The 57,105-nt window shown below is 42.4% G+C and carries 64 protein-coding genes, 5 tRNA genes, 2 pseudogenes and 1 riboswitch (2 of these 72 only partly in view); of the genes and pseudogenes, 54 read left to right on the top strand and 17 right to left on the bottom strand.

Going from position 1 to position 57,105, the window contains the following annotated elements; genetic code table 11:
* The 18 genes from yqfD to ACZ444_RS08925 form a co-directional block, all read left to right on the top strand.
* Positions 1-1,021, top strand: partial view of a sporulation protein YqfD gene (gene yqfD / locus ACZ444_RS09010; RefSeq protein ID WP_382360938.1) — the 3' portion only. It extends 203 nt beyond the left edge of the window; 1,021 of the gene's 1,224 nt are visible here — the last part of the coding sequence; its start codon lies off the left edge, out of view; it ends in the stop codon at positions 1,019-1,021.
* Positions 1,022-1,023: 2 nt separating this feature from the next.
* Entirely contained in the window at positions 1,024-1,983 is a 960-nt protein-coding gene (locus ACZ444_RS09005; protein WP_382360941.1) for a PhoH family protein, read from the top strand.
* A gap of 181 nt (positions 1,984-2,164) precedes the next feature.
* Complete coding sequence (gene ybeY, locus ACZ444_RS09000) at positions 2,165-2,629, top strand: rRNA maturation RNase YbeY (RefSeq protein ID WP_382360944.1); 465 nt, start codon at positions 2,165-2,167, stop codon at positions 2,627-2,629.
* On the top strand, positions 2,619-2,978 hold the full coding sequence (locus ACZ444_RS08995; protein WP_382360947.1) for a diacylglycerol kinase family protein: 360 nt from the start codon (positions 2,619-2,621) through the stop codon (positions 2,976-2,978). Before ybeY ends, ACZ444_RS08995 begins: the two co-directional genes overlap by 11 nt.
* 152 nt (positions 2,979-3,130) lie before the next feature.
* Positions 3,131-4,033, top strand: a complete 903-nt coding sequence (era, locus tag ACZ444_RS08990) for a GTPase Era (protein WP_382360950.1) — start codon at positions 3,131-3,133, stop codon at positions 4,031-4,033.
* A gap of 92 nt (positions 4,034-4,125) precedes the next feature.
* Complete coding sequence (locus ACZ444_RS08985) at positions 4,126-4,266, top strand: YqzL family protein (protein WP_382361689.1); 141 nt, start codon at positions 4,126-4,128, stop codon at positions 4,264-4,266.
* Positions 4,267-4,299: 33 nt separating this feature from the next.
* On the top strand, positions 4,300-5,043 hold the full coding sequence (gene recO / locus ACZ444_RS08980) for a DNA repair protein RecO (protein WP_382360953.1): 744 nt from the start codon (positions 4,300-4,302) through the stop codon (positions 5,041-5,043).
* Between the two features lie 378 nt (positions 5,044-5,421).
* Positions 5,422-6,300, top strand: a complete 879-nt coding sequence (gene glyQ / locus ACZ444_RS08975) for a glycine--tRNA ligase subunit alpha (RefSeq protein ID WP_382360956.1) — start codon at positions 5,422-5,424, stop codon at positions 6,298-6,300.
* Positions 6,300-8,384 (top strand): glycine--tRNA ligase subunit beta, encoded by a 2,085-nt coding sequence (gene glyS / locus ACZ444_RS08970; RefSeq protein ID WP_382360959.1) that lies wholly within the window; start codon positions 6,300-6,302, stop codon positions 8,382-8,384. Before glyQ ends, glyS begins: the two co-directional genes overlap by 1 nt.
* An 84-nt stretch (positions 8,385-8,468) precedes the next feature.
* Positions 8,469-9,098 carry a helix-turn-helix transcriptional regulator gene (locus ACZ444_RS08965; protein ID WP_382361692.1) on the top strand — a complete coding sequence of 210 codons (630 nt, stop codon included), beginning with the start codon at positions 8,469-8,471 and terminating at the stop codon, positions 9,096-9,098.
* Positions 9,099-9,109: 11 nt separating this feature from the next.
* Entirely contained in the window at positions 9,110-9,916 is an 807-nt protein-coding gene (locus tag ACZ444_RS08960; RefSeq protein WP_382360962.1) for a pyruvate, water dikinase regulatory protein, read from the top strand.
* 438 nt (positions 9,917-10,354) lie between these two features.
* Positions 10,355-12,163 carry a DNA primase gene (gene dnaG, locus ACZ444_RS08955; RefSeq protein WP_464433268.1) on the top strand — a complete coding sequence of 603 codons (1,809 nt, stop codon included), beginning with the start codon at positions 10,355-10,357 and terminating at the stop codon, positions 12,161-12,163.
* A 29-nt stretch (positions 12,164-12,192) separates the two neighbouring features.
* Positions 12,193-13,320, top strand: a complete 1,128-nt coding sequence (rpoD, locus tag ACZ444_RS08950) for an RNA polymerase sigma factor RpoD (protein ID WP_382360968.1) — start codon at positions 12,193-12,195, stop codon at positions 13,318-13,320.
* Between the two features lie 201 nt (positions 13,321-13,521).
* The gene (gene cccA, locus ACZ444_RS08945; protein WP_382360971.1) at positions 13,522-13,920 is read left to right on the top strand and encodes a cytochrome c550; all 399 of its coding nucleotides are present in this window, start codon (positions 13,522-13,524) and stop codon (positions 13,918-13,920) included.
* A gap of 101 nt (positions 13,921-14,021) precedes the next feature.
* Positions 14,022-14,741, top strand: a complete 720-nt coding sequence (locus ACZ444_RS08940; RefSeq protein ID WP_382360973.1) for a tRNA (adenine(22)-N(1))-methyltransferase — start codon at positions 14,022-14,024, stop codon at positions 14,739-14,741.
* A complete protein-coding gene (locus tag ACZ444_RS08935; protein ID WP_382360976.1) occupies positions 14,716-15,831 on the top strand; it encodes a Nif3-like dinuclear metal center hexameric protein in 1,116 nt (371 codons plus the stop codon). Before ACZ444_RS08940 ends, ACZ444_RS08935 begins: the two co-directional genes overlap by 26 nt.
* Positions 15,832-15,886: 55 nt before the next feature.
* The gene (locus ACZ444_RS08930; RefSeq protein WP_382360979.1) at positions 15,887-17,191 is read left to right on the top strand and encodes a DEAD/DEAH box helicase; all 1,305 of its coding nucleotides are present in this window, start codon (positions 15,887-15,889) and stop codon (positions 17,189-17,191) included.
* Positions 17,192-17,206: 15 nt separating this feature from the next.
* Positions 17,207-18,106, top strand: a complete 900-nt coding sequence (locus tag ACZ444_RS08925) for a deoxyribonuclease IV (RefSeq protein ID WP_382360982.1) — start codon at positions 17,207-17,209, stop codon at positions 18,104-18,106.
* 56 nt (positions 18,107-18,162) lie between these two features.
* On the opposite strand, the gene ACZ444_RS08920 is transcribed toward ACZ444_RS08925, so the two are convergent.
* Together ACZ444_RS08920 and ACZ444_RS08915 are read right to left on the bottom strand one after the other, a co-directional pair.
* Positions 18,163-18,447, bottom strand: coding sequence for a DUF2624 family protein (locus tag ACZ444_RS08920; RefSeq protein ID WP_382360985.1), 285 nt, complete (start codon positions 18,445-18,447; stop codon positions 18,163-18,165).
* A gap of 110 nt (positions 18,448-18,557) precedes the next feature.
* A complete protein-coding gene (locus ACZ444_RS08915) occupies positions 18,558-18,935 on the bottom strand; it encodes a hypothetical protein (RefSeq protein WP_382360988.1) in 378 nt (125 codons plus the stop codon).
* Positions 18,936-19,004: 69 nt separating this feature from the next.
* On the opposite strand from ACZ444_RS08915, the gene ACZ444_RS08910 reads away from it, so the two are divergent.
* The 10 genes from ACZ444_RS08910 to ACZ444_RS08865 all read left to right on the top strand — a co-directional run bounded on the left by ACZ444_RS08910 (position 19,005) and on the right by ACZ444_RS08865 (position 26,730).
* On the top strand, positions 19,005-19,664 hold the full coding sequence (locus tag ACZ444_RS08910; protein WP_382360991.1) for an NfeD family protein: 660 nt from the start codon (positions 19,005-19,007) through the stop codon (positions 19,662-19,664).
* Between the two features lie 200 nt (positions 19,665-19,864).
* Entirely contained in the window at positions 19,865-21,490 is a 1,626-nt protein-coding gene (locus ACZ444_RS08905; protein WP_382360994.1) for a Na/Pi cotransporter family protein, read from the top strand.
* 336 nt (positions 21,491-21,826) lie between these two features.
* Positions 21,827-21,900, top strand: a tRNA-Met gene (locus ACZ444_RS08900).
* A gap of 14 nt (positions 21,901-21,914) precedes the next feature.
* A tRNA-His gene (locus ACZ444_RS08895) sits at positions 21,915-21,990 on the top strand.
* A 38-nt stretch (positions 21,991-22,028) separates the two neighbouring features.
* Positions 22,029-22,105, top strand: a tRNA-Ile gene (locus tag ACZ444_RS08890).
* A 7-nt stretch (positions 22,106-22,112) separates the two neighbouring features.
* Positions 22,113-22,202, top strand: a tRNA-Ser gene (locus ACZ444_RS08885).
* Between the two features lie 101 nt (positions 22,203-22,303).
* A tRNA-Phe gene (locus tag ACZ444_RS08880) sits at positions 22,304-22,376 on the top strand.
* Positions 22,377-22,584: 208 nt separating this feature from the next.
* On the top strand, positions 22,585-23,193 hold the full coding sequence (locus ACZ444_RS08875; RefSeq protein ID WP_382360997.1) for a superoxide dismutase: 609 nt from the start codon (positions 22,585-22,587) through the stop codon (positions 23,191-23,193).
* 133 nt (positions 23,194-23,326) lie between these two features.
* Positions 23,327-24,598: an MFS transporter gene (locus ACZ444_RS08870; RefSeq protein ID WP_382361000.1), complete on the top strand. Its 1,272-nt coding sequence runs from the start codon at positions 23,327-23,329 to the stop codon at positions 24,596-24,598.
* Between the two features lie 74 nt (positions 24,599-24,672).
* Positions 24,673-26,730: a peptidoglycan D,D-transpeptidase FtsI family protein gene (locus tag ACZ444_RS08865; protein ID WP_382361003.1), complete on the top strand. Its 2,058-nt coding sequence runs from the start codon at positions 24,673-24,675 to the stop codon at positions 26,728-26,730.
* A gap of 118 nt (positions 26,731-26,848) precedes the next feature.
* Here ACZ444_RS08865 and ACZ444_RS08860 read toward each other — a convergent pair whose 3' ends face one another.
* Positions 26,849-27,316 (bottom strand): hypothetical protein, encoded by a 468-nt coding sequence (locus ACZ444_RS08860; protein ID WP_382361006.1) that lies wholly within the window; start codon positions 27,314-27,316, stop codon positions 26,849-26,851.
* Positions 27,317-27,325: 9 nt separating this feature from the next.
* Positions 27,326-27,559: a hypothetical protein gene (locus ACZ444_RS08855; RefSeq protein ID WP_382361009.1), complete on the bottom strand. Its 234-nt coding sequence runs from the start codon at positions 27,557-27,559 to the stop codon at positions 27,326-27,328.
* Positions 27,560-27,734: 175 nt separating this feature from the next.
* On the opposite strand from ACZ444_RS08855, the gene rpmG reads away from it, so the two are divergent.
* The 6 genes from rpmG to ACZ444_RS08825 all read left to right on the top strand — a co-directional run bounded on the left by rpmG (position 27,735) and on the right by ACZ444_RS08825 (position 31,760).
* Positions 27,735-27,884 carry a 50S ribosomal protein L33 gene (gene rpmG / locus ACZ444_RS08850; protein ID WP_382361012.1) on the top strand — a complete coding sequence of 50 codons (150 nt, stop codon included), beginning with the start codon at positions 27,735-27,737 and terminating at the stop codon, positions 27,882-27,884.
* Positions 27,885-27,981: 97 nt separating this feature from the next.
* Positions 27,982-28,560, top strand: a complete 579-nt coding sequence (locus ACZ444_RS08845; RefSeq protein WP_382361015.1) for a 5-formyltetrahydrofolate cyclo-ligase — start codon at positions 27,982-27,984, stop codon at positions 28,558-28,560.
* A gap of 111 nt (positions 28,561-28,671) precedes the next feature.
* Positions 28,672-28,860, top strand: coding sequence for a hypothetical protein (locus tag ACZ444_RS08840; RefSeq protein ID WP_382361018.1), 189 nt, complete (start codon positions 28,672-28,674; stop codon positions 28,858-28,860).
* A gap of 92 nt (positions 28,861-28,952) precedes the next feature.
* Positions 28,953-30,512, top strand: coding sequence for a rhomboid family intramembrane serine protease (locus ACZ444_RS08835; protein ID WP_382361021.1), 1,560 nt, complete (start codon positions 28,953-28,955; stop codon positions 30,510-30,512).
* Between the two features lie 89 nt (positions 30,513-30,601).
* Positions 30,602-30,835 carry a YqgQ family protein gene (locus ACZ444_RS08830; protein ID WP_382361024.1) on the top strand — a complete coding sequence of 78 codons (234 nt, stop codon included), beginning with the start codon at positions 30,602-30,604 and terminating at the stop codon, positions 30,833-30,835.
* A complete protein-coding gene (locus ACZ444_RS08825) occupies positions 30,813-31,760 on the top strand; it encodes an ROK family glucokinase (protein WP_382361026.1) in 948 nt (315 codons plus the stop codon). Before ACZ444_RS08830 ends, ACZ444_RS08825 begins: the two co-directional genes overlap by 23 nt.
* Positions 31,761-31,892: 132 nt before the next feature.
* Here the strand turns inward: ACZ444_RS08825 and ACZ444_RS08820 are convergent, their stop codons facing one another.
* On the bottom strand, positions 31,893-32,060 hold the full coding sequence (locus ACZ444_RS08820; protein ID WP_382361029.1) for a DUF2759 family protein: 168 nt from the start codon (positions 32,058-32,060) through the stop codon (positions 31,893-31,895).
* Positions 32,061-32,207: 147 nt separating this feature from the next.
* On the opposite strand from ACZ444_RS08820, the gene ACZ444_RS08815 reads away from it, so the two are divergent.
* On the top strand, positions 32,208-32,831 hold the full coding sequence (locus ACZ444_RS08815; protein ID WP_382361032.1) for an MBL fold metallo-hydrolase: 624 nt from the start codon (positions 32,208-32,210) through the stop codon (positions 32,829-32,831).
* 104 nt (positions 32,832-32,935) lie between these two features.
* Here the strand turns inward: ACZ444_RS08815 and ACZ444_RS08810 are convergent, their stop codons facing one another.
* The 8 genes from ACZ444_RS08810 to comGA form a co-directional block, all read right to left on the bottom strand.
* Positions 32,936-33,178: a DUF2626 domain-containing protein gene (locus ACZ444_RS08810; RefSeq protein ID WP_382361034.1), complete on the bottom strand. Its 243-nt coding sequence runs from the start codon at positions 33,176-33,178 to the stop codon at positions 32,936-32,938.
* A gap of 187 nt (positions 33,179-33,365) precedes the next feature.
* Entirely contained in the window at positions 33,366-33,740 is a 375-nt protein-coding gene (comGG, locus tag ACZ444_RS08805; protein ID WP_382361037.1) for a competence type IV pilus minor pilin ComGG, read from the bottom strand.
* Positions 33,712-34,158, bottom strand: a complete 447-nt coding sequence (locus tag ACZ444_RS08800) for a hypothetical protein (RefSeq protein ID WP_464433263.1) — start codon at positions 34,156-34,158, stop codon at positions 33,712-33,714. Before ACZ444_RS08800 ends, comGG begins: the two co-directional genes overlap by 29 nt.
* Positions 34,106-34,447, bottom strand: coding sequence for a hypothetical protein (locus ACZ444_RS08795; RefSeq protein ID WP_382361043.1), 342 nt, complete (start codon positions 34,445-34,447; stop codon positions 34,106-34,108). The genes ACZ444_RS08800 and ACZ444_RS08795 overlap by 53 nt, the downstream gene beginning before the upstream one ends.
* Positions 34,434-34,856 (bottom strand): competence type IV pilus minor pilin ComGD, encoded by a 423-nt coding sequence (gene comGD / locus ACZ444_RS08790; RefSeq protein ID WP_382361046.1) that lies wholly within the window; start codon positions 34,854-34,856, stop codon positions 34,434-34,436. Before comGD ends, ACZ444_RS08795 begins: the two co-directional genes overlap by 14 nt.
* A complete protein-coding gene (comGC, locus tag ACZ444_RS08785) occupies positions 34,843-35,151 on the bottom strand; it encodes a competence type IV pilus major pilin ComGC (RefSeq protein WP_382361049.1) in 309 nt (102 codons plus the stop codon). The genes comGD and comGC overlap by 14 nt, the downstream gene beginning before the upstream one ends.
* A gap of 15 nt (positions 35,152-35,166) precedes the next feature.
* Entirely contained in the window at positions 35,167-36,222 is a 1,056-nt protein-coding gene (comGB, locus tag ACZ444_RS08780; protein ID WP_382361052.1) for a competence type IV pilus assembly protein ComGB, read from the bottom strand.
* On the bottom strand, positions 36,179-37,198 hold the full coding sequence (comGA, locus tag ACZ444_RS08775; protein ID WP_382361055.1) for a competence type IV pilus ATPase ComGA: 1,020 nt from the start codon (positions 37,196-37,198) through the stop codon (positions 36,179-36,181). Before comGA ends, comGB begins: the two co-directional genes overlap by 44 nt.
* 98 nt (positions 37,199-37,296) lie before the next feature.
* Between comGA and ACZ444_RS08770 the strand changes: the two genes are divergently transcribed.
* Positions 37,297-37,800, top strand: coding sequence for a shikimate kinase (locus tag ACZ444_RS08770; protein WP_382361058.1), 504 nt, complete (start codon positions 37,297-37,299; stop codon positions 37,798-37,800).
* A 64-nt stretch (positions 37,801-37,864) separates the two neighbouring features.
* A complete protein-coding gene (locus ACZ444_RS08765) occupies positions 37,865-38,044 on the top strand; it encodes a YqzE family protein (RefSeq protein ID WP_382361061.1) in 180 nt (59 codons plus the stop codon).
* Positions 38,045-38,080: 36 nt separating this feature from the next.
* On the opposite strand, the gene ACZ444_RS08760 is transcribed toward ACZ444_RS08765, so the two are convergent.
* Positions 38,081-38,857, bottom strand: a complete 777-nt coding sequence (locus tag ACZ444_RS08760; protein ID WP_382361064.1) for a YqhG family protein — start codon at positions 38,855-38,857, stop codon at positions 38,081-38,083.
* 1 nt (position 38,858) lies between these two features.
* Positions 38,859-40,502 carry a DEAD/DEAH box helicase gene (locus tag ACZ444_RS08755; RefSeq protein WP_382361067.1) on the bottom strand — a complete coding sequence of 548 codons (1,644 nt, stop codon included), beginning with the start codon at positions 40,500-40,502 and terminating at the stop codon, positions 38,859-38,861.
* A gap of 138 nt (positions 40,503-40,640) precedes the next feature.
* Positions 40,641-40,742, top strand: a riboswitch (glycine riboswitch).
* 168 nt (positions 40,743-40,910) lie between these two features.
* Between ACZ444_RS08755 and gcvT the strand changes: the two genes are divergently transcribed.
* Genes gcvT through gcvPB form a run of 3 tightly spaced genes read left to right on the top strand, consistent with a single transcriptional unit; the run spans position 40,911 to position 44,835 of the window.
* Complete coding sequence (gcvT, locus tag ACZ444_RS08750) at positions 40,911-42,014, top strand: glycine cleavage system aminomethyltransferase GcvT (protein WP_382361070.1); 1,104 nt, start codon at positions 40,911-40,913, stop codon at positions 42,012-42,014.
* 18 nt (positions 42,015-42,032) lie between these two features.
* A complete protein-coding gene (gcvPA, locus tag ACZ444_RS08745) occupies positions 42,033-43,382 on the top strand; it encodes an aminomethyl-transferring glycine dehydrogenase subunit GcvPA (RefSeq protein ID WP_382361073.1) in 1,350 nt (449 codons plus the stop codon).
* The gene (gene gcvPB, locus ACZ444_RS08740; RefSeq protein WP_382361076.1) at positions 43,375-44,835 is read left to right on the top strand and encodes an aminomethyl-transferring glycine dehydrogenase subunit GcvPB; all 1,461 of its coding nucleotides are present in this window, start codon (positions 43,375-43,377) and stop codon (positions 44,833-44,835) included. Before gcvPA ends, gcvPB begins: the two co-directional genes overlap by 8 nt.
* 62 nt (positions 44,836-44,897) lie before the next feature.
* On the opposite strand, the gene ACZ444_RS08735 is transcribed toward gcvPB, so the two are convergent.
* Positions 44,898-45,281 (bottom strand): rhodanese-like domain-containing protein, encoded by a 384-nt coding sequence (locus tag ACZ444_RS08735; RefSeq protein WP_382361079.1) that lies wholly within the window; start codon positions 45,279-45,281, stop codon positions 44,898-44,900.
* Positions 45,282-45,570: 289 nt separating this feature from the next.
* Between ACZ444_RS08735 and ACZ444_RS08730 the strand changes: the two are divergent.
* From ACZ444_RS08730 to ACZ444_RS08715, 4 genes and pseudogenes are all read left to right on the top strand, one after another.
* Positions 45,571-46,371: pseudogene (locus ACZ444_RS08730) on the top strand (ribonucleotide reductase N-terminal alpha domain-containing protein); the annotation flags it as partial.
* A gap of 311 nt (positions 46,372-46,682) precedes the next feature.
* Positions 46,683-48,440, top strand: a pseudogene (locus tag ACZ444_RS08725) (vitamin B12-dependent ribonucleotide reductase); the annotation flags it as partial.
* A 143-nt stretch (positions 48,441-48,583) separates the two neighbouring features.
* The gene (gene mntR / locus ACZ444_RS08720) at positions 48,584-49,009 is read left to right on the top strand and encodes a transcriptional regulator MntR (protein ID WP_382361082.1); all 426 of its coding nucleotides are present in this window, start codon (positions 48,584-48,586) and stop codon (positions 49,007-49,009) included.
* A 65-nt stretch (positions 49,010-49,074) separates the two neighbouring features.
* The gene (locus tag ACZ444_RS08715; protein ID WP_382361084.1) at positions 49,075-49,965 is read left to right on the top strand and encodes a patatin-like phospholipase family protein; all 891 of its coding nucleotides are present in this window, start codon (positions 49,075-49,077) and stop codon (positions 49,963-49,965) included.
* A gap of 14 nt (positions 49,966-49,979) precedes the next feature.
* On the opposite strand, the gene ACZ444_RS08710 is transcribed toward ACZ444_RS08715, so the two are convergent.
* Complete coding sequence (locus tag ACZ444_RS08710) at positions 49,980-50,354, bottom strand: SA1362 family protein (RefSeq protein WP_382361087.1); 375 nt, start codon at positions 50,352-50,354, stop codon at positions 49,980-49,982.
* Between the two features lie 260 nt (positions 50,355-50,614).
* Here ACZ444_RS08710 and ACZ444_RS08705 point away from each other — a divergent pair, with 260 nt between their 5' ends.
* The 10 genes from ACZ444_RS08705 to spoIIIAF form a co-directional block, all read left to right on the top strand.
* On the top strand, positions 50,615-51,127 hold the full coding sequence (locus tag ACZ444_RS08705; RefSeq protein WP_382361090.1) for a YqhR family membrane protein: 513 nt from the start codon (positions 50,615-50,617) through the stop codon (positions 51,125-51,127).
* Positions 51,128-51,219: 92 nt separating this feature from the next.
* Entirely contained in the window at positions 51,220-51,657 is a 438-nt protein-coding gene (gene aroQ / locus ACZ444_RS08700) for a type II 3-dehydroquinate dehydratase (protein WP_382361093.1), read from the top strand.
* 15 nt (positions 51,658-51,672) lie between these two features.
* Positions 51,673-52,734, top strand: coding sequence for a M24 family metallopeptidase (locus ACZ444_RS08695; RefSeq protein ID WP_382361096.1), 1,062 nt, complete (start codon positions 51,673-51,675; stop codon positions 52,732-52,734).
* Positions 52,735-52,753: 19 nt separating this feature from the next.
* A complete protein-coding gene (gene efp, locus ACZ444_RS08690; protein WP_382361099.1) occupies positions 52,754-53,320 on the top strand; it encodes an elongation factor P in 567 nt (188 codons plus the stop codon).
* Between the two features lie 122 nt (positions 53,321-53,442).
* A complete protein-coding gene (spoIIIAA, locus tag ACZ444_RS08685) occupies positions 53,443-54,420 on the top strand; it encodes a stage III sporulation protein AA (protein WP_382361102.1) in 978 nt (325 codons plus the stop codon).
* Complete coding sequence (gene spoIIIAB, locus ACZ444_RS08680; RefSeq protein ID WP_382361105.1) at positions 54,365-54,874, top strand: stage III sporulation protein SpoIIIAB; 510 nt, start codon at positions 54,365-54,367, stop codon at positions 54,872-54,874. Before spoIIIAA ends, spoIIIAB begins: the two co-directional genes overlap by 56 nt.
* A gap of 21 nt (positions 54,875-54,895) precedes the next feature.
* Positions 54,896-55,102: a stage III sporulation protein AC gene (gene spoIIIAC, locus ACZ444_RS08675; protein WP_382361108.1), complete on the top strand. Its 207-nt coding sequence runs from the start codon at positions 54,896-54,898 to the stop codon at positions 55,100-55,102.
* A 5-nt stretch (positions 55,103-55,107) separates the two neighbouring features.
* On the top strand, positions 55,108-55,500 hold the full coding sequence (spoIIIAD, locus tag ACZ444_RS08670; protein ID WP_382361111.1) for a stage III sporulation protein AD: 393 nt from the start codon (positions 55,108-55,110) through the stop codon (positions 55,498-55,500).
* 84 nt (positions 55,501-55,584) lie between these two features.
* Positions 55,585-56,721 (top strand): stage III sporulation protein AE, encoded by a 1,137-nt coding sequence (spoIIIAE, locus tag ACZ444_RS08665; protein ID WP_464433830.1) that lies wholly within the window; start codon positions 55,585-55,587, stop codon positions 56,719-56,721.
* 10 nt (positions 56,722-56,731) lie between these two features.
* Positions 56,732-57,105, top strand: partial view of a stage III sporulation protein AF gene (spoIIIAF, locus tag ACZ444_RS08660; RefSeq protein WP_382361114.1) — the 5' portion only. Its footprint extends 265 nt past the window's final position; 374 of the gene's 639 nt are visible here — the first part of the coding sequence; its start codon is at positions 56,732-56,734; the stop codon falls past the right edge of the window.

Genomic DNA, 57,105 nt, shown 5'->3' with positions numbered 1-57,105 from the left:
TCAATTATCATTTACTGGCAGACATGGTTTTCCTTTTTTGTTCAAGAAATTTATTCGCAGAAAACAGATTTTAATTGCTCTTTTATTAAGTGTTATACTGCTTTTTTGTTTGTCAAATATTATATGGGAAATACGTATTACAGGTGTTCCAACAGATATTGAGGAGAAGATCAGTAAACAATTGAATGAATATGGCATTTATCAGGGAACATGGACGTTCACACTCGATTCCCCAAGTGACATTCAGCAAAATCTGATTAATGATATTCCTGAATTATTATGGATCGGTGTTGAACAGCAAGGGACAAGCTTTCTGTTTGAAGGCGTTGAAAAAACGGTTGTGGAAGAGGAGGAGGTTGACGGACCGCGCAATCTTGTAGCCGCCAAAACGGGCGTTGTTGAAAAAATGTATGTTTCAAAAGGCCGACCACTCGTTCAGGTGAACGATTATGTTGAGCCAGGAGATGTGCTTGTTTCTGGTGAACTGCAGGATGCAGAAAATGACGATGAAGAGGCGGATGAAACCAGTGACAAGTCAGATGAAGTCGTTGCTGCCGAGGGTGAGATAACTGCTAAAACCTGGTATGAAACAGAGGTGACCGTTCCCTTAGAAGTTAATTCTGAACAGATAACAGGGAATACTGAAAAGAGATACCATATAAAAATCGGTCATACAGAAATACCTATATGGGGATTTGGTGATCCGGACTTTTCAGATGTTCAACGCGAACGGCAGGAAAAGGATCTTTATTTGTTTAAATGGAAACTGCCTATAAGTTTAATGGAAACGACTTTAAATGAAAAAACATACCATAAAACAGAAAGAGATAAAGATGCAGCTGTTGAAGCTGGCATTAAACAGGCACGAAAAGAACTCCAATTAAAATTGGGGCCCGAGGCAGTAATCACGTCTGATAATGTTTTGCAAGAAACAGTCGAGAATGGTAAAGTTAAACTAATCTTATACATGTCTGTTGAAGAGGATATTGTCAAACATGAACCAATAGACCAAGGAGATTGATTATGCCGAATAACCTGAAAACAATCGATTTGGAGCTTACAAATCCTAATGAAGCGTTAGGTTTGTTTGGTACGAATGATAAACACTTACAACAACTGGAACAGCAGCTGGACGTATCAATCGTCACCAGAGGCGAACATGTCAGTGTTTCCGGCAATCACGAACACATTGCCTTGGTGGAAGATATTTTGCTTACACTGCTATCGATTGTCAGGAAAGGGCTGGACATTACAGAACGCGATGTTGTTTATGCTGTTGATCTGGCAAAAAAAGGGAAAATTAATCAATTTGCCGCACTTTTTGAGGATGACATCACAAAAAATGCAAAAGGTAAAGCCATTCGCGTCAAAACATTGGGTCAAAAAAGTTATATTGATGCTATTAAGGCGGACGATCTTGTTTTTGGAATTGGACCGGCCGGTACAGGCAAGACATATCTGGCTGTTGTTATGGCTGTTCAAGCATTAAAAAACGGCGAAGTTAACCGTATTATTTTAACGCGCCCCACTGTCGAAGCAGGTGAGAGTTTGGGCTTTTTGCCAGGCGATCTGAAAGAAAAAGTTGATCCGTATTTAAGACCTTTATACGATGCCCTGCATGATGTGTACGGAGGAGATCACACCAATCGCCTGATCGAGCGTGATACGATTGAAATTGCTCCGCTTGCTTATATGCGTGGACGGACACTTGATGATGCATTTGTTATACTGGATGAGGCGCAAAATACAACGCCGGAACAAATGAAAATGTTTTTAACACGTCTGGGTTTCGGTTCAAAGATGATCGTTAATGGCGATATCACCCAAATTGATCTGCCAAATGGTGCTCAATCCGGCTTACAATCAGCTCAGCAGTTATTGGCGGACGTCGCTGGCATCTCGATTGTTCATTTGAACGAAACAGACGTTGTCAGACATCCTTTAGTGCAAAAAATTATTGAAGCCTACAAAAATACGACCTAGTGCTGCCGGCAGTATTAGACCTCAGCTGTTATGGGGGCTAGTTACTTACGGCAATGAAAACGATGCGGGTTTCGAACCTATTGGTGATGGTGCTGCTGGAAGGGCGTATAAATCAGCACCCTGGCATCTATTATGACCATATTTAAAAGACCTACATGTGTTGATGTGAGGAGGCTGAATCATGCATATTGATTTCCAGGACCAAACAAGAGCCGTTGCAGCGGACTATATAGATTTGCTTCAGCGTCTCATAATATTCGCGGGTGAAAAAGAGGGTGTGGCCAGTGCGGCCGAAGTATCTGTGACGTTTGTCAGCAATGAACAAATCACAGAAATTAACCGGAATTACCGCCAGCAGGACCGGCCGACAGATGTGATTTCATTTGCTCTGCAGGAAAATACGGCTGATGAGACAGAAATTATCGGAAAGGAGCTTCCGCTCATCCTTGGTGATATTATCGTTTCGCTGGATAAAGCAAAGGAACAAGCGGAGGAATATGGTCATTCGCTGGAAAGAGAACTGGGTTTTTTGGCTGTGCATGGGTTTCTTCATCTGCTTGGTTATGACCATATGAATCAGCGTGATGAAAAAGAGATGTTCGGCAAGCAGGAGCACATTCTGGGTGAATTCGGCCTTGAACGATAATCACACGAAATCTGTGATTGGGCTCTTTCAAGCTTATAATGGTCTTAAAGAAACCTTCCGGACAGAACGTAATTTCAGGATCCACTCGATCGTAGCATTAGCTGTCATAGCAGCTGGCTTTGCACTGCATCTGCCGCTTATAAAATGGGCTTTTATTTCACTCCTTATTGGTCTGGTATTGACAGCGGAACTGTTTAATACAGCTGTTGAAAAGATGCTCGATTATCTCAGGCCGAACATACATCCGCAAGCAAAAGTGATTAAAGATATAGCAGCAGGGGCGGTTTTGATCTCGGCAATTGCTGCTGCTGTCGCAGGGATTATCATTTTTCTTCCTGAACTTGGATAAGACGCGCAAACCCGCAGGCGCACAGATTGGCAATTTATGTAGAACTTATCGTTATTTTTGCATGTTTTGTCTATTCACATGAAATATATTGAAATTTACAGTATCATAAAAACTATCATCCCTGTAAAGAGGCATATTTCGGAGGCTGCATCATGTCAGAAGAATTTAAATCAGGGTTTATTGCTATTATTGGCAGACCCAACGTCGGTAAATCGACTTTTATGAACCAAATGATTGGCGAAAAGATTGCGATTATGAGTGATAAAGCACAAACAACACGGAATCGTGTCCAGGGTGTTCTCACAACTGACGATGCGCAATTTGTATTTATTGATACACCAGGTATTCATAAACCCAAGCATCGTCTGGGTGACTTTATGGTCAAGATTGCTGAAGATACCTTGAACGAAGTGGATGCCGTTTTGCTTATGGTTAACGCGGAAGAGGGCTATGGCAAGGGGGATCAGTACATTCTGGACCGGCTGCAGCAGGTTACGAGTCCTGTGTTTTTAATTATAAATAAGACGGATCTGATTGAATCAGACCAGTTGCTACAATTGATCGAAAATTATAAAGACAAATATCTATTTGAAGCGATTATTCCGATTTCCGCGCTAACAGGTCACAATTTACCCCAAATGCAAGACGAATTGAAAAAGCGTATTCCGGAAGGCCCGCAGTATTATCCAGCCGATCACATCACTGATCATCCCGAGCGCTTTATCATCAGTGAGTTAATTCGTGAAAAGGTGCTCGAATTAACGCGCGAAGAAATTCCTCATTCAATTGCTGTCGCTATTGAAAACATTGAGGAAAGACAGTCGAATACTGTTTTTATTCAGGCAGTAATTGTTACTGAAAGGAAATCACAAAAAGGCATCATCATTGGGCATCAAGGAACCATGCTGAAGACAATTGGTCAAAAAGCCCGTAAAGATATTGAAGCACTCCTCGGTTCGAAGGTTTATCTGGATCTTTGGATAAAAGTCAAGAAAAACTGGCGCAACAGTGAATCCCAACTTCATGAATTCGGTTTTCGCCATGACGAATATTAACTTGGTAAAAATTAATACTCATCGTACAAACAACTAATGGAGAATCTAATACTGCAGGCAAACATTACATGCAATTGAAAGGCGGGTTTCTTGTGATCGGCTTTACTTGGGAATTATTCAGTCAAACAGGAAACATTGAAACCTATTTATTGTTAAAAGAGCTGGAAAAAGGGCACTACCAGGAAAACGGGCAGAAATATCATAACGATAAATCAATTAACACAAACATGTAACGACGATTTGTCATTGTGAGAAGGTGATATGTTTTGCTTGAAAAAATGCCGGCAATTGTGATGAAAACACAAGATTATGGTGAATCGCATAAAATTGTGACGCTGTTTAGTGAACAATCAGGAAAAGTTCCTGCAATAGCCAGAGGAGCCAAAAAACCAAAAAGTCGAATGGCTGCTATAACGCAGCCATTCATATATGGTGTCTTTTTTGTTTATCTTAATTCAGGGCTGAGTACAATTCAGCAGGGAGACGTTAGTTACTCATTCCGGCATATACGCGAGGATATTATCAAAACCGCCTATGCTGCTTATATTGTTGAATTGACCGATAAGTTAACAGAGAATTATTCACCCGACCCATACCTGTTTGATCAGCTTTACCAAACACTGGAGTGGATTGCGGCGTATGATGAGGCCGGTATCCCTATCATGATGTATGAGTTGAAGTTATTCAAAAAAGGGGGATTTGCCCCTGTTGTTAATCAGTGTGTCCATTGTGGCGGCACCAGTGGCCCCTTTGCATTTTCCATCGCTGAAGGCGGCCTGCTTTGCTCCCGGTGTTATCATGAAGATCAGCAAGCAATTGAGATTTCCGATAATCTGGCACGCCTGTTTTTTATATTTTCCGAAGTTGAACTGCAGCGGGTAGGCCGTATTTCGGTTAAGCCGGAAAACAAACAGCTGCTGCGACATATCCTGGATGCGTATTATGATCAGTATGGTGGCTACTACCTTAAATCAAAACGATTTCTTAAACAATTGGATAAACTTTATTAGACTGAAAACTTGACAATGTTGCTGTTGCTATGTATGATATTTATACTTAGTTTTATTATGTATGGAATTGTGCTGATGGAGACGAATACTTTATGAACAGTTGTTTTGAAGCGAGTCCGGAATGGTGAGAGCCGGATTAACAGCCCATAAGGGATGGCACTCCGGAGCGATGCGGATAAAGTGGCTCCCTGACAGGAGCAAATAGGGTGGAACCGCGGAATACCCCGTCCCTATGTCTCAATGATTGACATAGCGATGGGGTATTTTTCATGTTTATATAACAGCCTGTCTAAGAGGTTATCGGAACAGATCCTCGATAGCTGCTTTTTATAATGCAGGCGTGTTTACTTTTGAGCGAGAAATGGAGGGGATCAAATAATGACGATTCAAGAAATGATTTTAGCCCTGCAGAAACACTGGTCAGAGCAAAATTGTATATTAGTGCAGGCTTATGATGTGGAAAAAGGAGCAGGTACTATGTCGCCGATGACACTGCTCAGAAGCCTTGGACCTGAACCCTGGAATGTGGCGTACGTTGAACCGTCACGTCGGCCTGCGGATGGACGTTACGGTGAGAACCCAAACCGTTTGTACCAGCATCACCAATTTCAGGTTATTATGAAACCATCACCGGAAAATATTCAGGAATTGTACTTGGATTCCTTAAAGGTACTTGGTATTGATCCGCTGGAACATGATATCCGTTTTGTGGAAGATAACTGGGAAAACCCCACCCTTGGAGCTGCAGGTCTCGGCTGGGAAGTGTGGCTGGATGGCATGGAAATCACACAGTTCACCTATTTTCAGCAGGTTGGCGGACTTGATGCTGATCCTGTTTCCGTTGAGCTGACGTATGGTATTGAACGGCTCGCATCGTATATACAGGATCGGGATAACGTGTTTGATTTAGAATGGACGCATGGTGTCACGGTTAGTGACATCTTCTTCCAGCCTGAGTATGAGCATTCGAAATATACATTTGAAGAATCTGATACAAATATGCTTTTTGAGCTATTTACAATGTATCAAAATGAAGCGAAGCGAACGATGGAAAATGGTCTGGTATTCCCGGCATATGATTACGTTTTAAAATGTTCACACACCTTTAATTTACTCGATGCAAAAGGTGTCATCTCAGTTACCGAGCGGACCGGCTACATTTCCCGTATACGCCATCTGGCCAGAGAAATTTCTAAAGCCTATGTAGCAGAGCGGGAGCGGCTCGGCTTTCCAATGCTGAAAAAGGAGGAGCAATAATGGGGAAAAATGTTTTAGTAGAAATCGGGCTTGAGGAACTTCCGGCCAGGTTTGTTGCTGACGCGCAAAAACAGCTGCTTGAAAAAGCGGAAAACTGGCTGGCTGATTCACGAATTGCTTACGCATCCATTCAATCATTTTCCACACCGCGCAGGCTCGCTGTCCAGATAACCGATGTGGCTGAGGCGCAGACGTCACTGGAAGAAGAAGTGAAAGGGCCATCATTGAAGATTGCCCAGGATGCTGAGGGACAATGGACGAAAGCAGCAACCGGCTTCACCAGAGGACAGGGGAAAACAGTGGACGACATTTATACGAAGGATGTTCAAGGCACACCTTATATTTTTGTAACCAAACAGGTCATTGGACGGCCGACAGAGGAGCTATTGCCGCAGTTTCGTGATATTGTGACATCACTCCAATTCTCGAAAACGATGCGCTGGGCTGATCATAAACTGCGCTATGCGCGTCCAATACGCTGGCTGGTGGCTTTATTCGGTGAAGAAGTCATACCATTTGAAATCACCGGTGTGAGCACGAGCAATCGGACTTATGGGCACCGTTTTTTGGGCGATGCCGTAACACTAGCCTCACCTGCTGACTATGAAGAAGTCCTGCATCAGCAATATGTTATTGCTGATCCTGAAAAGCGGCGGCAAATGATTGTCTCCGGTTTACAGCATGCGGAATTGGCGAATGGAATTACCATCCCGGAAGATGATGAATTGCTGCAGGAAGTGACTCATTTGGTTGAGTACCCGACCGTTTTTATCGGGGCATTCTCCGATTCTTATTTAAGACTCCCGCCAGATGTTCTGATAACGTCGATGAAAGAACATCAGCGCTATTTTCCGGTCAAATCGGGGAATGGTGAATTGCTCCCGCATTTTGCCGGCGTGCGGAATGGAGACGAACATGCCTTGAATACGGTGGTCAAAGGGAATGAAAGAGTGCTTAAGGCGAGGCTCGCAGATGCGCAATTCTTTTTTGAAGAAGACCAGAAACAGTCCATCGATTATTATTTAGAAAAACTGAACCGGATTGTGTTTCAGGAAAAACTGGGAACAATTGGCGATAAAGTGAAACGGGTAACAGCTATAACCGACAAACTTTCGCAATGGCTTGATCTTGATGAAGAAACACGGTCAAACGCAATAAGAGCAGCGGAGATATGTAAATTCGACTTGCCAACTAATATGGTCAATGAATTTACAAATTTACAAGGTATTATAGGCGAAACATATGCGTTAAATGCGGGTGAAAAAAGTGATGTTGCAAGAGCAGTAGCAGAACACTATTTACCTGATCAGGCAGGCGGCAAGCTGCCGGAAACAACTGCAGGAGCACTTGTCAGCGTGGCTGATAAACTGGACACAGTTGTCGGCTGTATTTCAGCCGGATTGACACCAAGCGGCTCTCAGGATCCTTATGGACTGCGCCGGCAGACAACTGGCTTGTTAAAAATTGTAAAAGAATGGAACTGGCATGTGTCTGTCGAATCATTCCTGACATTAGCTGAACAGCAGTACATGGATATGGATTCGAGCCAGGAAGCGTCTGAGGCAACGCGAACAGCGATCGATCAGTTTATCAGAAATCGTATGACACACCTTCTTAAAGAATTATCGCTTGAGGCAGATGTTATTCAAGCCGTGCTGGCTGATGATATCGGGATCATCTCTTATATCGCAGCAAAAGCAGAAAAGTTATCACATGAACGGAATAATCCGGATTTCAAACCTGTCCAGGAAGCGCTTGTCCGTGTGTTAAATCTTGCTGCTAAAGCTATCCGGACAGAAGTCAGCCGGAGCCTTTTGGCAACAGACTCCGAACAAGAACTGTATGACACGTATCTGGCTGTTAAAGACGATTATTATGAGAAGGTTCATAATCAGGATGCTGCTGAAGCATTGGAGCAGTTAAGCAGGCTCCAGGGGCCTATCCATCGTTTCTTTGACCACAATATGGTTATGACAGACGAGAAGACTGTACGTGAGAACCGGCTTGCGATGCTTTATCAGATAGCTTGTCTCATATACGATTATGCGGATTTGTCGGCAATCGAATGGAAACAGCACATTTGATTGACGCGTCTTTTTCTTCTTTATTGTAAGGTGTATAATAGTCATGAGCAGTATGTCACATTGACACGTACAGGTGGTGACAAAGTGGAATTATCGAATCGACAGAAACAAATCATTGAGATTGTGAAAGACAATGGCCCGATCACCAGTGAACATATAGCTGAACATTTGAGCTTGACGCGTGCAACTCTAAGACCGGATCTGGCTATATTGACAATGGCGGGTTTCCTTGAAGCAAGACCCAGGGTTGGCTATTTCTATACGGGTAAAACAGGTTCTGAATTATTAACTGAAGCGATTAAGAAATTTAAAGTTTACGAATACCAATCAGTACCGGTCGTCGTTAAAGAGGAAGCAACTGTCTATGATGCCATCTCGACGATGTTTCTCGACGATGTGGGAACAATTTTTGTTGTCGACAGAGATGCATGCCTGACAGGTGTTGTGTCAAGGAAAGATCTGTTGCGTGCCAGTATCGGCAATCAGGAATTAGACGCTATTCCAGTCCATATTATTATGACCAGAATGCCCAATATCACGGTTTGTTATGGCGATGATCAGCTGATTGACGCTGCCAAAAAGCTAATGAACAGGCAAATAGATGGGCTGCCTGTTGTCAAAGACTCAGAGAAAGGCACTGAAATGGTCGGACGTATTACCAAAACAACCATCACTAAAGCCTTTGTAGAACTGATTACGGATGAACATTTGTAGGGGGGATATTGATGGGAGATAAACCACATATTTACGTTCTTTCCGACTCAGTAGGAGAAACGGCAGAACTTGTGATCAAGGCAGGTTTAAGCCAATTCAATGACGGGGAATACAAAATACAGCGCGTCCCATATGTGGAAGATAAAAAAACGATTGATGACACATTACAGATAGCGGCAGAAAATCAGGCGCTGATCGGTTTTACGCTCGTGGATCCTGATCTGCGTATGTATGTCAATGAGGCGGCCAGTCAAATGGGGCTGGAAATCATTGACATAATGGGACCCATGATGAAGGCGATGAAGCGCACCTTTAACAAAACACCACGCTTGGAGCCTGGCTTGGTTCATCAATTGGATGAAGATTACTTTAAACGCGTTGAAGCTATTGAATTTGCCGTTAAATATGACGATGGAAGGGACCCGCGCGGGATTGCTCGTGCTGATATTATACTGCTCGGTGTCTCCCGCACGTCCAAAACACCCTTATCACAATATTTGGCGCATAAACGACTGAAAGTGGCTAATGTCCCAATCGTACCGGAAGTTGACCCGCCCGAGGTCCTTTTTGATATTGATCCTGCTAAGTGCGTTGGCTTACGGATAAGTGCGGAAAAATTAAATGATATCCGAAAGGAACGGCTCAAAGCATTGGGGCTTGGTGATCAGGCTACTTATGCTAATATGGACCGAATCCAGCAGGAGCTGGCTTATTTTGATGAGATCGTTGAAAAAATAGGCTGTGAGGTTGTTGATGTGTCGTATAAGGCGGTTGAAGAAACGGCTAATACGATAATGCGTATGTTCAGACAGCGCTGAAGAATTCGAAAGAACGTGACCTTCTCTGCGGCGAAAATTTAGTGATAGACACCTTCAATTGTTTCCAGTTGTTTAATGGAAAAAACTTGTTCAACTATTTTTATGGCATTTTTTCGATGTTTGTATTATAATCGGTTGTTGTGTTTCAAAGTATAAGCATTGGCGAACACGTCTGGGGTGACAGTTCCATTCTGTGAGTAAACGTGTTATTAGAGAAGGAATAATGCAGCATCATATAGAATATAACTATAGAGGTGAGTATGATCTAAACATGCACGTCAGATGAATTATAGCTGCTGTCTGACAGCAAGAGAAAAACCTATTAAACTAGTGCATAATGTTAATGACCGTTAAAAAATTATCGATATGTAAAATTATTTGTCGAATAACAAAGGATTTTCAGGATGACTATCGAAATATAAAAGCATGGTGGTCCATATGTCTGCCCAAGTATCAGAGGATACGATTGAGGAAGTACGCAAGTCAAATGACATAGTTGATGTCATTGGCGACTATATTCAGCTAAAAAAGCAAGGGCGTAATTATTTTGGCCTTTGCCCTTTTCATGGGGAAAAGACGCCTTCATTTTCTGTCACTCAGGATAAACAGATTTTTCACTGTTTCGGGTGTGGAAAAGGCGGCAATGTGTTGACATTCATCATGGAAATAGAAGGTTATACGTTTAGCGAAGCATTGAAGTTTCTGGCGGAAAGAAGCGGGATTGAAGTGCCGGAAGCCATCCAGAATCCTGGCGCTTCTCTGTCGCAGGAAAATCAGAACATCCTTGATGCCTCTGAATGGGTTGCTAAACTTTATCACCATGTTCTGCGTTATACGAAAAATGGCGAAGATGGCTATCACTATTTACGCGAACGTGGTATTACCGATGAGACCATCCGGACGTTTCAACTCGGGTTTGCCCCAAACGTCAAGGATTTTACAGCCGAGTTTTTAGCGAAAAAAGGTTTTCACCAGCAGCACTTGGCTAAGGCAGGTCTAATATCTGTCAATGATGACAATACTCTAGTGGACAACTTTCAGGGCAGAGTAATATTTCCTATCCGTAATCACTTGGGAAAAACGATTGCTTTTGGCGGCCGTACATTATTTGAGCAGGACCCTAAATACCTGAACAGTCCGCAAAATGATCTGTTTCATAAAGGAAAAATTCTATACAACTTTGATTTAGCTAAAAAACAGATCCGCAAACAAGCTGAAGCTGTCTTATTTGAGGGATATATGGATGTGATCGCTGCTCATCAGGCTGGTGTGGAAAATGCTGTGGCGACGCTGGGAACATCTCTGACTGAATCCCAGGCGAGGCTTCTGCGGCGGTATGTTGATACAGTTGTTATTTGTTATGATGCCGATGCAGCAGGGACGGATGCTGCTTATAAAGCTTCAGAAACTCTGCGAAAAGCCGGATGCCATGTAAAAATAGCCAATTTGACAGAAAATATGGATCCGGATGATTACATCACAGAATACGGCGCAGAATCGTTTCGGCAGAACGTTATTGCCTCAAGCATGACGTTTACCAGTTTCTATATGCAATATCTAAAAAGAGACTTTAATCTTAGTGTTGAGTCCGATCGCATACAATATATTGAAAATGTACTGAAACACCTCGCAACGATTGATAGTGCCGTGGAACGGGAATATTATTTAAAAGAAGTCAGTGAAGCCTATTCTGTCTCAATGGACTCACTCTTGAATGAAATTCAGGCAAATCGGGAAAAAATGGGACTTGACAAGGATAAAAAGAGTAGGAACAGTTATACTAGTAAGGGAGAAAATAAAAATCGTTCAGAGAAGCTGCGTCCGGCTTTTCATAACGCAGAACGACAACTCATTGCATACATGCTGCAGGACGCGTCCATCGCTGAAAAAGTGCGGGAGGATATAGGTGCCTCTTTTACCATTGAGGATCATAAAGTTATTATAACATATCTTTATGCTTATTACGAAGAAGGCTATCAGCCGGATGTCAGCTCATTTCTGGAAATGCTGCCCGACAGTCGATTAAAGGAAATGGTCACAGAAATTGCAATGATCCCCGTCCATGAGGCTATTACAACCAGTGAAATTAATGACTATGTACGGGTTATACGTTCTGAGCAAAGTAATAAACAGGATATTCAATCGTTAAAAACGGAACAAAAGCTTGCCGAACAGCAAAATGACCCCATTAAGGCGGCTGAGATTGCCATGCAAATGATTGAAATTCAGAGGCGATGGAGACTCTAAAATGACTGTAGTTGGAAGGAGGGGGACTCATGGCCGAAAACAAATCGTCACAAACAAAAGACAATAATTCTAATAATGAAATGACACTGGATCAAGCAAAAGCTCAATTGCTGGAGATGGGCAAGAAACGTGGCATACTGGCTTATGAAGAAGTTGCTGATCGTCTGTCCAGTTTTTCGATGAGCTCAGAGCAGATGGATGAATTTTATGAGTACCTGTCAGATCAGGGTGTGGAAGTGATCGGTGACTCTGAGGAAGATCCTAAAATGCAGGAAATTGCCAAAGAAGAAGAATTTGATTTAAATGATATCAGTGTCCCGCTCGGTATTAAAATCAATGATCCGGTCCGTATGTATTTAAAAGAAATTGGCAAAGTCGATTTATTATCAGCTGCTGAAGAAATCGATTTGGCAACAAGAATTGAAGATGGCGATGAAGAGGCCAAAAAACGCCTCTCAGAAGCGAACTTGCGTCTGGTTGTCAGTATTGCCAAACGCTACGTCGGTCGTGGCATGCTATTCCTCGACTTAATCCAGGAGGGGAATATGGGCCTGATTAAAGCGGTTGAAAAGTTTGACTACCGTAAAGGGTTTAAGTTCAGCACGTATGCCACATGGTGGATACGGCAGGCGATCACGCGCGCCATCGCTGACCAGGCACGAACGATCCGGATACCAGTGCATATGGTTGAAACGATCAATAAACTTATACGTGTTCAGCGCCAGTTGCTGCAAGATTATGGCAGAGAGCCAACTCCTGAAGAAATCGGCCAGGAGATGGAACTTTCCCCCGATAAAGTCCGGGAAATCCTGAAAATTGCTCAAGAGCCTGTGTCGCTTGAAACACCGATCGGTGAAGAGGATGACTCACATTTGGGTGATTTTATTGAAGATCAGGAAGCTGTTTCACCGACAGACCATGCGTCATATGAACTGCTGAAGGAGCAGTTGGAAGGTGTCCTCGATACGCTGACAGACCGTGAAGAGAACGTATTGCGCTTACGGTTCGGACTGGATGATGGCAGAACACGGACGTTGGAAGAAGTTGGAAAAGTGTTTGGTGTCACCAGGGAAAGAATCCGGCAGATTGAAGCAAAAGCATTGCGTAAGCTGAGACATCCAAGCCGCAGTAAACGGCTGAAAGACTTTTTGGAATAGCACGCTGTTCAGTCATTGAGCACAATGATTTGTGTGCAATGACTGTTATACATACGTATCAAACCTATGACAGACGTTCTTTCCAGTCATTTGTTTTTTTGGAAAATGCTGCACATTATCCTTTAAACTTGCCCGGTTTTGCAGTAAAATGAATTTAGCTGGGCATTTCTAATCATATCACATACATAGGGAGGAGCTACCATGCGAAAAAATGCCGTTATTCCTTATGCTTTAATTGCTGGTATAGGCATACTATTAGTTATTGTTGTTTCATTTGTAGGGTTGAATCAGCAAAAGGCCATTCAGGAAGATGATGAACAGCAGGAGCAAGCTGGAGACCAGGAGGATCAGAATGGCGATGATTCCTCTGGAAAAAAGACATCTGTTGATGGAGAAAAAGTCTTTCAGAATAATTGCGCCAGCTGTCATGGCCAGGATTTATCGGGCAAAGTCGGTCCTGCTCTGGATACAATCGGCAGCGACCATTCGAAAGAGGACATCAAAAACATTATTGCCGAGGGCCCTGGTAACATGCCTCCTGGTGTCGTTAAGGGAGACAAACGTGAAGCTGTGGCAAAATGGCTTTCGAAGCAAAAGTAACACGAAGCAGGATCATGTTAGTGCTAAAAGAGTAAGCTTACTGGTTAGGCAGCAGGCTTACTCTCTTTTATGTTAAAGTTGAGTCGACGGAGGACGTTTATATGAATTTGGCCAGTCAGCTTTCTCAGCGTTTAGAATATGTGGCATCATTTATAACAAGAGGATCCCGATTTGCTGATATTGGATCAGATCATGCTTATATTCCCTGCTATGTATGTCAGCAGGATGATCTGGCAGAAGCCGTAGCTGGCGAAGTGGCAGACGCCCCTTTTAGAAGCGCTCAGGCAACAATCAGCCAACACGGATTAACGGATCGAGTCAGTGTGCGTCATGGGAATGGTTTAGACGTTCTAGAGAGTGGAGAAGTTGACTCAGTGGTTTTAGCAGGTATGGGCGGAACATTGATTAAAACGATTCTTGATGATGGACAGGATCGGCTCAGTAATGTTGGTCGTATTATTGCTCAGCCTAACGTAGCGGTACCGATTGTTCGTCACTGGCTTGAGGAGCATGGCTATCCCATCACAAATGAAGGTATTATTGAAGAAAATGGGCATATTTATGAAATTATTGTGGCTGACAAAGATGCTGCAGCAGTGCCTATGACTGAAAAACAATTACTGTTTGGTCCTTATTTGCTGCAGCAGAAAACGCATGTGTTTTACCGGAAATGGTACTATGAACGCGCTGTACGCCGTCAGATTATTGAACAAATGAAACAAGCTGCAGAACCGGACACAAGGAAACTCGCGGCTGTTAGACAGGAATTAGCATGGATTGAGGAGGTTTTAGACGATGGCAGCTGTCATACGCAACGCTGATATTTTTACGGCAATGGAAAAATGGGCGCCGAAACATCTGGCTTTTGACTGGGATAATGTCGGATTGCAAATCGGTTCCTTTCAAAAGCCTGTTAAGAAGATAATGGTCACTCTGGACGTACTGGAGTCAACTGTTGACGAGGCTGTACAGCATGATGTAGATCTGATTATAGCCCATCATCCTCTGCTTTTTAAACCAATGAATCAAGTGAATGCGGATACAGCTAAAGGACGCGTGGTCCAAAAACTTCTTCAGCATGATATGACGGTGTATGCTGCTCATACGAATCTGGACATTGCACAAGGCGGCGTCAATGATATGCTGTGTGATCAGCTGGGGATTGAAAACCGGACAATCCTGGAGGTTAATCACACGGAAAAACTGGTTAAATTGGCTGTTTTTGTTCCCGAAACACATGTCTCGGCTGTACGAGATGCTATGGGTGAACAAGGAGCAGGGTATATAGGTGCCTACAGTCACTGTATGTTTCAATCCCCTGGTCAGGGAATGTTTAAACCGCTGGCTGGGACTGATCCGTATCTTGGGTCGCAGGGCAAATTGACATTTGCTGATGAAGTTAAGATTGAAACGATACTCCCGGCGTCAAAATTATCTGCCGTACTGAAAGCTATGACTGCTGCACATCCCTATGAGGAAGCTGCCTACGATATTTATCCTGTGGAAAACAGTGGTCAGGCCTATGGTATTGGGCGTATTGGTGACTTAGCTGATAAGCTGACGCTCGCGTCATTATGCGAAAAGGTCAAGACAGCTTTTGAGGTGCCGCATCTTCGCGTAACGGGAGACTTAAGCAAGAAAGTTAAAAAGGTCGCTGTATTAGGCGGAAGCGGCGAAAAATATCTTCACAAAGCAAAACAGATGGGGGCTGATGTTTTGATTACCGGAGATATGACATTCCATCCGGCGCAAGAAGCCTGGGAAAAAGGTTTGTCAGTTATTGATCCGGGCCATCATGTGGAAAAAGTGATGAAACATGTTACTCAGTCGTATTTAGCAGATTATTTTGCCGGCAGGGGTGTGGATATCATCGTATCGCATGCTGACACAGAGCCATTCCAATTCATTTAAGATTAAATCGTTTTTTTAATATGCCAGTATACCACTAGTAAAGGAGTACAGCTATATGGATAACCAATTCAATCAGTTATCGTTTCACCCTGTCATAAAAGAAGTCATTAATCAGCTGGCTTTTCATGAGCCGACGCCGATTCAACAACAGGCGATGCCATCGATTTTGCAGGGGACGAGTGTTATCGGCCAGTCACAGACGGGTTCTGGTAAAACGCACACATACCTGTTACCGCTGTTCAACCGGCTTGATGCGGCCAAACAGGAAGTTCAGTTTGTTATAACAGCACCAACGCGGGAACTTGCTTCACAAATATACGATGAAGTCAAAACCATTATTCAAAAGGCTGAAAAGGCTGATGAATGGTCAGCTAAGCTGCTTGTTGGCGGGACAGACAGGCAGAAAATGCTGGATAAATTAAAAAAGCCGCCACACATCATTGTGGGTACACCTGGAAGAATTCTCGATGCTGTTAAATCAGGAGCTGTATCCATATATTCGTCTTCGGCTTTCGTTATTGATGAGGCTGATCTTTCACTGGAATTAGGGTTGATTCAAGATATTGATCAGCTACTCATCCGGACGAAAGAAGACCTGCAGATTCTTGCTTTTTCCGCAACGATTCCTGAGCAGCTGGAACATTTTTATCGTAAATACATGGAAAATCCCTTGCGCGTTAAAATCAATGATTCCTTGTTGCCGGAAACATTGGAGCATCGGCTTATTTCTGCTGAACATCGGAACGACGCTGACATGATCTATGGCATTTCTCGTGCTATTCAGCCTTATTTGGCCATCATATTTACAAACGGAAAAGATGAAGCTGATGCGCTGGCAGCGTCCTTGCAGCAAAAAGGTCTGAAGGTCGGCATTATTCACGGCGGCTTATCACCAAGGGAACGGAAGCGGACCTTTAAAGAGATACAAAATCTGCATTACCAATATATTGTAGCAACTGACCTTGCATCCCGCGGGATTGATATCAAAGGTGTCAGCCATGTCATAAATGCTCAGTTGCCTAAAGAAGATAACTTTTATGTACATCGCGCCGGCAGAACAGCCCGTGCCGGTATGGAAGGAACGGTTATCAGCCTCTATCATGATGCTGATAATCAGTTGATTGGCAAGCTGCAGCAAAAAGGAATAACGTTCACATTCTGGGACATTCGAAACGGCGAATGGCAACAAACAAAATCACGGAATGAACGCAATCGCCGACAAAAAACTGCCAGTCAAACCGATGGGGCAGCATGGCAAAAAGTGAAAAAGCCGAAAAAAGTAAAACCAGGTTATAAGAAAAAGATGAAAAAACAAAAAGAAACAATCAAAAAGACGATGAATCAAAATCCGAAAAAATAATGCTGGGGTGAAATTATGTTAAAAATTGGTTCACACGTATCAATGAACGGGAAAACAATGCTGAAAGGTTCCAGTGAACAAGCCGTTTCATATGGTGAAAACGTGTTTATGATATATACCGGTGCACCACAGAATACAAAGCGGAAGCCGATAGAGGATTTAAATATTGAAGCCGGCAAAGCCCACATGAAAGAGAATGGCATCGATGATGTGGTCGTTCATGCGCCGTATATCATCAATATAGCCAACACAACAAAACCCGCGACATTTGAATTAGGTGTGGATTTTTTGCGCAGTGAAATTGAGCGGACCAATGCCCTTGGCGCCAAGCAAATTGTACTGCACCCGGGATCACACGTAGGTGCTGGAGCTGATGAAGGGATTGCGAAGATTATTGAAGGCCTGAATAATGTGCTGGATAACGTTGGCGGCAGCGATGTCCAGATTGCACTGGAAACGATGGCCGGAAAGGGTTCTGAAATCGGGCGAACATTTGATGAGCTCGCGAGGATTATCGATGGTGTTACCCATAACGAAAAATTATCAATCTGCCTTGATACATGTCACATACATGACGGTGGTTATGATGTTGTGAATGACTTTGATGGTATTCTGAATGACTTTGATAACACGATCGGTCTGGACCGATTGAAAGTAGTCCATGTCAATGACAGTAAAAACGAACGGGGCGCCCATAAAGACCGCCATGAGAATATTGGATTTGGCTATATTGGATTTGATGCGCTGCATTATGTGATTACTCATCCACAGCTGGAGCAACTGCCTAAAATATTAGAAACGCCGTTTGTCGGTGAAGATAAGAAACATAAACAACCCCCTTATCAATTTGAAATTGACATGATTAAGCACGGACAATTTGATCCGAACCTGAAGGAAAAGATCATGAATCAGTAACGATGCTGCCAGGACAGATCCAGCATGGTTACTGATTTAGAAAAAGTTTCGTCTGTTTACGAAAACAGATCGTCAAGCCCATAGGCGGCTACGATTTTCTGAAATAATGTCTCAGCTTGATCAGCTGTTTCATCATCTGTAATACGTGCAAGTTCCTGAACCATTTTGTCCCGGCTGGCCGGATCAAATGGATCGATAGAAGCTTGCTGCAGGTAGGCTGTTATGTCGGTTGCCTGTTTGCGATTTATTGAAAAATGGTATTTCTGTGCATGGTAAAGCAATTCATCTGTTGTAAGCTGCTGCAGCTTACTGCGAACCATTTGCTTGATAAATGTCGACATAGATTTGGCTCCTTTGCCGTTATTTAGTATTTATTATATGCACGATGGCTGTGAAATGACCTTATTAAATTGAAAAGTCATGACGAACCGAATTTTTCCTGTTTTTCTTTTTAAACCGTTTGAGCAGCAAGGGAGACTGACATGCTGACTTGCTTAGTGTCGTATACGGGGAAGTAATAATAGTCCCCTGCCTCAACTTCGAGCGGGGAAGTATCAGGATTCAATGTTTTGAAATCAGTCATAATCTGTGACACATTCTGCTGATTCATTGATTGATCCTGGTCACTGAGCCGTTCGACAATTGATAATACCGTATCACCTGTTTGTACTTTGACTTTAACAGCTGTTAGTTGTAATTGTTTTTCTGGCTGATGATCGTGACTGTTTAAATCAGTCTGCAGCACTGTTCCGTTGGTTAAATCATTATAAATACTTACTAAAAACAATATGATACATAGTATAAAAAGAAATTTTGTTATTTTTTTCATATGAATTTCCCCTAACAATGAAATGTAATATCAGAACGGCCATAAAATGTGGTAAAGGGGGTGAGTGTTATGATGGCTATTTTAACGATGGACTGGTTTGGGATTGTGTTAACCGGATTTGGCACCTTATTTTTAATTGGTGAACTGCTTGTGAATATGCGCGGTTTTTTTGCTCTGCTCGGTATCGGTTTTATGACCGTTTATTTCACTGTTTATGTGGAAACAGGCTCTTTTATCATGATGCTTATTATTTATCTTGCCGGAATATTACTGATTGTTATTGATGGTAAAGCTGTTAATGACGGTACCCTTGCGGCCATTGGACTGGTATGTATGCTTCTGGCTGTTGCATTGGCTGCTCCCAACATATTTGCTGGCTTATATGCGGCAATAGGTGTTATTATCGGTGGATTTTCATCGCTTATTTTCTTAAAGGTGTTTAAACGCAGGGATATGTGGTCAAAAATCACGTTGAAAGATCAGCTGACAAAGGAGAGAGGATACAATTCCCTGAATATGAATGAGAAACAACTGCTTAATCAGCGGGGGAAGACACTCAGCGATTTGCGCCCAGTGGGAACTGTTCGTATCAGTGACAATAATTACAGTGCCATGTCTAATGCAGAGTGGATTTCTAAAAATACTGCGATCAAGGTGGTTCAGGTTGATGGCACAAAAATACTGGTGGAAAAAAGCACAGATGAGCAGGAACACACCTATGATTCTTGACGATTCATAGGTTTTTTAATGTATGCCATGAAAATAATGAAAATTTTGCCTTAAATTTTGAGTAAAAAACACTGTGTGGCAGGGGAAACTAAATTTTATACTGCGTTTTCGTAAATATCCTTTACAAATTAGCTTATGGGCTTTAATAATAGGGGAGGTATGTGACAGATTTCAGCATCATTCGAAGGGTGGAATAATCTTTGAATATCGATGTGCAAACACTGATATTTGAGTTTATCGGCGGACTCGGCATTTTCCTTCTGGGGATTAAATACGTAGGCGAGGGGTTGCAGAAATCTGCTGGTGACAGGCTTAGAGATATATTAGATAAGACGACAAGCAACCCCTTTATGGGTGTATTAGCTGGTATAGTTGTCACCATTTTAATACAGAGCAGTTCCGGGACAACGGTTTTGACCGTTGGTTTGGTTAATGCCGGTTTTATGACGCTCAGACAGGCGATCGGTGTTATTATGGGCGCGAATGTTGGGACAACCGTGACGGCTTTTATTATTGGTATTGATATAAATGAGTATGCGCTTCCGATCATGGCAATTGGTTCATTTCTTTTGTTCTTCTTTAAAAACCAAAAAGTTAACAACGTGGGACAGGCTATATTCGGGTTTGGCTCATTATTTTTTGGCTTGAAGTTAATGAGCAGCGGTATGTCACCATTGCGTGATTTGCAAGCCTTTCAGGATCTGACGGTCAGTATGAGTGATCACTCCATTTTAGGTGTCATCATTGGAACACTATTTACATTTGTAGTTCAGAGTTCATCAGCTACAATTGGTATTCTGCAGGGATTATTCGCTGAAGATGCTATTGGTATGAAAGCTGCCTTACCGGTCTTATTTGGTGATAATGTTGGGACCACAATTACAGCCGTTCTCGCATCCATTGGTGCAACAGTTGCTGCAAAACGGACCGCATTTGTCCATGTTATCTTCAATCTAGCCGGAGCAGCTATCGGCCTGCTGTGTCTCGGTATTTTCAGTCAATTTGTTATGTATTTACAATCTGTGTTTGACCTTAATCCGGAGATGACAATTGCATTCAGCCATGGCAGTTTTAATTTGGTCAACCTTATCATTCAATTTCCATTTATTGGATTACTTGCTTGGATGGTAACAAAAATGATTCCAGGTGATGATGCAGTCATTGAGTATAAGCCAAAACATCTTGACCCTATTTTTATTCAGCAGTCCTCAACATTAGCTTTGGACCAAGCAAAAATGGAAATCATCCGTATGGGTGAATTTGCTTCTAAAGGGCTTGAGGAAACGAACTTATATCTAACGACACAAAATCAGAAGCATTCGGAAATGTCTATGCAATTTGAAGGGGCCCTCAATAATTTAGACAGGCGTATTACAGATTATCTGGTGGATTTATCCGGCGAATCAATGTCGGAAATGGAAGGTGCTAAACATACTGTGTTAATGGATTCTGTGCGGGATATTGAACGTATGGGTGATCATTTCGAAAATGTTATTGAATTAATAGAGTATAAAGTTACGAATAAGGTTCACCTGACGGAACAAGCTCAGCAAGATTTAAACAACATGTTTGATTTAACGATCCTGACTGTCAGGCAAAGCATAAAAGCTCTTGATAATATGGACCGCGAAGAAGCATTGGCTGTTATACAGAAAGAAGATCAGATTGACCGAATGGAGCGCACTTTTCGCAAGAAGCATATTATTCGCATGAATGAAGGACGGTGCACCGGTTCGGCAGGCATTGTATTTGTTGATATTATCAGTAACCTTGAGCGGATTGGTGACCATGCTTCGAATATTGCAGATGCTGTTTTAGGTGAGTAGATCCCCTTCGTTTTGAGTTTGTGGTACACAGTTTGGTGATGCGGTTTATCAAGATGTAATTGATTTTTTTATTGAAAACTATGTCTGGAGATGCTATAGTAATGTTGTTGTTTACATATTACACATCATTATTAAAAGCACTCTTAAGATTTAGTGGCCAAAATGATTGACAGATTCTGTCGGATGTGATAAATTATATTGCGTCGTTTAATTGAAATTAGTTTTTGACCACAACATTTTATTGATACACATTTATGGTTTAACAGCTTATGGGGGTAACCCTATCAGCTGTTAACCTACTGATCACAGGTTTGAACCTTTCCTGTGAAGTCATATGGCGGCGTAGCTCAGCTGGCGAGAGCATACGGTTCATACCCGTAGGGTCGTGGGTTCGAATCCCTCCGCCGCTATCATTGTTTAAACGGCGGCCGTGGCGAAGTGGTTAACGCACCGGATTGTGGCTCCGGCATGCGTGGGTTCGATCCCCACCGGTCGCCCCATAAGAGATTCAGGAAAATGCAAGGCTGCTTAATGATACGGACCCTTAGCTCAGCTGGTCAGAGCAATCGGCTCATAACCGATTGGTCGCAGGTTCGAATCCTGCAGGGTCCACCACTCATATGGAGGTATACCCAAGTACGGCTGAAGGGATCGGTCTTGAAAACCGACAGGCGGGTCAAACCGCGCGGGGGTTCGAATCCCTCTACCTCCTTTTTGCCATTTGGCTTGATAAGACCGCGACTTGGCGGTATTTGCTTGGCATACAGCTGTTCATGAAAAACTATGGCCCCTTATGGACTATAACAGTATTATGGCTCGGTAGCTCAGTCGGTAGAGCAACGGACTGAAAATCCGTGTGTCGGCGGTTCGATTCCGTCCCGAGCCATCTTTTAAACAGGCTTATAAGCTTGTTTTTATTTTATTATCGCAAAAAAGAAATGATATTAGGTAGAAACTGGGTTATTTGATTAGCAGATTGGGGAAGAGCGGGGCAGCACCTTTCATTTGCAATGGTTAAATCGCTTTGATAGGCTGGGAATTAAAGGGTAGCTATCAATCCCTTTAGTCCAAATATTAGAGGAGGCTGTTTAAAAATGGCATTTGAATTACCAGAACTACCGTATGCTTACGATGCTTTAGAACCTACGATTGATAAAGAAACCATGAATATTCATCATACGAAGCATCATAATACTTATGTAACAAAGCTTAATGCTGCGATTGAAGGAAAAGCAGATCTTGAGAGCAAGTCACTTGAGGATCTGATTGGTGATCTGGATGCTGTTCCGGCAGACATCCGTACGGCAGTACGCAACAACGGTGGCGGACATGCCAATCACAGTCTATTCTGGAAGGTTATGTCACCAAATGGCGGCGGCCAGCCATCAGGTGAAGTTGCCGATAAAATTAAGGCAAAATATGGCAGCTTCGATGAATTTAAAGAAGAGTTTGAAACAGCAGCAAAAGGACGTTTCGGCTCCGGCTGGGCTTGGCTTGTACTGAATAATGGTGACGTGGAAATTATGAGCACACCTAATCAGGACTCACCATTAATGGAAGGCAAGACACCTATTTTAGGACTGGATGTCTGGGAGCATGCTTACTATTTGAATTACCAAAACAGACGCCCAGAATACGTCGCTGCATTCTGGAGCGTTGTCAACTGGGATCAAGTTGAGAAAAATTATCAAGAAGCTAAATAAATAACGCAAAGGACACGGGAAATAGCCCGTGTCTTTTTTGCGTTAATTCAGCACCGTACAAAGCCCGGACTATGGTGTGCATATATGATACCGATTTGTTCAAACTACAACTGAACAAAAAGGAGAAATCGTTATGCACAAAAGTCTGGAATATATAGCTGGTAAAATTGATATAAGCCGTGACCTCATTTTATTGCTGATTATCGGCGGTCTTTATTCTTTAAGTATTTTCCTTTCCAATACCTTTGTTAACGTCTATTTATGGAAACAGGCAGGGGACTATGTAACAATTGCCTTTTACAACCTTGGTATTTATGTGTTTCAGCCCCTCACATTTATACTGGCTGGAAAAATTGCTAAAAAGGTTGATCGAATCATTGTTTTGCGTTTAGGGGTTGCGTTTTTATCCTTGTTCTTTTTGAGTGTTTTACTTATTGCGGATAATGCTGCCACTTATAATTTCCTGCTTGGCAGTGTATTAGGTGTAGGTCTCGGATTTTATTGGCTTGCCTTCAATGTTCTTACCTTTGAGATCACTGAACCTGAGTCGCGTGACTTTTTTAATGGTCTGCTTGGCGTCCTTCAGTCGTTTGCGGGAATGATCGGTCCGCTGTTAGCAGGATCCATCATTGCTGCTCTGCAGGATAATATTGGCTATAATACTGTATTTGCCATATCCTTTATTCTATTCATTGGAGCGGTTGTATGCAGCTTTTTTCTGAAACGCAGGCAAGCAGAAGGCCTTTTTCATTTCAGGCGTGTTTTACTTGAACGTCGTCATAACAAGGATTGGAAAAACATTCTTAACGCTCAGGTCTCACAAGGTCTTCGAGAAGGCATTTTTTCGTTTGTTATTTCCATTCTGGTTTTTATTGCAACCCAAAGCGAGTTCGCTTTAGGTCTGTTTAATTTGCTTCTGTCAGGCTCATCATTTATTCTTTACTTCATCGTAACCAGATGGGTGAAACCCTCGATGAGAAAAAGAGCGATCCTGGTGGGGGCGCTTATATTGTATTTCTCTATATACACGATTGTTTTCGATGCCAGTTATGTCCAATTGATGATTTATGCCGCGCTCATTGGTATTGCCTATCCCATTGTCAATGTCCCATATGCTTCTTTAACGTATGATGTTATCGGGAAAGCACGGGAGGCAAAAGATCTGCGAGTGGAATACATTGTTGTCAGTGAATTATTTGTTAACATTGGCAGAGTCACGGCAATCGTCGTATTTTTGGCAGCCATGTTTTTATTTCAGGCTGAGCAGGTTATACCTTATTTGCTTGCGGTATTTGGACTGGGACATCTGTTCATTTACGGCTTTATTAAGAATATTACTCTGGAAAGTACAAGCAAAAAAGAAAGTATAACGAAAGAGCCCATAACAGATGAAAAAAATCGCTGAACACACTTAGAATTCGGTCTAATAAATGATATAATGGGGTGACTAACTGTTAGAGGCTTAGGAAGAGGCGTAATATGTTAAAAAAGAACAAGAAACGAAAAGCACCGCTTCCTTTTCGTTTAAATATCCTTTTTTTTGCGGTGTTTTTATTGTTTTCCGTGTTAGTGCTTCAATTGGGCGTTGTTCAGATTCTCAACGGTGATGCGTATCAGGCAGAGATTGACCGGACGACGAGTGATTATACTAAAGTGCCGGTTCCCCGGGGGAAGATGTATGATCGTAACGGCAACCTGATTGTCGGTAACGATGCCGAGTATTCGATTACATATACACCGGAAAAGGGGACACAGCCAGCAGACAGGCTGGAGACCGCTGAGAAGCTTGTCGATTACATTTCGATGGACGCTGATAACTATCTGGACAGTATTACGACGCGGGACAAAAAGGAATATTGGTACTTAAAAAATACTGAAAAAGCTAAAGATCTGCTGTCTAAGAAAGAAAAAAACGATCTGGATAATGGGGAAACCTATACAGAAATCCTTAAACGAATTGATGAGGATAACCTGGATGATTACTCCGAACGGCAGCTTGAAGTGATGGCTATCAAAAAAGAAATGGATAAGGCGATGGCTTTGACACCACAGGTTATTAAAAATAATAATGTAACGGCTAAGGAATTTGCGCGTGTCTCGGCTCATTTAGATAATCTTGGCGGCGTCAATGCAACGACTGATTGGGACCGGAAGTATCCTTATGATGAAACATTCCGTGACTTCGCAGGATCGATCACATCTCAGTCACAGGGCATACCTAAGGCCAAAGAGGATTATTACTTAACACGGGGATACAGCCGGAATGACCGTGTTGGCAACAGTGGTCTGGAAGAACAGTATGAAAGCGCTCTGCGGGGCCGCAAAGGAAAAATTGAGTACACAACTGACAGCAGCGGTGACATTGTGGACTCGGATACCGTTGTTGAAGGTAAACGCGGAAAAGATCTTGTATTGACGGTTGATATGGAGCTGCAGAAAAAAATTGATAAGCTTATGCGCAGTGAAATGAAAACAGCCGTCAGAAATCAGCCTGGTGTGAATAAGGAATTAAAAAAGGCTATGGCGGTAGTTATGGATCCGAATACCGGTGATATTCTGGCAGCGAGCGGTCAAAGGTATAACCATGAAAAAAATGAATTCTCTGACATTGGAACTGCAACGCTGTATGATGGGAATCCATTTGGCTCTTCTGTTAAAGGGGCTACAGTCCTGGCTGGCTACCAATCCGGAGCTATAGAACCTGGCCAGACATTTTATGACGACGGGATTAAAATCAAGGGTTCACAGGAGAAAAGTTCTTGGAAGGACTTGGGAATGGTTAATGATCTGCAAGCCTTAGAACAGTCGTCGAACGTTTATATGTTTCACATCGCCATGCGCATGGGTGGTGAATATAACTACCAGAGAAACAAAGCAATTGATATTGATTACGATACATTTGATCAATTACGTAATTATTATGCTCAATTTGGTTTAGGCGTTCCAACTGGTGTCGACTTCCCTTATGAGTCAACCGGCTATGAAGGGTCTAATCCGTTAGCTGGTAATCTGCTCGACATGGCAATTGGACAGTATGACAACTATACAACCATGCAAATGGCGCAATACGTTTCAACAATTGCAAATGGCGGCTATCGTGTACGGCCCCATTTCATGAAGAACATTCGTAATCCCCTTCCGCACGATGAAGGTCTTGGTCCGGTTTACAAAAGCAAAAATACGGAGGTCATGAATCGGATTCAAATGAGCGACAGTGAAATCAGCCGGGTGCAAAAAGGATTCCATCGTGTCTTCAATGGATCCGAGGGAACAGCCGCAAGACAGTTTGCTGATCAGCCCTATGATGCGGCTGGAAAGACGGGAACAGCTGAGTATGATATTTATTACCCAAATGGTGATCGAAAGAAAACGGATAATACCGCTCTTGTCGGCTATGCGCCATATGATGACCCGGAAGTCGCTTTTGCCCTTATCGTGCCACATGTTGGAAAAAATGATGATTCCGATATCAACTTAAAAATCGGCGATGGCATTTTAGATGCTTATTTTGAGGAAGACCATGAGGATAACGATTAATAACTGTCGCCAAAAGACCTAAACGCCTATTAAAGGGTTTAGGTCTTTTTTAAATAGAAGCATTTTGGCTGCGTGAAATTGAGTCCATAAAAAACTGCATTGCCTGTGGCAATACAGCTTAATCTGTAAGCGTCTCGGCTATTTTCTTACGATCCATGTCCCCGGATAAATTGGATTTGCCCAGCTGTATCTGTTCACTGTAACCTTCATCTTCCAAATAGTCACTGAACTTCTGAGCGTTCTCAATAATACCATGTTCCTCGAGTTCTTCACTGATTTCCGAGGTAGCGGTACCCGATGTAACTTTTAGCGTATATGTTTTTGCATCATCCTTTGATTTGTCCTTGGCGTCTCCATCTTGATCCTGCTTATCAGCGTTACTGTCATTATCTGATTTAACTGAAGCATCGATATACTCGGACTCTGTCAGCACGTGATAACCTTCCTGCTTGATATGCTTAATCATATCATCTGTCGCAATATCATCGGCATCAGCTTGTGAACCACCAGCAAAATAGAACGTGCCCAGCATAATGATGCCAGCGGTGAGCAGACCCAAGGCAAACGAGCGTATAATTTGCTTCATTAAGGTCACCTAGCTTTCTGAGCCATTGTCTGTATTATGTAGCGTTTTATCGGACAAATCGTCCGTAAGCAATTCCTCTTCCAAGACACTGACTTTTTTCTTTAACTGGTAATTTTCCTGCATCATGGAAATTGAAAGCTGCTCCAGCTCACTTTCCAGATCAGCCATTTTATCGTTCATAAAAAACGACAAAATTAACAGGACAACTGCCATAACTGTGATGGCAATAATAGCATACAGCATATTTTTACCTCCATTCTACCATCACTGTTATAACATACATGATTGAAAAGCAAAATGGTCAAAATTTAACAATACCTGGTTCTTGAATATATAGCAAACATCTGCTATTATAGTAAAGGTCTGAAATGTGATGAATGGCTTTTTAAAATAGCTATTATAGTTTGGAGGGAAAAACATGCGTGTAAATATTACAATGGCTTGCACAGAAACAGGCGACCGTAATTATATTACAACTAAAAATAAACGAACCAATCCGGAACGTTTAGAACTTATGAAATACAGCCCAAGATTAAACAAACAGACACTGCATCGTGAGACAAAATAATGCATACGTGAAGGGTTCCTGCCAGACTGCAAGGCAGGAACCTTTTTAGTTTAAGGGCTTAAATCAGTCAGGGTGAGGTGATAAGGTGGGCAAAAGCATGTTGCGGAAACAGATCATTCAGCAGTTGGAAGCGATGCCGTCTGCTGAACGTGCTGCAATTGAAAACGCACTGACAGATCATCTTGTGTCTTCCGACCTCTGGCAGCAATCCAATGTTATAGGTGTCACGATGTCACGTGGCATTGAATGGTGTACAGAGCCTATTATTCGAACGGCCTGGAAAGAGGGGAAAACGGTAGCCGTGCCTAAGAGCTATCCCTCAGACCGAAGCCTGGCTTTTTTTATCATGCACCATTATAATCAATTGGAAACGGCGCATTATCGCTTGCTTGAACCAATACCAGAGCAAACCGAAAAATTAACGAAACAGGCAATAGATTTACTGATAGTGCCTGGAATGGTATTTGACCGGAAAGGTTATCGAATTGGCTTCGGCGGTGGCTATTACGATCGGTTTTTGTCGGACTTTCCCAATTACAAGCTGGCTTTGGCGGCAAATATGCAGCTTATTGATGAATTGCCGGCTGAATCATTTGACAGACCAGTAGACGCGATTATCACAGAGACCGGTTTTCTGTCACAGGGAAGCGGTTTGAACAGTCAGGACTTAAGCTAACCGGCGAGGTTCTCAATTTGCAGTATATCTTTTCAAGCCACTCCTGATGTATAATCTCTCTTGTTTGGAGAAGGACTATATATACAATATGAGAGAAAAGGGTGTCAGGAAATGCGCATTTTCACAGTATTAACCGTAATCGCAAGCATCATGTTTTTCGTTTACAGGTGGCGCTATCGTATCATCAATACGCTTTTGGCCATTAGCTTTTTACGCAAAGCAGTCGTAACGCTTTCTATGAATATGCCGATGATCCGCGACAAATTTTTACCGGCCTTATTTCAGCGCCGGTCCAGTTAATAATTATCCATCAAGAAGCTGTCGAGAAACAGCTTCTTTTACATATATAGAAACCAAAGCTTTTGTTATGATGGATTAAGGGGGAGAGGGGAATGGACCTGGACGACAGCTACATAATGTACACACTGGCCTGTCATCTGACAGATCAGGAAGGTTTTGAACCATTGCATTTGAATCAGCAAACGGAAGAATTATGGCTTGAACGTCACAAAGGGAAGACGTCGCAGGTTATCCGTCTGTTTCATGGCGGCTATGACTGGAAAAATCATTTAAAACAGGATATAGGTCAGGTTTTTCAGAAAGTGAAAACAATGAAGCAGTATCTCAAAGGCAAGCATATTGAAATACATAATATTTATATTACAGCGCATTCGCCCGTAGATGACTGGAATGTTTTAAAAAAACCTATGCAATTAAATGAAAAAAACCCGATCAGGATGCGCGTCTATTATTTATCTGATGATGCACAGGCTGAGGAATTGGCAAAACTGCAGACGATCTTGGGAACAGCTTATGACGATTCATCAGCCAGCCTTTCAGAAACGGAAAAAGAGACTGAGATTCGTAACGCCCGGCAAAAATTAACTGACCGCATGAAGCAACCAAAGAAGGATGATCAAGCGCTATTTTCCGATGGCAGGCCTTTTGTGATTTATTTTCTGCTTGCTATAAATATTCTGATTTTTTTACTGCTTGAGTTAAAAGGCGATAGCACATCGACGGCGACGTTAATTGATTTTGGCGCTAAATATAATCCGGCGATTATTGAAAATGGTGAATGGTGGCGGATAGTGACTGCCATGTTCCTCCATATTGGATTTGTTCATCTATTAATGAACATGCTGGCTGTTTATTATTTGGGCTCGATTGTGGAGCGGATATATGGATCACTCAGATTTCTGGTCATTTATTTCCTCGCAGGAATCGGCGGGGGACTGGCAAGTTTTGCCTTTACAACTACTGTTTCGGCGGGCGCATCCGGTGCGTTGTTTGGGTTGTTCGGGGCTCTTTTGTTTTTTGCCTGCATACATGGAAAACGCTTTTTCCGGACGATAGGCACGAATGTATTGATCCTGATTGTGATTAATATCGTGTTTGGATTAAGTATGGCGCATGTTGATAATGGTGCCCATATTGGCGGGCTGATTGCTGGCTTTATTGCCTCAGCCATTATGCATTTGCCAGGCAGACGAAACTGGATTGTCCAAATCTCATTCCTGCTTATATATGTCTTGATTATAGGTGGTCTGGTGAATTATGGCATTGATCATAACAAGAATGATCCGTCATATCAGCTGATGCAATCCCAACAGCTGGTATCAGACGGACAGTATGAGAAAGCGGCTGATTTGGCAACAAGCGGACTGGAGAAGTCGGATAATCTGGATACAGAATTGGAGAGTCATTTACTATTTCAACGATCTTTCGCTTATATCCAGCTGAACCAGATTAATCAGGCAAAAACAGACTTAGAAAAATCAGTTAAACTCAATGATTCATTTGCACAGGCGCATTATAATTTAGCCATTCTGTATAATGAACAAAATGCGACAACTAAAGCCAAACAGTCTATTGAACAAGCACATGAACTGGCTCCTGATAATGAAGATATTCAACGTTTATTTGAACAGCTCCATAACCGTCAGTCTTAGAGATAGGTCAGACTCATGCAAGATGCGTGCTGGTTATGCAGTGCAGTCTTGTATCCGGATATGATTACAATAAGAGTTGGTGAATTGATGTGAAGACGATTTATGATGTGCAGCAGTTATTAAAGAAATTCGGTACAATTATCTATATTGGAGACCGATTAGCTGATCTTGAATTGATGGAAGATGAAATAAAAGAATTATACCGGCTTCAGTGTATCGGAACCAAAGAGTATCAGGAGGCATTGCTGCTTTTAAGAGGTGAAATTTCCCGGCTTGGTCGTGCCAAAGGAGAAGAAACGAATGACATCAATAATCGGAATTGATATTGGCGGAACAAGCATTAAAATAGGGAATGTTGATACAGATGGCCGTATCTTAAATAAATGGGAAATAGCTACCAGCCATATGAATGATGGTGCATCTATTATTTCAGATATCTGGCAGTCGTTAAGTCAAAATATATCTGATATAACAGCTGTTAAGGGAATTGGAATAGGAGCTCCCGGATTTATTGACAGTACGACCGGTTACGTGTATGAAGCTGTTAATATTGGCTGGAAGGATTTGGCGCTTGCTGAGGAGCTGCGTGCTCTTTCGGGTTTGCCAGTATTTGTCGCTAATGATGCGAATGTTGCTGCTTTGGGAGAAAATTGGAAGGGTGCCGGTGACAACGCACAAAATCTTATAGCCTTAACAATTGGGACAGGTGTTGGCGGTGGCTTGATTGTCGATGGTGATATTGTTGACGGTGCAAATGGCATGGCCGGTGAAATCGGGCATGCCACCATTGAACCTGGTGGCTATTTATGTAACTGCGGGCGAAGAGGGTGTCTGGAAACGGTTGCTTCAGCTACTGGTATAGTTCGCCAGGCTATGGAGACAATCAAGACAGGTGCAAATAACCAGCTTATTCGCCACTATCAGGCAAAAGGTGCCATCACAGCAAAAGATATTTTTGATTTGGCTGATCAGGGTGATGCCGCTTCAAGGGAAATTATTATGCATACCGCTGATACCTTAGGGATGGCAATTGCCAACGCCGCGGCGTTTATGAATCCCGAAAAGGTTTTGATCGGCGGTGGTGTTTCAAAAGCGGGAAATCATTTCATTGATCTGATTGATGCAGCCTTTCGGAATTATGCTTTGCAGCGTGTCAGTGTCATATGTGATCTAAAAGCAGCTCAGCTGGAGAATGATGCCGGTATGATCGGAGCTGCTGGTTTGGTTAAGCAAAAGCTGGATTTATAAGTTCTGGCGGGTTGGTGACAGGATAAATCAAGAGAGCTGACCCAGATAATTGGCGCTGGAATCAGCTCTCTTAATAATCGACAAGGCTATCAGTCTTTGGATGTCGCTGGATTGAAGAAACGAGAACCGTTGTTAGATGATACCGATTTCGGAAATGATAGTAGAAATCGAAAAGAAACCAAAAACCAACACAGAAATACCTGAGAAGGCAAGTGCGAATAAATTTTTAATCTTGAGCTGACGGATGACAGATATAACTGCCAGAATTGTAACAAGTAAAAAAAGAATTCCCAAAACCATTTGTAAAACCAACCTCCTTACAAATCGATAAGAACTATCTGTATTATTATGTACTCAATCGTTTTCTATACTTATTCTATATTATAAAATGGGATTTGTCGAGTTAATCACTATGAATTTAAGAATGTTTTGAATGGAGGCACCGCAATGAACGTAGAAACAATACCAGCTGGTCCAGCAGGTACGAATTGTTACATGGTCCATAATGGTACAGACGCATTAATTGTGGACCCCGGTGGCGAGCCCGAGAAACTAAAAACTTACTTGGCTGAGGAAGGTGTTGAACCACAGGCCATTTTGCTGACGCATGCCCATTTTGACCATATTGGAGCGGTTGAACAATTACGAATGGATTTTCAGATCGATGTTTATCTCCATGCAGACGAGAACTCCTGGCTTGAGGACCCGCAGCTTAACGGATCCGCGTTGCTTTTAGGGCGTGAAATTGTGGCAAGCCCAGCTGAACAAAATTTGGTTCCAGGGCATATGCGAATTGGGAGCATCCCATTTGAGGTGGTTCATACGCCAGGGCATTCGCCGGGAAGTGTTAGTTTTATTTTTTCTGATGACAAGCTTGTGCTTGGCGGCGATGTGTTATTTAATCAGGGTATTGGGCGAACGGACTTGACTGGTGGCGATCTGGAACAGCTGGAGCAGACGATTCGTCATTCACTTTATCAATTGCCGGATGATTATACCGTCTGTCCGGGACATGGACCGAAAACTGCAATAGGGGAGGAAAAGCAGCATAACCCTTTCTTTCCCGTTTAGCCGGGCAGCATGTTTCACTTAAGACCTGACATGATAAGAAAAACCCTGCATTGCTTCTGTGAGCAGGGTTTTCTTATCTTTTACGGTTGGGTTGTCAGGAGTTGTTAACTTCCTATGCCCGGCACTAAAATGAATTCTGAATACCAAGTGAAGCCGACGAAAAATATGGTACAATAAGCTGCGAATAAATACATATACATACGTTCGGATAATTTCAAATAGCCTACTGTCAGGAAAAATGCTGTTTGGATAAGAAACAGCAATGCGACGTTGATCATGTCGCCAATGTAAAACATGACAGTAAAGATACCTGTCCAAAAGGCCAGGACGCGAAACATACGATCCATATTTTTCCCCTCCTTTTAAATTCAACTTTATAAATGTATTATAAACGACCTTTTGCATAATGTAAACGAATCATACAGTATACACGACCTTTTTCATGGTGTTAGCGCCATTTTAGCGCTGTTGTTATTCTTTCTAATATCGTTACAAAACAGAATGTAAATGATAGTATCCCATTTTAAGGCCATTTTATTCAGACGTGACAGTCAATTGGTTGCGCAAACTATGTTTGGCGCCATTGTCTGTTTTTATCTGGAAGTACAGCCAGTATGTCTGGTCGTTTAGTTTGGTATATTTGACTGTAACATCGCCATATGGCCAGTTATAGGATTTTTCCCCGTTAGATTCAGGCTGATTGCTTAGATCATTAGCAAGTTGTGTCCTGGACATTTGAATCAGTGTTTCGATTTTTAATTGCTCTGACTGATTATAGGCAATACTGATTTCACTCTGATATGACTGAATACTTGCGGTTAGAATAATCAAGGCCAATGATACAACAAACAAGACGTAAGGAAAAATAAAACCTTGTCCGTCAGTTGTAATAAATAATTGTTTTTTCAAATTGATCACCATTTAACATTGTTATAAAAACGTTAACACCATATTCCACAGCGGCGAATCGGATATCCTGAACCTGACGGAGAAATACTTCAAAGCCATTGTCAGCTTTTCTGACAACCATATCATCATGTTGCTCAATTATAGACGCTGATTCGCCCCGCAGTTCAAACGTTAGACTGAGTGACTCGACCGACACACCAACAGATTCAACAGCTTCATCGCGTAGAAATAAGAAAAACTGATTGACGGATAATTGATCATAGGAAGACCTATAATCAATTGTTTGAATAAGATAGGCAGCAAAAGGAATGGTCATAAACACAATGCTCACCATGGCAAAAACGGAAATAAAAGAAAACCCATTTTTATTTTTCCGGGTATCCATATAAACAAAATTGGTCTGTTCGTTTGCTGGCATTTTCCCAGGTTACACATCCTTTCACTAAATCATTTTCAGTTGTGAATTGAAAAAAGGCTTCAGTCTCTTTTATTGTTTTTGAAAGGGTGTGTGGGAGACTCGGGTCTTCCTCCCACACAAAAGGCTGCAGCTCATGATGTAATTCGTTGTGTATCGTCTGTTTCTGCTGCATGCTGATCCTTTCACTAAACAGCAGGCTTGAGAGCGGGACCAGTGTTGTGATGACCATCAAGAGAATACTTGCTGCTGCAAGGGATTCAACGAATGAAAAACCTTTATTGTTTCGCAACATAACACCGTCCTTTTCCAAGCGGGCAGGTAAGCTTATATGAATTGGATAACGTTTTAATGGTAAGATTCCCCGGCTGACGTATCGTTCCGGTGTGTTTGAATGCAATATTTTTAAGTTTCCGGGTTTTAATTTGCCATCCTTCAGGTAATTCCCGCTCAAGAATAGTGGCGCTGTTTTTATCAATAAAATAACGATTTTCTTCAAAGGTCAGCCTGTAATAGTCTCTAGTGTTATAAGCCAAACTTTGTAAATGTAAGATATCCATATCCAGCGTTTCCAGAAAACGCTGTTCAGTTTGCTTGTCCAACACCGATATGTGAAGCGGTGCACTTATGACAACCAATACTGATAAAATGGACAGAACAAACAGTACCTCAATCAAAGTGAAACCGTTATTGCGTGCCATTAGACGAGACGGTTCCATTTTCAATTGCCAAATTTGCCCCATTAGAACATGTTTTTTGGTCTTTGGTTATATAATTACCATCTAATAAATCCTGCATAGAGGGATCACGGTTTTCATCAATATGGAAAGCATCGGCTTGTGCCTGAACAAGACTGACCAGTGCTTCGCAGCCTTTATCATGAACATCGTCACTTTTCTCCCCCAGATTCGGAATGATTAAGATAATCAGCACAGAAATGATCATCAGAACGACTAGCATCTCAATTAATGTGAAACCTCGTTGGTTCTTAAACATTACTTACATCTCCTTTTAGATAGTATTGATTAATTGGAACATAGGCCATAGAAGCGCTATGTAGATAAAAACGATAAAACCGGCTAATAAAGAAAAGAAAATCGGTTGAATATAAGTGATGATTTTCATAATTTTACGGTGCAGTTCCTCCATCTGAAATTCCGCATAAATGGCCAAATCTTTTTCCAGAGCGTCCTTGTCCGCATTTCTTTGGAAAATGGCGGCCATCTGCTTATCAATCAAAGGTAAACTGGACAGCAGGCTGGTAATATAAATACCTTTGGATAGCTCTTCTGTCAGCAGTGAAGCGTAGTAAGCAAGTATGGGCTGCTTTTTCTGCTGGGACATCGTCATTAAAATTTCCTTAATTGAGAGACCTGTTGTCAGTAAAGAGCTGAGGTGGGCGGCAAATAAAAAAGATATTTCCACTTTTTTATATTGCCGGTACACAGGAAGCTTGTTATAAAATTTGATGCGTTTTTCAATGGCGACTTTTTTCTGACTGAAGCGCCAGATCAAAAGCCCAGCAGCAACGATAAGGACGAGGATTGTAACTATATGCCCGGCGACATCGATGATAGTCATGGTCAGCATAACGGTTGAAGCATTTTCCTGGCTGTTTTGGAATAAGCTGATAAACGAAGGAAGAACCGATTGTTTGACAAAGTATAACAGCACCGCAAATATAATAAGCAGTATAGCTGGGTAGCGGGTGGTTTCCTGCAATTTCTTCATATAAAGCAGGCGCTGTTCAAACATCTCTATACCCTTTTCGATATTGGCTGACAGATCACCGTTTCGGCGGACTAAATACAGATAATCGGTTATGATGCGGTTGAAGCGGACATGTTCCAATGCTTCATCAAATTGACTGCCGGATTTAAGGGATTGAATGACAGATGAGGAAATGAACTGCAGCTGCTGATCCCATTCAAGCATTTCAAGTGCTTCAATAATGGGATAGCCATTATCGAACAGCCGCAGCAGGCGACGTAAAAAGCGCAGCTGAACATCTTTTTTCGGAGGCCTACTGCCCGGCTTCCAAAAAGGTTTCGTTTGTGATAAATCCATAGGCCAACGCCTTCTTTCGTAAATGTTGAAAAGTATGAAATTGGTTATTCGATAGTGGTTCCCCTCCATTGATCGTATTTTCCAGTGCTGGGCCCTCCAAAAGTTCCATAATGGCAGCCCGTCTGGTTGTTTGCTGATTTCTGTCAACTGGTAGTAATTCCAGTGCTGCAACAGCTATCAATGATTGCCTCAGATCATTTTTCTTCATACCCATGTCAAGTAAACGTGAGATTGTGCCACGTGCATTTTTTGCATGCAGTGTACTTAAAACCAGGTGGCCGGTGAGGGATGCCTCAAATGCAAATTCTGCTGTAAACCTGTCCCTGATTTCACCGATCATCAGGATATCCGGATCGTGACGCAGGGCGGCTTTGAGCCCTGTCTGGTAAGTCATACCTGCTTTTTCATTGACCTGTACCTGTAAAATGTTATCGATATCCTTTTCAATCGGATCTTCTAATGTAATTGTCTGAAGTGATGCTTCAGTGAGGATTTTTTGCAATAGGGCATATAAGGTGGTGGTCTTGCCACTGCCGGTCGGACCGGTCAGCAGTATGATGCCGCTTTTGTTTGTAATCCATTTTTTCAGCTGCGTTAACTGATCGGGAAATAGAAAAAGATTATCAAGCGTCAGATTGTTTTCCTGCGGCAAAATCCGGATAGCGAGACTCTCAGTGTGCTTAATCGGAAGCGTGGAGAGGCGCAGTGCGTAATGGCAGCTGATTTGTTCGTAAGTGGTCGTGCCATTTTGTGGTTTACGGACTTCACCTATATCCATCCCTGATGTAAACTTATAGTATGTGAGCAGCAATTGGTATTGACTTGCAGAAATGGTTTTGTGAAGGTTACGTTTTCCATGCACGCGAAAGAAAATGCTGACGTGATTGGTTAAAGGGTAGAAGTGAATATCCGAGGCATTAGCATTAACAGCTGACTGCAGCAAGTTTTTCGACAACTTTGCGGCAGCTATATCCAATCATTCTCACCTCCTTCAAGTGACTATATTCGACAGGCGTCTGCAATATCCTTTTTTTCGCGAAGATTATTTTTAATTTTTTCAGGGAGGCTGAAAATGTGAAGACACTTTATTTAATTGGGTTTATGGGCAGCGGGAAGAGTACGGTAGGTGATTGGCTGAAGCAAAAGTCAGCCAGGTTTCATTTGGATACAGATCAAATGATTGTGGATCAATATGGGGAGATAGCTTCGATTTTTAAGGCGGAAGGTGAAAGCGTGTTTCGCAGCTATGAGACAGAAATGCTGGCCCGGGTTCCGGAGAGAAATTATGTGATTTCGACCGGCGGCGGCATTGTCGAACGGAAGGAAAATCATATGCTTATGAAAAACAACGGTCTGATTATCTTTCTGGATACGTCTTTTGCCGAAGTTTTAACGCGACTGGGTGAGGATGTATCAAGACCTTTGTGGGGACAGGCTGATCATGCCAGATATAACCTGTATAAACGCAGATACCCGGTATATCGTTCATTGGCTGATATGACTGTTCATACCGACCAGAAAACACCAGATATAATTGCAGCAGACATTATGGAACGTTTACCGCAAAGTTATGTATAATGCTTAAAGCACTCTGGCAAGCTAATTGTATAGAAACACATTCTAAATTTGTTAGGTGATAACGATGTCTATCAATGATTATGTGAAATATTTGACACAGCAAATGACAGCTTATCTGGACACGCCGGCAGAGGAGAAAGAAAAGAAGCGTTCAAGGCATACAACAGAGGCATCTGCCTACAGCAGCAGATGGTTCGGCGTGGTTCCTTTTGTTTTTAAAATGGCAAGAAAGAAGACGAATTGACATGCTTCTAAAAGGGGAAGCGTGTCAATTCGTTTTTTATTGGTTATCGGTTAAGTAAAAGATGCCGCCATTCACAACATCAAAGGAAATACGGGGCGAGTAGCGCTTTTTAATATCACCGATTTCCTTATTCATCTCCTGCTGTTGTTCCTCTTCCTGATAAAAATGACGAAGCAGATTCATTTCTTCATCCATTCTTTGCCGTGAAGCCTCAGCCCAATCATGGTCCTGATCTTGTATATAACTTATCAGCACATTTTCGATACGCCTAAAGCCACTCTGCAGTTTTATCATCGGTGAAATGGTGTAACAGTAGTCGGAAATGGCATTTTGCATTGATCTTTCCTGCAGCATTTCCATCATTTCCAGTCTCATGGCACCGTTGATCAGGTGCAGACCGATGGATATGATCTCATCTTTCTTTTGTTTTCCCTGATAGCTGATTTTGATATTGGTAATAAGCCATGGATATAATGCCGTTTTCTGGTTTGCATTGACGCGCTCGTACAATTTCGTGAATTTTTCATGTTCCAGCAAATGATTGGTGATTTGCTGGAGACGCGGACTGCCGTAATGGATCCATTCATGTTTTCCGTCACGTTTGTCAGGGTTTGTGATAACCGTCAGCTGTTTGGGTTCTCCTGCAAAACCCATTTGTTTCACATAATGCCAATAAAATGGGCGATTTATTAACGCACGATCCATTTTTTCCGTTAATTGAACGGTCAGCATATTCGCGTCATCATACAACAGAGAACAATGGTGAGCAGAAAAGTACGATGTCAAAAAATGGTGCAAATCGTTAATAGCCATGCTATTGTTCACCTCCAGCAGCCTGATCCTCGGTCGATTGGATAACAGAAGACAAATTTTCAAGTTTGATCTTAGCTTCTCCAGTCGATGCAGACTCTGAGAAAATTGTTTGAAGTTCCGATTCCAGATTCCCAATATCCAGCTCAGCCAATATGCTGTCCAAATGACCGATCAGGTGTTCAAATAAGTCAATTTTTTGATATAAAAGAGTCATAATATGTTCCTCCAATGTGTCCCGGATGGCCAAATTATAAATATGCACGTCTTTATCCTGACCGTAGCGATGAATTCTGCCTATTCGCTGTTCCAGCCGCATGGGATTCCATGGGAGATCATAGTTGATCATATAATTGCAGAATTGCAGGTTAATCCCTTCTCCTCCAGCTTCCGTGGCAATCAATACTTGGGCATGATTCTCAAACAGCTGCTTCATCCAGTCTTTTTTGCCTCGTTTAAAGCCGCCGCGATATGGAACGGAGGTAATGCCATTTTCATTCAGGTACCATTGCAGGTAAAATTGCGTTGCTCGGTATTCTGTGAAGATAATGATTTTTTCATCACCGATTTGCCTGATTAATTCAACCGTTTTGGCAGCTTTGACATGCTGGGGAAGTTGTTCAATTTCCTCTGAGACAGGTTGCAGTAACGATTCCTGGTTTTCGTCTGTCATCATCTTTTTAAGCGATAAATAACAGGCTTCACGGGATGAACAGATTTCTCGCAGCAAGGTCATTCTCGCAAAAGCTGGCAGCGTTTCAGTTGCATTTTCGACTTGCGTATAAACGTCCCGTTCGGCATCGGTGAAATCAGCCCAGACCGTTTCAATATGGCGTTTAACGTTATTCAATTCTGCATTCTTCCGTGTGTTTCGCACCATTACTTTTTGAATCAGTGTCTTTAAATAACCATCCTGGCTAAGGTTTTGACGGTCTTGTCCGTATTGTTCCAAAAAGCTCTCATAGTTCCCCAGATGGCCTGGTTTCAAAATAGATACCAGATTAAAAATCTCCACCAGTTTGTTTTGTACCGGGGTGGCTGTCAGCAGCAGGCAATATTTTTTCTTGAGAGCTTTTATAAATGCAAAGTTTTTGGTTTTATGGTTTTTTAATTTGTGAGCTTCATCGACCAGGAGAAAATCATAATCCTGCTCGAGAATTTGTTCGCGATGAGGTGAACGTTTAGCTGTGTCGATTGACGTAATAATGACATCATGCGTGTCCCATGGATGACTTTTTTGGAACGTGACTGCAGGAATATAGAATTTTTCATTCAGTTCCCTGGACCATTGATTGACTAATGAAGCTGGAACGATGATCAGTGCCTTTTTGACAAGGCCGCGGAGCATATATTCTTTCAATATCAGACCAGCCTCTATGGTTTTACCCAAACCTACTTCATCAGCTAAAATAGCCCGGCCGTTCATTTCTTCGATGACATCTCTGGCACATGATACCTGGTGATCCAGAAATGTTACTTGTGGTAAATAATCCAACGCTTTTAGGCCTTTAAATGAGGGGATCATAGCCGTCTGGGCTGCATGGTAATTCATCTGGAAAAGTTCCCATGAGGAAAAAGGCCCTTCTGATTCCAGACGGTTTATAAGTTCACCCATAAATGACGAATCATATTGAATATCAGTCTGCATTATTTTTCAGCCCCCTAGTTGCATTTAAGTTATGATTAGCCCTACTGTTGAGAAGATACATGTGCTATAATGCAAGTAAATAGAGATTTGCGACATTGTGCACTTAGTATAACCAAAACAATCTATATCATAATGCGAATGAATACAAGGGGAGAGCTTACGGGGTTCTTGCCGTAACGCCGAAGGAGCAAGCACGCACACAGTGTGAATCTCTCAGGCAAAAAAGACTCTTGTAGGACGCAGCTCTGGAGAGCGTTTACATAAGTAAACCACCCACGAAGCAAGCATGGTTTGAATTCGTTTACAGCCATGTGCAACTTTCTGGTTGAAGAACAGAGATTTTCCAGTCAGGAAAATCTCTATTTTTACGCCCTAATTGAGCGAATTTTCAAAAATGAGGTGAGAAGCATGACTGAGTTGAAACGCACACCGCTGCATCCTGAATATGAGAAGTGGGGAGCGAAAACCATCGATTTTGGCGGGTGGGACTTGCCTGTACAATTTGCAGGCATCAAACATGAACATGAAACAACACGGACAAAAGCAGGATTGTTTGATGTGTCCCATATGGGCGAAATCATGGTTAAGGGTATGGGCAGCGAAGATTTTTTGCAAAGAATGGTGACGAATGACGTTTCCAGGTTAACGCCAAAACGCTGTCAATATACGTTTATGTGTAACACAAACGGTGGCACGATTGATGACTTTATCGTGTATAAGCTGCAAGAAGATCTCTATATGCTCGTGGTTAATGCAGCCAACAGGGAGAAGGATTTTAATTGGCTAACATCCCATAACGACTCGGGTGTCACGATTGAAGATTCTTCCGATAACTATGTACAGCTGGCATTGCAGGGACCGGAGGCCGAGCGTATTTTACAACGGCTGACTGATACAGATTTAAGCGCCATAAAGTCTTTTCGGTTTGAAGATACTGTTCACTTTACAGCAGTTGGAGCAAGTGCAATCGTGTCGCGGACAGGCTATACAGGCGAAGATGGGTTTGAAATATATCTGGATGCTGCTGAAGGAAGAGATTTATGGAACCGGATTCTTGAAGAAGGCAGGGAAGATGGGCTCGAACCGATTGGTCTCGGTGCAAGAGATACATTAAGATTTGAAGCCAAATTGCCTTTATACGGTCAGGAGCTATCTGAAGACATAACACCTGTTGAAGCCGGCATGCCATTTGCGGTTAAAGTTAAAAAAGAAGCGGCGTTCATTGGAAAAGACGTATTAAAACGTCAGAAGGATAACGGTCCGGACCGGAAACTTGTCGGTCTTGAAATGATTGATAAAGGTATACCGCGTACTGGTTACCGCGTTTTCGATAGTGATAAAGCGATCGGGTTTGTAACAACCGGAACCCAGTCACCCACTCTTCATAAACGAATCGGACTTGCACTGGTGAATCATGCCTATACGGACCTGGGAACCGTGGTGTCTATAGAAGTGAGAAAAAAACAATTAGAAGCAGTCGTTGTGGAAACACCGTTTTATAAACGGGATTAATAAGGGGGACAATTTGTCATGGAATTTCGTTATTTGCCAATGACCGAAGCGGATAAACAGGAAATGCTGGCTGCGATAGGTGTGTCATCTGCTGAAGAGCTTTTTTCTGATATCCCGAAAAATGTCCGGTTTACTGGCGAGCTGAATTTAAAAAAGCCAGCTGATGAAACAGCTTTAATGAAAGATCTTACACGAATGGCGGAGCGCAATGTTAATTTAAATGATTACAGTTCATTTCTCGGTGCCGGTGTTTATGATCATTTTATTCCATCCGTTGTTGATCATGTCATAAGCCGTTCGGAGTTTTATACAGCATATACACCCTATCAGCCGGAAATTTCTCAAGGTGAATTACAGGCGATTTTTGAATACCAATCTATGATATGTGAACTGACCGGAATGGAAGTCGCAAACTCGTCTATGTATGACGGCGGCACAGCGCTGGCCGAAGCTGTAACATTATCTGCAGGGCAGACAAAACGCCAGAAAATCATTCTTTCTAAAACAGTCCACCCCGAGTACCGGGAAGTGATTCAAACGTATGCAAAAGGACAGAACCTTGATATTGTTGAAATTGATCACAGGAATGGCATGACCGATCTGGAGCAGTTAAAGAACGCGATTGATGACCAAACGGCAGCGGTCGCTTTTCAGTATCCTAACTTTTTCGGACAAATTGAACCGCTTGAAGAAATTAATCACATGATTCGTCAAGTGAACAAGGCAATGTTTATCGTATCCAGCAATCCGCTGTCATTGGGCTACTTAACGCCGCCTGGCGATTTCGGCGCCGATATTGTTGTCGGCGATACCCAAGTATTTGGCATTCAGCCGCAATTTGGCGGACCGCATTGTGGCTATTTCGCGACAACGGATAAACTAAAACGAAAAGTGCCCGGCCGCTTGGTCGGTCAGACAACTGATGAAGACGGTGAACGCGGTTTTGTCCTGACATTGCAGGCAAGAGAACAGCATATAAGAAGAGATAAGGCCACCTCCAACATTTGTTCCAATCAGGCACTGAACGCCCTGGCCAGTTCTGTGGCGCTAAGTGCTATTGGTAAACAGGGGCTCAGGAAAATGGCCGTCCTGAATATGCAAAAAGCCCGCTATGCTAAACAACAGTTAAATGCTGCTGGTTTGACGGTTGCTTTCTCCGGACCATTTTTCAATGAATTGGTGATCCGAGTGCCAGGTGACGTATCAGCTATTAATAATCAGCTGCTGCAGCATGGTATTATTGGCGGCTACGACTTAGGCAAGGATTATCCAGAATTAAACCAGCATATGCTGGTGGCTGTGACTGAGAACCGGACAAAAGAAGAGATCGATACATTTGTGAACGAAGTGGGGGATATTCATGGCTAAAACAGATTTTCCATTAATCTTTGAACGGAGTAAAGAAGGCCGAACAGGGTATAGTCTGCCGGAAATGGACGTACCGGAAGTGGATTTGGACAGTGAATTCCCGGATGCTTATATCCGCCAGGAAGCACCTGACCTGCCCGAAGTAAGTGAACTGGATATTATGCGGCATTATACGGCGCTTTCTAAACGCAACTATGGAATCGATTCCGGTTTTTACCCGCTTGGTTCCTGCACGATGAAATATAATCCGAAAATTAATGAGGATGCAGCGAGACTGCCGGGCTTCAGCAGCATTCATCCGCAGCAGGATCCGTCCACAGTCCAGGGAGCTCTGGAGGTGATGCATGATCTCCAGATGTCGCTGGCCGAGATTACAGGAATGCATGCTTTTTCACTGCAGTCAGCTGCTGGTGCCCAAGGTGAATTCACCGGACTGATGATGATCCGGGCATTCCACGAAGCTAATGGTGATTATAAGCGTACGAAAGTGATCGTTCCGGACTCCGCACATGGTACGAATCCTGCATCAGTGTCAGTGGCTGGATTTGATGCTGTTACGGTTAAAACCAATGAACAGGGTCTGGTAGATATTGAGGATTTAAAACGAGTGGTTAACGACGAAACAGCAGCATTTATGCTGACCAATCCCAATACGCTCGGCTTATTTGAAACAGACATTATGGAAATGGCAGATATTATCCATAAGGCTGGCGGTAAACTTTATTATGACGGAGCAAACCTAAATGCCATTATGGGCTATGCGAGACCCGCGGATATGGGTTTTGATGTGGTTCATCTGAATCTGCACAAAACATTCACAGGACCGCATGGCGGCGGCGGCCCCGGTTCAGGACCTGTGGGCGTAACCAGTGAGTTCGAACCTTATTTACCAAAACCGGTTCTTATTAAAACGGATGATTATTATACGTTTGACCACGACCGTCCGAAGTCAATCGGCCGGATAAAACCTTATTATGGCAATTTCGGCATTAATTTGCGTGCTTATACCTACATTCGTACAATGGGCGCTGAAGGCTTGAAAAAGGTCAGTGAGTATGCTGTCCTGAATGCAAACTACTTGATGCGCCGGCTGGAAACGGAATATGCACTGCCTTATGCGCAGCACTGCAAACACGAATTTGTGCTATCGGGCAAAAAACAGAAACAGCTTGGTGTCCGGACACTGGATATTGCCAAACGGCTGCTGGATTACGGCCATCATCCGCCAACCATCTATTTCCCGCTTAACGTCGAAGAAGCGATGATGACAGAGCCAACAGAAACGGAATCAAAAGAAACATTGGATGATTTTGTTGAAGCGATGTTACAAATTTCGCAGGAAGTCAAAGACGATCCGGAATTAGTTCAGGAAGCACCGCACGAGATGGCCGTTAAGCGAATGGATGAAACAACCGCTGCCCGGAAACCGATTTTGCGTTATCAGAAAACTTAATAGGACCAGTGCTGCATGAAAAAACGTGACGGGGAACTCGGAACCTCGTCACGTTTTATGAATTAGTCATATTTGGTTTTCGTTTTCACTTTCCCTGTCCATTTCTTAAAGCCGCCTTTTAGCTGGCTGATATCTTCATACCCTTTTTTGTGAAGCAGCTGAGCAGCCCTTGCTGATCGCGAACTTCCCTGGCAGTATACATAGACTGGTTTATCTTTTCGAACTTCGATAAGCCGTTGTTTCATTTGTGTCAGTGGTATATTTCTGGCGCCAAGAATGTGGCCTTTGTCAAATTCGTTTGGTTCACGAACGTCAATCAGCTGTGCTACTCGATACCCTTCTTTGAATTGTTGTTCGGATAATACTTTCAGAAACGTTTTCCGTCTGAAAAATTGGAACAAGCCAAAGGCAAAAATGGCTACAAGGAGTATGATTAAAAACACCATTCCAAGAATCCCCCTGTTACATAAAGTCTCTCCTGGCTATTATATGGCGGATGCTTATTTTTTTCAAAGTATTGTTATTGTAAAAGGCTGTCCAGGTTCGATTAACAGAATTTTTGAGCTCAGACTTTCTTTTTTAAAACGTCTGTTTATTTCCTCCATGATTGACAAATAACCTTATTTTTGCTTTTAGAAACCATATATCGTAGCATTCAAACATCTTCTTTACTAGATATTGTTTCGATGATATGCTTTATTTATAGTATAACAGTAAGAAGGAGTGAAATCCATTATGCCGACAGCTGCCGACAGCCGGGCCGAAATTGATACGGGAATGCTGAATGAAGATATCAAACGTTTTCCGCAGGTATATGCGATTACCCGCGATATGAAGCTCACACACAAAGGTGTTTCACGGCTTGTTATGCTTGACCGGTATGCTTTCAAAGATACGGCAAAGCTGACGCTTAAAGAAGGGGATTTTGTCGTATTAACTGTTAAATCCGACCCTGAATTTCCGGCACGGGGGTTAGGATTTATTCATTCGGTTAACTGGGACAACCAAACAGCTATGGTCCAGATAGGTTCAGAATTTGTTTCTGTGCTTGATGATGAAGAGGAAGCTGCCACAGGTATTGTCAGACGGTCACTCGAAGTGATTGATAAGCCTTTGGAAGTTTATTATGAACAGATTGCTATGCGCAATGCGACAGGTCTTTCGAACGTGGAAACAACACAGGCTAAACAGCAGGAATGGTTTGAACAGTTTAAACAGGAACTGACCAGCATGAATTTCATTCCAGCAGGACGTGTTCTTTATGGGGCTGGAGCAGATACGGATGTCACGTATTTCAATTGCTATGTGATGCCCTATATTCAGGATTCAAGGGAGGGTATTTCGGAACACCGTAAACAGGTGATGGAAATCATGTCACGCGGCGGCGGTGTCGGGACAAACGGTTCGACACTTCGTCCACGGAATACACTCGCCCGGGGAGTCAATGGCAAATCTTCCGGATCGGTCTCATGGCTCGATGATATCGCTAAGCTGACTCATCTTGTCGAACAGGGTGGATCCAGACGTGGTAAAATGAGTTGCCTCGTCTCTAATTAAACCTCGTGAATTGCTGGAAACTCTTTTATGGCTTGTTGGCTACAACGTAACTGGAAACGGTAAGCGTGACAGCGAAAAAACAAACAAGCGGACAAAGACAACCAGCAGCCAAGCTTCCAGTGGAAGAAGGTTCAACGGCCATCGAAAGCACGTATTAACGTAAGCGAGTAGAGTAGAAATCAAGCGATTTCGAAGCGCGAGGACACATTACTATATGTGTAAGATATGGTCTGAACTTCAGGGTGACCTGGAGAGTTGATGCAGCGAATCGACGCAACAAAATGGCTCAAATGATTATGCTAGCTGATTCTCATCCCGATATTATTGAGTTCATCATTTCCAAGATGCAGAATCCGCGCATTTTAAGATATTTACTGGAAAATACTGAAGACGAACAGATTCGAAATCGCGCCGCGGAAAAATTGCAGTTCACTCCGCTTACACAAACAGAAGCTGATATTTATCAGGGTATTCTTAACTGCCGATCAATGCCGGGACAGGGTGGATTCAGTCAGGAAGCCATGCGTGAAGCGGAACAAAAACTGGCTAATGGCGGCACGTATAGTGTTCATAACCCGGAGTTTTTATCCGGCGCCAATATTTCGGTGAGTATCACGCAGGACTTCATGGAAGCTGTTGAAAATGATGATGTTTATGAACTGTGTTTTCCCGATGTCGAGAATTATACAAGTGACGAAATGAAAGCTTACAATGAACAATGGCATGAGGTTGGTGATGTTCGTAAATGGAAGGAAATGGGCTATGGCGTTCGTGTTTATCGCCGTATAAACGCAAGAGATCTGTGGAATTTAATTAATATTTGCGCCACTTACGCCGCCGAGCCAGGCATTTTCTTTATCGATAATGCGAACGACAAGACTAATGCAGCAGCCTATGGTGATCAGGTAGTTGCAACAAATCCGTGTGGTGAACAGCCACTCGCACCTTACTCAGTCTGTAACCTTGCAGCTGTTAACTTAGCCCAGATGGTTGATAAAGAGGCGAAAACAGTTGATTATAGAAGACTTGAGCAAACAGTCAAAACAGGCGTGCGTATGCAGGATAATGTGATTGATGCAACACCGTATTTTCTTAAGGAAAATAAAAAACAGGCACTTGGCGAACGCCGGGTTGGACTTGGTGTGATGGGACTGCATGATTTATTGATTTATTGTGAGACAAAATATGGCTCTGAAGAGGGTAACCAGCTGATAGATGCCATTTTTGCAACCATTGCGAAAACAGCTTATCGCGAATCAATTGAACTGGCCAAAGAAAAAGGAAGTTTTCCATTTTTGACAGGTGAAACGGACGAAGAAACAAACCGTTTGCGCAAAGCTTTTATTAATACAGGCTATATGCAAGACATGCCTGCTGATATTAGAAATGGCATTCTTGAATATGGGATCCGTAATTCCCATTTGTTAACCGTTGCGCCAACAGGATCAACTGGAACAATGGCTGGTGTCAGCACCGGACTGGAGCCTTATTTTTCCTTTTCTTATTATCGAAGCGGACGTCTTGGAAAATTCATTGAGGTTAATGCTGATATTGTGCAGGAATATCTTGACCAGCATCCTGACCAGGATCCGGATCATCTGCCCCAATGGTTTATATCAGCTATGGATTTGACGCCGGAAGAACACGCGGATACACAGTGTGTTATCCAGAAATGGGTGGACAGTTCAATTTCCAAGACCGTTAATGCTCCAAGAGGTTATACCGTTGATCAGGTAGAAGGCGTCTATCACCGGCTTTATAAAGGCGGTGCTAAAGGCGGAACGGTTTATGTGGATGGCAGTCGTGACACACAAGTGCTGACTCTGAAAGGTGAAGAAAGCTCTTCAGGTGAACAAACTGAACTCTTTGACGAAGAAAAATCGAAGGTCGTTCTGATGGATACAATTGAAGAGTTGGACAAAACGAATGTTTCAATTGGATCGGATATCGGTGACACTTGTCCGATATGCCGAAAAGGAAGTATTAAGGATATTGGCGGCTGCAACACATGTACAAGCTGTGGTGCCCAGTTAAAATGCGGATTATAAGATCAATGAAAAGGGACCAGTTCTTAGCTGGTTCCTATTTTCATAGTAACAGGCTTGCCATACATAGTCATATCCTGTATCCTGATTAATAGAGAAAAAGTGTTGCCTCTGATAAAAATTTATGAAAAGAAGTGAGTGATTCGATGCCTACAGTGAGCATGGAAGATTATATTGAACAAATTCATAACTTAATGGAAACAAAAGGCTATGCTCGGGTATCTGATATAGCAGAAGCGTTGCTGGTGCATCCATCATCGGTTACAAAAATGGTGCAAAAATTGGATAAGGATGGCTATTTGAATTATGAAAAATATAGAGGGTTTGTTTTAACGTCCAAAGGTGAAAAACTCGGGGAACGATTGGTTTACCGCCATGAATTACTGGAAGAATTTCTGGAAATTATTGGTGTTGATAAAGATAAAATTTATGATGATGTGGAAGGAATTGAACATCATCTCAGCTGGAACTCCCTTGACAGGATCGGGAACCTGGTGCAGTATTTAGAGACTGACGATCAGCGTGTTACGGAACTCTTGAAAAATATTGAAACAAATGATGCATCATATTAATGTTTTAATCACCCCGTTCGGTTTTTTAGTATATACTATATAAAGACCAATCGGGAGAGAGACAAATGAGAATTGATGGCGTTTTTTCAGGCGGCGGAGTTAAAGCCTATGCCTTCTTAGGTGCATTGGAACGAATAACGGCGAATGATTATTCATTTGAACGCGTCGCTGGTTCATCTGCTGGAGCCATTGTAGCTGCCTTTATTGCAGCTGGTTACCAGATTCAGGAGATGGATGACAGGCTTCGCGAAATGGATGCAGCCAAGCTGTTAGATCCCCCTAAATGGACGACGTTAATCCCCTTCTCGAAATGGCTGAATCTTTACTTTCATCTTGGTCTGAATAAAGGGGAAAAATTGGAAAATTGGATTTATCAGCTGCTTGCAAGAAAAAATGTTTACACGTTTGGCGATTTAAAACCCGGCTATTTAAAAGTAGTGGCGAGCGATATTTCGATTGGAAAGCTTGTTGTTATTCCGGATGATCTGCAACGCATTTATGGAATTAATCCAGCCAATTTTCCGATTTCAAAGGCAGTGCGCATGAGTGCGGGTTTTCCTTATTTTTTTATACCCAGTAAAATAACAGGGAAAACGCACAATAAAAGTCTGATCGTTGATGGCGGCCTTTTAAGCAATTTTCCGTTATGGGTTTTTCAGGATGAACTGCGGCGGGATAAGCGACCGATTTTAGGCATGAAATTAAGTGATGAGCCAGGACAGCAAGAACCTCATGATGTTAAAAATGCATTGGATATGTTTCAAGCATTATTTTCGACGATGTTAAATGCGCATGATGCCCGTTATATCTCAGAAACCGACAAAAAAAATATACTTTTTATACCAGTGAATCACGTTGCGACGACTGATTTTTCTCTGACAGATGCGTCAAAAGATCATTTGGTTAAGGTCGGACGTGAAAGGGCCGATGAATTCTTAACCTATTGGCCTGATTAAAAATCGGACCAGTTTTAAAAGCTGGCCCGATTTTTTCGTTTTGATTTGCTGCCATCTATGACACGTAAATGTGACTTTTGTTTAGTTGGTTTCCTCTTTATGCCAAATCGCTGTGAATCTTTGGAAGTGGCTGGCGGTGTTTGCTGCTGCTGACTATATTTGGCTTTTGATTGCTTCACAGCTTGTTTATACTTTTTAGCATCGTTGGACGATTGTTTTTTCCGGAAAAGTAAGAAGTAGAGCAGGCCGGAAACAACAACCCCAAATCCAACCATTGTAAGGACTGTTGTGAAAAAACTGGCTGCGTTGCTGAAAAGCTGGGTAATAACACCGATAACGGCTAGACCAATTATCACATACACAACCAGGGAGCCTTTATGATTAGCCACTGAGATGTCCTCCTTTTTTTAGTCTTATTATACTAAAAACTTAAACAGTGAACTTAACATATGCGGCATTAAAAAACGAATGCTATTTTAATTGTTTCCGTTCTTGTATAAATTATGCATTATTAAATCATAATTCTCTCTATACGCATTTTACTAAAAATAAGCGTAAAAAACCACATATAGGCTAATCTCGAAAAGCACGGAATTAGCGTGATTGAAATCGCGCGCGTTTGGGCAACACTATCACTGGAGGTGTTGTTATGCCAAGACAGGTAAAAAAGTCTGATCAGACTGAGCGTGAGTCCCGTTCAAATGTGTTAACCCGATCACTGCAGACAGGATTTGCCGGCGGTTTAATCGGTGGGGTTATGTGGGTCATTTTATACTATTTTAACTTCTCAGAAATAGCTCCAAAGCATTATCTGCTGAGCTCATGGACTGCAGCAGGCTGGGTTGACAGCTGGCTGGGCACTGTTATATCAATTTTAATGATTAGCATTATTTCCATTTTAGTGGCATTAATCTATTTTGGCACGTTTAAAACCATTAATTCGGTTTGGATCGGCGTTTTCTGTGGTGTGGTGCTGTGGTTTATCGTATTTTATATTCTGAAACCCATTTTTCCAAACATACCTTATGTTACGGATTTGAGCGCCGACACTATCGTTTCAACGATTTGTCTGTATATTTTATATGGAGTGTTTATTGGATTTTCCATATCTTATGATTATCATGATACCTTTGTAAAAAGCAAAACAGAACAAACAGAGTGACGGCTTATCATTATGAGTTGTATTATTCAAAAACCTGAATTTGTGATAAACTGAATATGTTGATCTGATTTTGATGAAGGCAGGCGTGTTAAATGAAACAACGGTTTTTACTGTTGAACGGGCCTAATATTAATTTACTGGGTAGCCGGGAAAAAGCTATTTATGGAGAGGTTACACTGGCGTCCATTGAAAAGGAATTAACAGAATTGGTACAGCAATACGAAGGAGAATTGGACTGTTTTCAGTCAAATCATGAAGGGGAATTAATTGATTCTCTGCATAAGGCCAATGCATCAGCCTTTGATGGCGTTATTTTTAATCCAGGTGCCTACACCCATACGAGTATCGCTCTGCGTGATGCGATTGCAGCTATTGATATCCCGGTTATTGAAGTCCATATAACGAATGTGCATCAGCGGGAGGCCTTCCGTCACCAGTCAATGCTTGCTGCCGTCTGCTACGGCCAGATTGTTGGCTTTGGCAAGGATAGTTATCGTCTGGCAGCATGGGCTCTTCTGGAAAATGAATAGAAAGGAATGATAATGATGAGCAAGCTAAACAGACTTCGTCAAAAACTAGAAGAAAATCAGCTTGATGCAATTGTGATTGCAAGCCCCGCCAATAGAAGATATATAAGCGGTTTTACGGGCACATCAGGTGCGGCTGTCGTCAGTCAGAACGATGCGCGGTTTATTACGGATTTCCGTTACATAGATCAGGCAAAGGAACAAATAGCGCATTTCACTGTTGTTAAACATACCCAGTCGATGAATGAAGAAATTAATGACCAATTGAAGCAAATGAACGTCGGACGGGTTGGGTTTGAAAAGGATCATGCATCCTATTCGGAATATGAACAGTATAAGAAAATATTCACGGCTGAACTGGTTCCTGTGAGCGGACTGGTTGAGGATTTGCGCCGGATTAAATCAGATGATGAATTGACCATCTTAAAACAGGCCGCAAAGATAGCTGATGATGCGTTTGTGCATATTCAGGACTATATAAAACCAGGCGTTAAAGAAATTGATATTTCCAATGAGCTTGAATTTTTTATGCGGCAGCAAGGGGCGACATCATCCAGTTTTGATATTATCGTAGCTTCGGGCTATCGTGCTGCGCTGCCGCATGGGGTGGCATCAGATAAAACGATTCAAAACGGCGAACTTGTGACGATGGATTATGGTGCCCTTCTGAACGGCTATTGTTCAGATACAACCCGAACGGTTGCTGTTGGTGAAATTAGTTCAGAGCTCAAGCAGATCTATAATACGGTGCTTGAGGCACAAAAGCGTGGTGTCAAAGGTCTGAAGCCAGGGATAACCGGAAAAGAAGCTGATGCCATAGCACGTGACTATATAAACGAACAGGGTTATGGCGATTACTTTGGCCATTCAACCGGGCACGGCGTCGGCATGGATGTTCATGAAAGTCCAAGCTTGTCCAGCCGGTCCGATATGAAACTGGAACCTGGTATGGTCGTAACCGTAGAACCTGGCATCTACATTCCAAATACGGGTGGCTGCCGTATTGAGGATGATATCGTTATAACAGAAACCGGTCATGAACGTCTGACCAATGCTGAAAAAGAATTAGTCCAGTTATAGGTTAAGGGAGGTGTGTAACATGGTTTCAGTTAATGATTTTAAAACAGGCTTAACCATTGAACTTGATGGTGAGGCCTGGCAGGTTGTTGATTTCCAGCACGTTAAGCCTGGAAAAGGTGCTGCATTTGTCCGGTCCAAGTTAAAAAATGTGCGAACTGGCAATATCCAGGAAAAAACGTTCCGTGCTGGCGAAAAAGTCAATCAGGCACACGTAGAAAGCCGAAAAATGCAATATCTATATGCATCGGGTGATACACACGCCTTTATGGATACTGACACATTCGAACAAGTGGATCTGCAAACGAGTCAAATCGAACATGAACTGAACTTTATGAAAGAGAATATGGAAGTGTCGATCATCATGTACCAGGGAGATGTGATCGGTGTTCAGCTTCCGAAAAACGTGGCATTAACAGTATCCGAAACAGAACCTGGACTAAAGGGGGATACAGCCAGCGGCGGTTCGAAACCGGCAACGCTCGAAACTGGTTACGTTATCCAGGTCCCCCTCTTTATTAATCAGGGCGAGACACTGCTGGTTAATACGTCTGAAGGTAAGTATGTATCAAGAGCTAATGAGAAATGAAAATAATAGTCGTTAAAAGCGGTCCTGTCTATCAGGATCGCTTTTTTATTGTTTATGCAAGTCATAATTTTGCCTTGTAAACATATAGTTGATAACAAGCTATCGAAAAGTGAGGACATGTTATGGACGAAATTTTGCGTTTATTTCCCGAAAGAATTCGTATTCCTATGAAGGCTAAACTTCAACATCGGTGGGGCAGCATGCAGGAAATCCGCTTTCGTCTTGCTCAACCAGTTGAACTTATTTTTGACGATCATACCGAATGGCTGTCTGATATTAAGCCTGATCGCAGAGACAGTATTTATTTGCTGAACCAACTGAGTGAATTTTCTTTATACCGTATGGAAGATGAATTGCGCGAAGGCTATGTCACGATCGAAGGCGGTCATCGTGTTGGGTTATCCGGCAAAGTCAATACATTGCATGGGCATGTTAAGGCAATCCAGCACATAGCATTCTTTAATATTCGGATAGCCAAGCAAATAATGGGTGCAGGTCAGCCGCTCATCCCCTATCTCTATAAGGAGAACTACTTGAACACGCTTTTGATCGGACCGCCACAAACAGGCAAAACCACGTTAATTCGTGATGTGGCGCGTTTGATTGGAACAGGCTGGGAAGGAGCAGGTGCCCATAAAGTAGGCGTTGTCGATGAAAGGTCGGAAATAGGAGGTGCCAAAAAAGGGATTCCGCAGCATGATATAGGTGCCCGAACTGATTTAATGGATGCCTGTCCGAAAGATGAAGGAATGATGATGATGATTCGTTCGATGTCTCCTGATGTCCTTATTGTGGACGAGATCGGACGTGACTCGGATGTTCAGGCCTTAATGGAAGCTATGAATGCTGGGGTTATTGTTATCTGCACCATTCATGGGAATTCACTTGAGGCTTTGCAAAAGCGCCCGTCGTTACAGCCATTGTTTAGACAGAATGTTTTTGAACGCTATGTGATATTGGACAGGCATAAACGGCCGGGTAATGTCCACCGAATCTACAATCAGGATGAGACGAATCTTTTGCAGAAATCGAGGTGCGTATCGGATGCAGTGGATTGGCGCGCTTCTTTTCATAGGGACGACAACACTGGCTGGATTTGATATTAGTAAACGGCTGAATGAGAGACCGCGTGACATTCGACAAATGAAGAACGCTTTGCAGATGCTTGAAGCCGAAATCCTTTACAGTCAGTTACCGTTACCGGATGTATTTGCAACCATTGCAACTCAAATACCACAGCCGACAGGTTCATTTTTTGATGGTATTGAAACATCCTTGCGGCAGCATGCCGATTTGCACGATATCTGGGACAAGCATGTCGAGGACCTTATCAAGCGTTCAGCGTTTGCTTCCAGCGAAGGGGAAATTTTAAAACAATTCGGCAGGACGCTGGGGCAGCACGACTTTGAACAGCAGCAAAAGCATATCTATCTGACGCTTAAACATCTGGACCGGGAACTTGATGAAGCCCGGGATCAACAGTTTAGATACAGCAAAATGGCTCGAACACTAGGTCTGTTATGCGGTCTTTTCATTGTATTGCTGCTTATCTAGGCAACGGAAAGGAGTACACGTATGGCGATGGATGCATCTATACTGTTTCAGATTGCCGGCATTGGGATTATTGTTGCGCTCATTCACACAATACTTAAGCAGCTGGGGAAAGAAGAAATTGCGCAATTTGCGACGCTTGCCGGCTTTATCATTGTACTGGTTATTGTTATTGACGGCATTTCCGATCTCTTTCAGCAGATTAAATCAGTCTTTCTTTTCCAAGGGTAGCCTTCATGGATATCGTGCAAATCGTTGTGATTGGGATCATCGCCAGTCTTCTTTACGTTGTTTTAAAAGAAATCAATCCTTCTTTTGCTTTTATTTTAATTCTCATAACGACGATTTTGATTTTTTTGGTTGTCATGCAGCAAATTGGCATCATTTTTGAGATGATCACGTCACTGGGATCTAAGGCGAACGTCGATGGCATGTATATGGACACGATTTTAAAAATTATTGGAATCTCCTATATTACTGAAATTGGCGCCAATCTTACAAGAGATGCTGGTCTTGAATCAGTTGCAGCCAAAATTGAACTTGCTGGGAAGATTTTTATATTAGTATTAGCCGTTCCCATTATTAAAGCGGTCATTGAAGCTATTTTAACCTTCGTCAATTCGGTTTAGATTCAGTTCGGGAAAGGAGTCATGCCCTAAGTGATACAACGTAAGCCATTTGCTGGCATTGTCTTCCTCTTGCTGTTACTTACGATGAGTCATGGGACCGTTTCGGCTGCGCAGGATAAAACGGATACCGATCCGGAAAAGGCTGAAGACCAGATTCTTGATGATATGTCGCTTGATGGCGTTGACTCTTATTGGCAAACACTTGCTGATGACTATGGCGGGTATATTCCTGAACTTGAGAAAACGAGCATCTATGAGTTCATAAAAGATAACGGATCGTTTTCGATTAAAAATGTATTATGGGGGGTGTTTGAATATTTATGGCATGAACTGCTTCTGAATGGAAAATTATTGGGAACACTGCTTGTGCTGACGTTATTCTCCGTTATCCTGCAAACGATGCAAACGGCTTTTGCAGACAGCACTGTCAGCAAAGTGGCCTACTATGTGGTTTATATTGTTCTCATTTATTTAGCTATGAACAGTTTTTACCAAGCCGTTTCTTATGCAAATGACGCCATTTCGACAATGAGCAGTTTTATGATTGCTTTATTGCCGCTTGTTTTGGGAATTATGGCCACCCTGGGCAATGTCATCACCGTTTCTTTTTTTCACCCGATCGTGATTTTTTTAATTAACACCAGCGGTATTCTGGTTTCCAAATTTATTCTGCCCTTACTGTTTCTAGCAGCTCTTTTATTGATCGTAAGCAGTTTGAGCGACACCTATAAAGTTACAAAACTTGCTAATTTATTTAAAAACGTCGGGATAGGTGCATTAGGTATCTTCTTAACGGTTTTTATGGGTGTGATGTCCGTTCAGGGTGCGACCAGTGCTGTCCAGGATGGTGTGGCCATGAAAACAACTAAGTTTGTTACCGGCAACTTTATTCCTGTTGTTGGCCGAACGTTTACAGATGCGGCTGATACCATTTTAAGTGCCTCATTATTGCTGAAGAACGCTGTCGGGATTGTCGGTGTGGTGATTATTATTTTAATTGCTGCATTCCCAGCTATTAAAATATTTACAATTGCCCTGATTTACAAGCTGGCAGCAGCCATTTTACAGCCGGTTGGAAATGGTCCGGTTATCACAGCACTCGATATTATCAGCAAATACATTGTGTTAATTCTTGCCTGTCTATTAGCAGTCACCTTAATGTTCTTTTTATCAATTGTCATTTTAGTTATCGCAAGCAATATCACCATTCTTTTGCGTTAGGGGTGAGGCAATGGCTGTATTGATTGAATGGGTCACGCAGATCATCATATTTTTGCTGCTGGCATCGGTTGTTGATTTACTGATTCCGTCTAAATCAATGAAAAAATATGTCAAATTGACTGTGGGTCTGATTCTGATTCTCATCTTCTTAAAACCTGTGTTTTATGTTTTTGATATGGATGTCAAACAGACTCTGGAGCGTTCCTTCATGCAGCTTGAAGAAGAGCAGGAACAGGTAACTGAGACAGAAAATTTACTTAAAAAACAAAAAAATGAAATACAAGACTCCCAGCATGCATATATTTTAGAAGAGATGGCTGTCCAACTGAAAAAGACGGCCAACAAGTCCCTGGAGCAGAAGTATGAGCAAAAGGCAGCAGATAT

Source organism: Lentibacillus kimchii, from assembly GCF_055381965.1.
This window is presented reverse-complemented; position numbering and strand designations above follow the sequence as displayed.

Bases quoted from the DNA above. Each gene is read 5' to 3' on its own strand.
- ACZ444_RS09005 (WP_382360941.1), top strand. From the start codon at position 1,024: ATGCCGAATAACCTGAAAACAATCGATTTGGAGCTTACAAATCCTAAT.
- ybeY (WP_382360944.1), top strand. From the start codon at position 2,165: ATGCATATTGATTTCCAGGACCAAACAAGAGCCGTTGCAGCGGACTAT.
- era (WP_382360950.1), top strand. From the start codon at position 3,131: ATGTCAGAAGAATTTAAATCAGGGTTTATTGCTATTATTGGCAGACCC.
- glyQ (WP_382360956.1), top strand. From the start codon at position 5,422: ATGACGATTCAAGAAATGATTTTAGCCCTGCAGAAACACTGGTCAGAG.
- glyS (WP_382360959.1), top strand. From the start codon at position 6,300: ATGGGGAAAAATGTTTTAGTAGAAATCGGGCTTGAGGAACTTCCGGCC.
- ACZ444_RS08960 (WP_382360962.1), top strand. From the start codon at position 9,110: ATGGGAGATAAACCACATATTTACGTTCTTTCCGACTCAGTAGGAGAA.
- dnaG (WP_464433268.1), top strand. From the start codon at position 10,355: ATGTCTGCCCAAGTATCAGAGGATACGATTGAGGAAGTACGCAAGTCA.
- rpoD (WP_382360968.1), top strand. From the start codon at position 12,193: ATGGCCGAAAACAAATCGTCACAAACAAAAGACAATAATTCTAATAAT.
- cccA (WP_382360971.1), top strand. From the start codon at position 13,522: ATGCGAAAAAATGCCGTTATTCCTTATGCTTTAATTGCTGGTATAGGC.
- ACZ444_RS08940 (WP_382360973.1), top strand. From the start codon at position 14,022: ATGAATTTGGCCAGTCAGCTTTCTCAGCGTTTAGAATATGTGGCATCA.
- ACZ444_RS08935 (WP_382360976.1), top strand. From the start codon at position 14,716: ATGGCAGCTGTCATACGCAACGCTGATATTTTTACGGCAATGGAAAAA.
- ACZ444_RS08930 (WP_382360979.1), top strand. From the start codon at position 15,887: ATGGATAACCAATTCAATCAGTTATCGTTTCACCCTGTCATAAAAGAA.
- ACZ444_RS08925 (WP_382360982.1), top strand. From the start codon at position 17,207: ATGTTAAAAATTGGTTCACACGTATCAATGAACGGGAAAACAATGCTG.
- ACZ444_RS08920 (WP_382360985.1), bottom strand. From the start codon at position 18,447: ATGTCGACATTTATCAAGCAAATGGTTCGCAGTAAGCTGCAGCAGCTT.
- ACZ444_RS08915 (WP_382360988.1), bottom strand. From the start codon at position 18,935: ATGAAAAAAATAACAAAATTTCTTTTTATACTATGTATCATATTGTTT.
- ACZ444_RS08910 (WP_382360991.1), top strand. From the start codon at position 19,005: ATGATGGCTATTTTAACGATGGACTGGTTTGGGATTGTGTTAACCGGA.
- ACZ444_RS08875 (WP_382360997.1), top strand. From the start codon at position 22,585: ATGGCATTTGAATTACCAGAACTACCGTATGCTTACGATGCTTTAGAA.
- ACZ444_RS08870 (WP_382361000.1), top strand. From the start codon at position 23,327: ATGCACAAAAGTCTGGAATATATAGCTGGTAAAATTGATATAAGCCGT.
- ACZ444_RS08865 (WP_382361003.1), top strand. From the start codon at position 24,673: ATGTTAAAAAAGAACAAGAAACGAAAAGCACCGCTTCCTTTTCGTTTA.
- ACZ444_RS08860 (WP_382361006.1), bottom strand. From the start codon at position 27,316: ATGAAGCAAATTATACGCTCGTTTGCCTTGGGTCTGCTCACCGCTGGC.
- ACZ444_RS08855 (WP_382361009.1), bottom strand. From the start codon at position 27,559: ATGCTGTATGCTATTATTGCCATCACAGTTATGGCAGTTGTCCTGTTA.
- rpmG (WP_382361012.1), top strand. From the start codon at position 27,735: ATGCGTGTAAATATTACAATGGCTTGCACAGAAACAGGCGACCGTAAT.
- ACZ444_RS08845 (WP_382361015.1), top strand. From the start codon at position 27,982: ATGTTGCGGAAACAGATCATTCAGCAGTTGGAAGCGATGCCGTCTGCT.
- ACZ444_RS08840 (WP_382361018.1), top strand. From the start codon at position 28,672: ATGCGCATTTTCACAGTATTAACCGTAATCGCAAGCATCATGTTTTTC.
- ACZ444_RS08835 (WP_382361021.1), top strand. From the start codon at position 28,953: ATGGACCTGGACGACAGCTACATAATGTACACACTGGCCTGTCATCTG.
- ACZ444_RS08825 (WP_382361026.1), top strand. From the start codon at position 30,813: ATGACATCAATAATCGGAATTGATATTGGCGGAACAAGCATTAAAATA.
- ACZ444_RS08820 (WP_382361029.1), bottom strand. From the start codon at position 32,060: ATGGTTTTGGGAATTCTTTTTTTACTTGTTACAATTCTGGCAGTTATA.
- ACZ444_RS08815 (WP_382361032.1), top strand. From the start codon at position 32,208: ATGAACGTAGAAACAATACCAGCTGGTCCAGCAGGTACGAATTGTTAC.
- ACZ444_RS08810 (WP_382361034.1), bottom strand. From the start codon at position 33,178: ATGGATCGTATGTTTCGCGTCCTGGCCTTTTGGACAGGTATCTTTACT.
- ACZ444_RS08800 (WP_464433263.1), bottom strand. From the start codon at position 34,158: ATGCCAGCAAACGAACAGACCAATTTTGTTTATATGGATACCCGGAAA.
- comGD (WP_382361046.1), bottom strand. From the start codon at position 34,856: ATGGCACGCAATAACGGTTTCACTTTGATTGAGGTACTGTTTGTTCTG.
- comGC (WP_382361049.1), bottom strand. From the start codon at position 35,151: ATGTTTAAGAACCAACGAGGTTTCACATTAATTGAGATGCTAGTCGTT.
- comGB (WP_382361052.1), bottom strand. From the start codon at position 36,222: ATGGATTTATCACAAACGAAACCTTTTTGGAAGCCGGGCAGTAGGCCT.
- ACZ444_RS08765 (WP_382361061.1), top strand. From the start codon at position 37,865: ATGTCTATCAATGATTATGTGAAATATTTGACACAGCAAATGACAGCT.
- ACZ444_RS08760 (WP_382361064.1), bottom strand. From the start codon at position 38,857: ATGGCTATTAACGATTTGCACCATTTTTTGACATCGTACTTTTCTGCT.
- ACZ444_RS08755 (WP_382361067.1), bottom strand. From the start codon at position 40,502: ATGCAGACTGATATTCAATATGATTCGTCATTTATGGGTGAACTTATA.
- gcvT (WP_382361070.1), top strand. From the start codon at position 40,911: ATGACTGAGTTGAAACGCACACCGCTGCATCCTGAATATGAGAAGTGG.
- gcvPA (WP_382361073.1), top strand. From the start codon at position 42,033: ATGGAATTTCGTTATTTGCCAATGACCGAAGCGGATAAACAGGAAATG.
- gcvPB (WP_382361076.1), top strand. From the start codon at position 43,375: ATGGCTAAAACAGATTTTCCATTAATCTTTGAACGGAGTAAAGAAGGC.
- ACZ444_RS08735 (WP_382361079.1), bottom strand. From the start codon at position 45,281: ATGGTGTTTTTAATCATACTCCTTGTAGCCATTTTTGCCTTTGGCTTG.
- mntR (WP_382361082.1), top strand. From the start codon at position 48,584: ATGCCTACAGTGAGCATGGAAGATTATATTGAACAAATTCATAACTTA.
- ACZ444_RS08715 (WP_382361084.1), top strand. From the start codon at position 49,075: ATGAGAATTGATGGCGTTTTTTCAGGCGGCGGAGTTAAAGCCTATGCC.
- ACZ444_RS08705 (WP_382361090.1), top strand. From the start codon at position 50,615: ATGCCAAGACAGGTAAAAAAGTCTGATCAGACTGAGCGTGAGTCCCGT.
- aroQ (WP_382361093.1), top strand. From the start codon at position 51,220: ATGAAACAACGGTTTTTACTGTTGAACGGGCCTAATATTAATTTACTG.
- ACZ444_RS08695 (WP_382361096.1), top strand. From the start codon at position 51,673: ATGAGCAAGCTAAACAGACTTCGTCAAAAACTAGAAGAAAATCAGCTT.
- efp (WP_382361099.1), top strand. From the start codon at position 52,754: ATGGTTTCAGTTAATGATTTTAAAACAGGCTTAACCATTGAACTTGAT.
- spoIIIAA (WP_382361102.1), top strand. From the start codon at position 53,443: ATGGACGAAATTTTGCGTTTATTTCCCGAAAGAATTCGTATTCCTATG.
- spoIIIAB (WP_382361105.1), top strand. From the start codon at position 54,365: ATGCAGTGGATTGGCGCGCTTCTTTTCATAGGGACGACAACACTGGCT.
- spoIIIAC (WP_382361108.1), top strand. From the start codon at position 54,896: ATGGCGATGGATGCATCTATACTGTTTCAGATTGCCGGCATTGGGATT.
- spoIIIAD (WP_382361111.1), top strand. From the start codon at position 55,108: ATGGATATCGTGCAAATCGTTGTGATTGGGATCATCGCCAGTCTTCTT.
- spoIIIAE (WP_464433830.1), top strand. From the start codon at position 55,585: ATGAGTCATGGGACCGTTTCGGCTGCGCAGGATAAAACGGATACCGAT.